Origin of the sequence: Streptomyces sp. NPDC002588, from assembly GCF_040295925.1 — a bacterium.
Lineage (GTDB): Bacteria > Actinomycetota > Actinomycetes > Streptomycetales > Streptomycetaceae > Streptomyces.
Genome location: NZ_JBEOWF010000022.1, coordinates 1 through 57,344 on the forward strand (window position 1 = coordinate 1; position 57,344 = coordinate 57,344).

The following is a 57,344-nucleotide window of genomic DNA, read 5'->3' on the forward strand; positions in this document are numbered from 1 at the left end:
CATGAGGGGCTTGCCCTCCACGGGCTCGAACTCACGTCGGCCGCCCTTACGGTCGTGAATGATCAACATCCGGCAGCTCCTCACTCGCGCGTCGGCATGCCTCCGACGTCCGTCATCACAGTCAACTATCTTACGCAGGTGTTGATAGCCGTCAAGAGTCGAGGCTGTGTCGGTTAACGATCTATTGACTTCGTTGTTTAATAACTGTCACACTCGTTGAACCGGCAGGGGTCGGTGAATCGACACGGACTTGTTCTTGAGGCTTGCGAATCAGGCGAGAGGGAACGTCATGAAGCTTGTGCGTCTGAGCGGTGCGGGGACCGGGCTGCTGGTCGGCCCTGCGGGTGGAGAGGTCGTCGTCGATGTGGCGCGGGCCTTGGCGGCGCTTCGCGGGCGGGAACGGGCGCTGGTGGACGACCTGGAGCCGTACTTCCCGGCGCCGGGCGCGAGCTGGCTGCCCCTGATCGAGCGGTGGCAGGACCTCCGCGACCGTCTGCGTACCCTGGCCGAGATCGTGGCGGACCCAGAGGCCGCCCCCTCCGCCGCACAGCCCTTGGCCGACGTACGGCTGGATCCGCCACTGCCCGATCCGGGGGTCCGCATCTTCGCGCTCGGCGGCAACTTCCCGCTGCACGCCTCGGGGATGGGCGCCGTCATCAAGCTGGAGGAGTCGGTGAAGCTGGGGGCAGCGGGCGGTGTTCCCCCGTGGGGCTTCTACGTCATCCCCGGCACCGTCGTCGGCCAGGACGCCGTGGTCACCCCGCCGGCCGGCACCCGGAAGCTCGACTACGAGGCCGAGGTGGCCGTCGTGCTCGGTGGCGGCGAGCACGAGCCCGGCAGCGACCGGGTCGACATCTGGGGCTACACCGCCTGGAACGACTTCAGCATCCGGGACGAGGCGCTCGGCCTGACGAAGATCGACCACGGCCCGCTGACATGGTCGCTGACCAAGAACTTCCGCACGGGCAACAGTTGCGGTCCCTGGATGGTCGTCGACGAACCGATCCCGGACGACGGTCTGGGCATCATGTGCAAGGTCAACGGCGAGGTACGCCAGGACGGCTCGACGACGGGGATGCAGTACTCCTTCGGGGCCACCGCCGCGCACATCTCGGAGTACGCGCCGGTCGCGGGCGGCGACATGATCCTCTCGGGAACCCCGGCGGGCACCGCGATGGAGGGCGGCCTCGACGGACCGTTCCTGGAGGACGGCGACTTCGTCGAGGTCCTCGTCCAAGGGGCGGGGACGCTGCGCAACCACGTGGCATTGAAGGGCTGAGGCGAACATGCGCTGGGTAACGCGCGCCGATGTCCATCTCGACCGGGTGGCCTCGCCCTGGCTCATCCGCCGTTTCATAGATCCCGAGGCCACCTTCGAGTTCATCGATCCCGACGGGCCGTGGCCCACCGGCGCCGTCTCCTTCGCGATGCCGGGCGCCGAGATCGGGATGCACGACGAGGACGGCACCACTTTCGACAAACTGCTCGCCCGTTACGAGCTGACCGACCCGGCCCTGGACGACATCGCCGACGCGGTCCGCGCCGGCGTCCACCAGCTGCTCGGGGGCGATCTCGCCCACTTGTCGGCCGAGTCCATGGCACTCGGAACGGCCCTGCTCGCCCTCGCCGAGGGGATGATGCTGCGCTATCCCGATCAGGAGAACCTCGACAGGTCGGCGGAGACCTACGACGCCCTCTACACCTATTTCTGGGGCCGGCACCGCGATGCGCGGACGGGTGTGGCGACATTCTGGGAGCGGATCGCGACATTGCGGTCCGCATGGAGAGAGGACCAGCAACTTGTTCGCCGTGTACGCATCTGAACCCAATGCGGAAGATCCCCTTGCTTCGCTGGTGATCGGTGAGCGACCGGAACCCGATGTGCCGGCGGGCTGGGTCAGCGTCGACGTGAAGGCCGCGAGTCTGAACATGCACGACGTCTGGACGCTGCGCGGTGTGGGTCTGAAGCCCGACATGTTTCCGATGACCCTCGGCTGCGACGGCGCCGGCACGCTGGCCGACGGCACGGAGGTCGTCGTCCACTCGCTCATCGGGGACCCCGACTGGCGCGGTGACGAGTCCCTCGACCCTCGGCGCACCATGCTCACCGAGAAGTACCAGGGAACGTTCGCCGACCGGGTGGTCGTGCCGGCCCGCAACGTGGTGCCCAAGCCGCGCGAGCTCAGCTTCGCGGAGTGCGCCGTCATGGGAACCGCCTGGCTGACCGCGTATCGCATGCTTTTCGTCCAGTCCGGTCTCCGTCCTGGTCAGACGATTCTGGTTCAGGGCGCTTCCGGCGGGGTGTCCACCGCCCTCATTCAGCTGGGCCGTGCCGCCGGCTTCCGTGTCTGGGTGACCGGACGCACCGACGTCAAGCGCGATCTCGCCCTGAAGCTGGGCGCGCACGACGTGTTCGAGTCCGGGGCGCGGCTGCCCGAGCGGGTCGACGGGGTCTTCGAGACGGTCGGAAAGGCGACCTGGTCGCACTCCTTGAAAGCGCTCAGGCCCGGTGGCGTACTCGTCGTCGCCGGGGCTACCAGCGGGGCGGACGCCGACGCCGACCTGACGCGTGTCTTCTTCCTGCAACTGCGGGTCATCGGTTCGACGATGGGTACGCGTGACGAGTTGGTGGACCTGCTGGAGTTCGTTCGGACCACAGGCATACATCCGCAGATCGGAGCCGAGTTCGCCATGGCGGACGCAAAGGCGGGATTCCGGTCCATGCTCGAAGGCACCACCGCCGGAAAGATCGTGTTCCAACGATGACCCTGTATTTCGAGGATTTCGCCGTCGGCCAGCAATACACCACCGCGGCGCGGACGATCACCGAAGCCGACATCGGCTGGTTCGCGGCATGGAGCTGGGACACCAACCCCGTTCACACCGACGCCGTGTCGACCGCGAACAGCCGCTTCGGCGGGCCCATCGCCCACGGACTGCTCGGGCTCTCGGTCGCCATGGGACTGGCCTCCGGCCTGGGCATATTCGAAGGAAGTTCCGTAGCGTTGCTGGGCGTCGACCAGTGGCGGTTCGTCAGACCCGTCCGCGCCGGTGACACCTTGCGCTGCCGTGTGGACATCACGAGCACCAGGCTGACCAGTCGCGGCGACGCCGGGATTCTGGGCCGGCAGTTCACACTGCTCAATCAGGACGACGAGGTCGTCCAGCGAGGCATGATCGATCTCATGGTCGCCGTGCGAACCGGGCAGTGACGGGCCGCGGGGACGGCCTTCTCGGGCTCCCGCAGCGGATCAACGCCGTACCGGCGGCTGCCTGATCACCGCCTCGCAGCGCACCGGACGGCCGGCGGGCCGGAAGCCATGATGCTTCCGGCCCGCACCGCGTCTCAACAGTCGCTGTCGTGTCGGGTCAGTCCCTCATCCCGCGTGCTGACGCGGAACAGCCACCCGATGGGGATCGGCGTAAAGAATCAGATACCCCTGTCGATGCTTCCGGAGTGGATCCGTCTCAGGTCACGCAGCATCTGATGGGCCTCGATCAGAGAAGGGCCGTACCAGGTGAGCATCCGGCCGTTCACCAGCTCGGTCGGGGTGTGCGCGAACGCTTCGGGGCCGTCCTCCGCGGTGAAGAGGTAGGGCTCGTCGGGGAGCAGTACGACATCGGCGCCGCTGCCGTCGATGCGGTCGACGTCGATGTGCGGGTAGCGCTGGGGATGACCGGCGAAGACGTTGCGCAGGCCGGCGCGACGTACCAGGTCGCCGGTGAACGTCGAGCTGCCCACCACCATCCACGGGTCTCGCCAGATCGGGATGGCGACGTCCACCACCGGGTCCTGGGGTGGGGCACCCCACAGCGCTCGGGCAGTGATCAGCCACTCCGGCACCGGGCGGCCGAGAGCCGCGGTGAAGATCCGCTCGAGGGAGGCCAGGCCTTGGGGAACCGTCTCGATCACGGTCACCCACACGGCGATACCGCTGTCCCGCAGCCTGCGCACGTCGAGTTCGCGGTTTTCCTCCTTGTTCGCCAGGACCAGGTCCGGTCGCAGCTCGCGAATGGTGCCGAGGTTCGGGTTCTTCGTGCCGCGGACGCGCACCACGTCGAGGTCGGGCGGGTGGGTGCACCAGTCGGTGGCACCGACCAGCAAGCCGGAGACCGACCGCGCCAGTGCCTCGGTCAGCGAGGGGACGAGGGAGACCACGCGCCGGACGGGCCGGGGCACCGTCACGAGCGTTCCCATGTCGTCTCTCACCGATGTCTCCTCAGGGTCATGGCCGCGCCGCGCGATCAGCGCGGCCCGTACCGGGGCTCGACGGTCACTCGGACCGCGTGGAAATCGGCTGCTCGGCCCAGATGGTCTTGCCGGTGCCGGTGTAACGGGTGCCCCATCGCTGAGTGAGCTGGGCGACCAGGAGCAGGCCGCGGCCGCCCTCGTCGGAGACGCGGGCGCGGCGCAGTCGCGGGCTCGTGCTGCTGCAGTCGGAGACTTCGCAGATGAGGACGCTGGGTTCGTGGATCAGCCGCAGTTGGATGGGGGGCCGGCCGTAGCGGATGGCGTTGGTGACCAGTTCACTGACCACGAGTTCGGTGACGAAGACCTCCTCCTCCAACCCCCATGCGGCGAGCTGGATGCCGACCCGCTCGCGCGCCTTGGCCACGATGGCGGGATCGCTGGGCAGGTCCCAGGAGGCGACGTGTTCCCGGTCGAGCAGCTGGGTGCGGGCGAGGAGCAGGGCGATGTCGTCGGTGCGGGACCCGGTGCACAGATCCAGAACGGTGTCGGCCAGCGCCTCCAGCGAGGGAGCGGGCCAGGCGACCGCGCTGCACACGCGGGAGAGCCCGCTGCCGACGTCGTCGGCATCGGGCTCCAGAAGCCCGTCGGTGAACAGGGCGAGCAGACTCCCCTCGGGCACGGTGAACTCGGTCGCCTCGAACGGCAGGCTGCCCAGGCCGAGCGGAGGGCCCGCGGGCAGGTCGACGACACTGCCGGTACCGTCCGGGTGGACCAGCACCGGGGCCGGGTGACCGGCCCGGGCCAGGGAGCATGTGCCGCCGACCGGATCATATACGGCGTACAGGCAGGTGGCGCCGATGTCGCCCGGGATCTCCCCGAGCGCCGCGTCGTCCTGCTCGTCACCGGAGTGGGTCACGATGTCGTCCAGATGGGTGAGGAGCTCATCGGGAGGAAGATCGATGTCTGCGAGGGTACGCACGGCCGTGCGAAGCCGGCCCATGGTCGCCGAGGCGTTGATGCCGTGGCCGACGACATCACCGATGACGAGACCCACGCGCGCTCCGGGCAGCGGGATCACGTCGAACCAGTCCCCGGCGCTCAGCGTGTCGCCGCCCGCGGGCAGGTAGCGGACGGCCGTCTCGACGGCCGGATGCAGCGTCGGTCCCTGCGGCAGCAGGCTCCGCTGCAGGGCCAGCGCGATGCCGCGTTCACGGGTGAACCGGCGGTCGTTGTCCAGACAGATCGCGACGCGCGCGACAAGGTCTTCGGTGACCGTCAGATCATCGAGGCCGAAGGGCTCGCGAGACGTCGCGTACCTGATGAACAGGACCGCCCCGAGGATCGCACCCCGGGCACGGATGGGCACGGCGATCAACGAGTGGGCGCCGTACGCGTCGACGAGCGCCGCGTGGGCGGGGTCCTCGGCGAGCCAGCGCACCATCTCGGGAGACCTGAGGTCGTACAGCTCCGCCCGGCCTTTGGCGAGGCACCTGGCGATCGGCGACGACGACGGATGGACGTGCGTCTCTCCAGGGGCGGGCATGGCCCCGGGGGCCAGCGTGAACACCGACCGGTGCGCCGCGAGGCGGAGCAGCGCGGGACGAGGAGACGTGCCCGATACGGGAAGCTCACCCCGGAAAACGGGGTCGAGGACATCGACGCCGACGAAGTCCGCGAAGCGGGGGACGGCGACCTCGGTGAGTTCCCGGGCGGTCTCCGCGATGTCCAGGCTGGCACCGATGCGGGTCCTGGCCTCGCTCACCAGGGCAAGTCGCTCCCGGGAGCCGTACTGCTCCGAATAGTCGGTCGCTGACACGCCCACCGCACGTACCTGGGCGGTCTCGTCCCTGAGCGGAAAGATGTCGAAGGCCCAGGCATGCGCCTGGCCCTGGCCAAGAGCCCGGACGAACGCCTCCGTGAACTCCGGCTTCCCGGTCTCGGCCGCCCGGCGGATCCGCCGTTCGATCTCCTCGAATGCGGGGTCGGGGTTGATCTCGGCGGGGCGCAGGCCATGGAACTCGTCGGCGGCCAGATCGGTCTCCTGCCGCCCCGTCTCGTTGACGGACAGCGCTCGTGCGTCGCGGTCGAAAATCGCGAGGCCGAGGGGATGCTGTTCGAACATCAATTGGGCGAGTGAGGCGAGTGAGCGGTCCACCGTTTCGTCCGCCCCCGGATGGATGGTCAGCAGGAACGCGGTCTCCCTCTCGTGATCCAGCAGCGGGCACAGACTCATCCGCGCATCCACGCGGTGGCCGTCGCGGTGCCGCGGCGTGCCGTCGGTGTCGAGCAGATCGGTCACGGATCTGCCGACGATCTCCGTGGGGGCGTACCCGAGGAGCGTCTCCGCCCCGTTGCTCCAATGCGTGACGCGTCCGTCCCGGTTCGTGATGACGACGGCGGACGCTTGGGGTGCGATGCCTGTCAGTGGAGGTGTGGGGTGGTCGGACTGCCGACCATTTCGGTTCATGGAGTATTCCTGGCCCTCCTGCCGCGGGAGCAGGACAAAACCACCATGGTCTGCGGCTCACAAGATGGCAAGCAGGGAGCGTCACTGCCTCGTATGTCGCGTCCCGCCGTGACGGCTGATGGCGGGACACGACAGGGATTCGGCGTGGTGGCGCCGGTGGTCACGCCGAGACGTGCGGTGCGGACAGCTTCGGCGGGGCTCGGCTGCCGGCTGCCGACGGGTGTGGGCGGGGCGGCGCTCGACAGATCGCCCGCGCGGGCCTGGAAGGGCTCTTTCGTGCTACGAGCTTCGCCGATGCTCGGGTGGGCGTGCGGCACAAGTCCTCGTTCCGGATCTCGCGGGCGAATTAACGTAAGCGTTGAAGAATCTAACGTAAAGTTGATGGGTTGTGTATCGGCGGGTCAAGGATCGTTTCCCACGATCGGACCGACCCGCGTCGCGCAGCCGGCGCATGCGCATCGGAAGCGACGCAGGACGCGTCGATGTGTGTGGCGCGGCCGAACCCGCTCCCGCCCTTCCGTGTCGGCCAGCGCCTGCCAGGCGGAACGCATCGCATCCTCCCCGACGGGTGCCCCGGGCGCCCGATCGGCGGGCACCAGCACGAATCCGGGGAGCACGGGCAGTCCCGCCACGGTGGCCTGTGCCAGGTCGGCGGCCTTCGCACCGGTCACGGCCGGGTCCCTGGCCTGTTCTCTGTGCAGTGGCACCCCTGCCGGCTCCGCAACCTCGAATCCCCTGGATCAACCCTTCTGCACAGACGTGAACATGTGCGTCGACCCCTGCTCGGAAGCCGCGAACGGCCCCGCGGACGGCTTGTGCGCCAACACGTCGCGCGCGAGGCGACGACGGCGCCGGAGGAGCGCCAGGACGACGCAGCCGGCCATGGCCAGGGCGGCGAGAGCGGCGGCGCCGATCAGCCCGGTGGGGTGCAGGAGATCGGCTGTCGCCGCGCCGGCGAAGTAGCCGAGGAGTACGTTGCCGACGCCCCAGACCAGCGACGCGGCGGTGCTGTAGAGGAAGAAACGGCGGTACGGCATCCCGGACGATCCGGCCGCGAAGGGCAGGAAGGTCCGTACGAATCCGATGAACCGGCCTGTGAACACAGCTGCCCCGCCATGGCGCTTCAGGAAGGCGCGGGCCCGTGCGATCCGGGCGTCGGACCGGAACCGGTGCCGTCGCCCGCTCAGGCGCCGCTCGCACCGATGGCCCAGCGCAAAGCCGAGACTGTCACCGGCCATACCCCCGACCACCACGACGACGGCGAGCACCAGAGGATTCAGATCGCCCCGGCCCGCGATGGCGGACGCGAGGAGGATGACCGTCTCACCGGGCAGCAGCAGACCGACGAACGCGCTGGTCTCCCCGGCCGTCATGGCGAACACCACCAGGTACGACCACCATCCGGCAGTTTCGACCAATGCCTCGACGTGCATGACCGTCAGCCCGCCTGTCGCAGCCGGACGGGCTCCGAATCGCTCCAGTCTTCCGAGACCTCGGTTCGGGGCCGGAGGGAGACCACGTCCCCTTCCGGCACTGTGCCGCCCGAGGGGTGCATGGCCCTGCGGCGCCGGACCGCCCGCCCCCGGTGAAGAGGCGTTGCGGCATACCACGCCAGAAGCGGTGCACTCATGGCCGACAACGTGCCCAGCAGGTGGCCGTCCGCGGTCAGCACCGCCGCCGTGCCCGCAGACAGGGCCACAGCCGTCGCGACACCTCTCCACAACCTCGCGGAGGTGCTGACGACCACCAGCGCCATCAGCAGGTACCAGCCGGCGCGCACACCGGGCAGCGCCAGGTAGTCACGGACGAGGGTCGTCTCGTCCGCCGGGAAGCCCCGGAGCGACGCGAAGACGACCAGGCCGGTCGCGTTCGACAGGAACAGAGCGACGGCGGTGCGCACATAGACCGCCTGATCCCGCGAAGCGAGCCACAGCATCGTCAGTGCCGTCAACGGCCAGGCGGCGAAGGTTTCCATCCGGGCCAGGGCGTGCGTCGTGGTCCGGCTGAACGTCGCCCAGCCGTCCACGACGGCGGTCCCGTAAGGATGGGCGGTCTCGGCGGCCGATGCCATCCAGCCGTCACCGAAGAGGTGCTGGTTGTCCGCCGAGACGAGGAGGAGACCGACGTACACGAGACTGGTCGCCGCCACGCCCGCCACGCCGTGCCGCACGCTCCGGTGCACGGTCGTCCCGCGCCGCCGTGCGATCCGTCCAGTGGACACCTCATGTCGCAGGCGGCGGCGCTGGGCGCACCCCGCGACGACGCTCACCGGATTCCCCCGGAGACGGGAGCCGGGCTGTGTTCGCCGGGTATGGCCGGGGCGGAGACCGGGTTCGAACGGCGCGACCTGGGGGACTCCCACAGCGGTACGACACCCCGGTGGGTCGCCTCCGGTGCGCGCTGCGAGGGGTATCCGCCATCCTTCATGGACACGGGTGGGTTCACGACAGCCTCCTGATCGGCCGAGGACGCGTCACTTCTTCGGACGCGTCGACACCCCGTTCAACGATCAGGTAAATGGACTGGTCTCTCCGCTTATTCCCGCTGTGACGCAGGAGACATCGACCAGGCGCGCGGACTCTCTCAGGTTCCCCCGTCCCGGCGTCACGACCGGCTCGACGCCAGGCCCTTCGTTTCCGCGTGTCCGATCAGGGCCCGCTCCGCCTGCAGCGGCGTCGGCGCGGCCGGCAGGGGGTCTGTGTTTCCCGGCCTGCATGCCGACAGCAGGAACGCGACCAGACGTCGCCACGCATGTGGGGCGGCGCAGCGGGTCACCTGTGTCACCCCGGCATTGGCCAGAAGGAACAGAAGAATGTCCTCCGGAACGAAGTCGTCCCTGAGGGCTCCGGCCTCCTGAGCCCGGCGGACGAGTTTTGTCAGGGCCTCGGACTGCCGGTCGCACAAGGTCGCAGCGACTTCCGAGGTGGGCAGCCGGACGGTGAACAGATCGCTCAGGCCACGGTCGGTCGCCATGGCGGCGCAGAGCCGCTCGACATACGTGCTGAACCCGGTCCAGGGGTCATCGCAGAGCAGTGCCTCCTCCGCGATGACCGCCACGCGCCGCAGTTCGTCCTCGAAAGCGGCCTCGACCAGATCCTCGCGCGTGGGAAACCGCCGATACAGCGTGCCGGCACCCACACCGGCACGCTCCGCGACCTCGTCCAGCGGCGCGTCCAGCCCCTGCTCCTCGAAGATCTGGCGAGCGGCTTCAGCGATCCGCTGCCTGTTCCGCAGTGCGTCCGCCCGCAGTCCCCGCCCGGCTGTCTTTGCGCGCTCCGTTGCTGCCATCCATCCACCCTAGCAATTGGACGATGTTCTCCGGTTACCGTGCACCGGACCAATCGGGGCCCGGGGGCGGCGCATGCCGAACGTGGGCTGCGGCCAGGCGTGACAGAGGCCGTCGGCCCGGAGCCGGGTGAGCAACATGACCTGTCGGCCGCGGCCGTGCGGACGTACCCCGCCCGGTGCCGGGGACCGCGGCAACGCCCTCGTCACAGCCCGCGGGTTTTGCCCAGCCGGCCGTCGGCCGTGAGAGCTGCCAGAAGCCGAAGAGGGCGGCTCTCCTTCCGAGAGCCGCCCTCCTGTGCTCTACGAACTCCGTTCGGTCAGCTTGAGCCGAGTGGCTCGATGTTCTTGTTGAAGCGCAGCAGGTTGTGGGGGTCCCAGTCGGTCTTCGCCTGCACCAGCCGGGCGTACTTCTCGGGGCTGCCCCACACCCCGCGGCGCCACTCGGGGCCCATGTCGGTGGAGAGGTTGATGTAGCAGTTGTCCCGGACGTGCGGCTTGAGTTCCGCGTGCGCGCCGTCGACCCAGCTCTGGAACCGCTTGTCGTCCTCGGGCTGGTCCCACTGGGTGACGGTCTCCCAGAACCAGTCGGCGCCCTCCCGGGAGAAGGCCATGGAGTCCTCGTCGTAGTCCTCGGTGATGGCGCCGCCCATGGCCCAGATGTTCTGCACGGTGCTCGGCAGCGGAGGGCTGGACTGCGGCTCGTGGGCCGCTGCGTGCCGGACCATGATGTCGATGACGTCGTCGCCGAGTTCGGACAGGTACACGCCCTTCATGTACATGCGCCGGCCGAACGGGGCGATCACGTCCAGCATCCGGTTCGCCACGGACCAGGGCATCGGCTGGATCACCTTGCCGATGGACGGCCCCAGGGCCGCGAGCGCGTCCGTCACCGCTTCGGCCTTGTCCAGCGGGCCGGTGTAGACCACGACCAGCATCAGCACCTCGGCCCCGTGCTTCTCGGCCGGCACCGGCGGAAGCGGCGGGCACTGGGTCAGTGCTGAGATGACGGAGAGTTCCCGCGGCGCCGTCGGCATGTGCTCGCGCAGCGCGGCGAGCACCTCGGGGGCGTGCTCCAGGTCGAACGGGACGAAGCCGGCGGCCACTTCACGCTGCATGGGCCGGCCCTGGAACTCGAAACCGGTCACCACGCCGAAGTTGCCGCCCCCGCCCCGCAGCGCCCAGAACAGATCCGGGTTCTCCGTCTCGCTCGCCCGGACCCGGCGGCCGTCGAGTGTCACCACGTCACAGGCGAGCAGGCTGTCCACGGTGGCCCCGTACCGGCGCATGTTGTAGCCCACGCCGCCGCCCAGGGTGAGCCCGGCGACGCCCGTCGTGCTCACCGTGCCGGCCGGGACAACCAGCCCGTACTGCTCCAGCGCGGTGTCCATCTCGCCCAGCAGCACCCCCGCGCCCAGGCGCACGACGCCGGTGGCCTTGTCGATGTCGATGGCCTTGAAGTTGGTCACGTCCAGCACCAGGGCGCCGTCCGGCATGGCCGTTCCGTCGCTGCCGTGGCCTCCGGCCCGTATGGCCAGCGGAGTGCCGGTCTCCGTGGCGAAGCGTGCGACGGCCAGCACGTCCTGCTCGTCGGCGGGCCGCGCGATCAGAGCCGGCGTCGCATTGCTGTCCCGCATGTTGTAGATCGCTCGCGCTGCCGTGTAGCCGACGTCCTCGGGGCGGAGGAGTTCGCCCCGGAAGTCGGTGGGGAAGTGCTTGAACACGCCCTGTTCGGTCTCGGGCATGGCTTTCCTTTCGAGAGTGCTACGGCTCAGATGAACGCCACACCGGGTTCCAGCCCGCACAGCACGCGACCGTGCAGCTCCGCGTTGGTGCTGTGCAGGATGAAGGAGTGCACCGACAGGGCCTGTATGTCGCTGACGATGCGCGAGAGCGGATCCTTGCGGTGAATGGCGGAGGCGCCGGACGCCTGCTGGACGATCTCCACGACCTCCCGGCACAGCGAGGCGGTCCACGCCGCGTCGGCGCGGCACCGGACCCGCAGCGCGGTGTCCGACGGGTCCTCGGCCACCAATGCGACGGTGGCCGCGGCCCGTTCGGAGTGGAACCGGGCCTGGTCGAGCTTCATGACCGCAGAGTCCATCTGGAAGTGCGTGATGGTGGCGTCCGCCTGGCGCGTGTACTGCGTGTAGGTGATGCCCCGCTTCTGGATACGGTCCTTCATGAGGTCCAGGGCGGCCCTGGCCATGCCGAGGGGCGTCCCCGTGGCACCCGTCGCGAAGAAGGGGATGAAGGGCATCCTGAAGTAGGGGTCGTCCGCGAGGGTTTCGGAGAGCGACAGCACCTTGGTGGGGTCGGCGAAGGGCAGCACCCGGTGCTCGGGCACGAAGACGCCGTCCGTGGACAGGGAGGCGGAGCCGGTTCCGGAGAGTCCCGAGACCTGCCAGTCGTCGGCGCTTCGGCACTCACCGCGCGGGACGAGGAACTGCGCGGGCGTGGGGGGCAGACCGTCCCTCATGATCAGGGACGAGAGCAATGCCCAGTCGGCGTGATGCTGTCCTGAACAGAAGCGCCAGGTTCCGGTGAGACGGTAGCCACCGCTCACCGGCATCGCTTCGCCTGCGGGGTTGAACGCGGCCAGCGTCTTCGGAGTGCCTACGGAATAGACCTCGTCCTGCGCCTCGTCGGAGAAGCCAGCGACCATGTACAGCGTTCCGGAGTAGATGCTGGCGACCCAGGTCGTCGAGGCGCAGCCGCGCGCCAGTTCCTCTCCCACATCGATGAACGTGCTCAGAGGGACCTGCCGGCCGCCCCGGGCCCTGGGCGCCATGAGCATCAGGAGCCCGGAGTCCTCCAGCGCCTCGATGGCCTCGTCGGTGGGGCGTGCCAGACGACGTGCTTCCTCGGCATTCGACTGCAGGAGCGGCACGAGACGGGACGCCGTCTCGACCGCCTCGGTCGCGATGGCGTCCGGCTCCTCCACTGCTGCAGTTAAGCCCGACCCAGTGGCCGCCCGCGTCGATCCAATCGCCATTGATTGCCTCCTGGTGGGAACCACCGCGATCTGCCTGCACGCACTCGGCGACGGTGGTGGTCTGGAACATAGAGGACTTTGACGCCTGCGTCCACAGTTTGTCGTAGTCGTCATGTCCTGGAAGGGGAGGGGGCGTGGCGCCGCCCGGGCGGCCGTGCTCGTCGCGGCCGGAGTCGTTGCGCGGGGAATTTTCGATTCCTTCAACAAATAATCGACGCGATAGTGGAATCGCGTCGAACGAGTCGATCAGATCGACGGTGTCGGCGCGCACCGGCCCTTCGATGCGATCAGGTTCATCGGCCCGCTTCGTGGAGTCGCTCGATGTCGGGGCGCCAGCCCAGTTCGGGCGCGATCAAGTGCCGTACGTCGTGCAGGATCTGCTCGTAGTCGTCCCGGTGGAACTCGTACGGCAGTTCCAGGCGCAGTTCCGGGACGGCCGCGACCACGGGATCCGCGGCCAGTTGCTCCAGGATCCGGTCCGCGGTCCCGACCACGTCCGGGGCGAACAGGGTCCGCTTCGGGCCCTGCGGTGCCAGGGTGCGCGCGTGCCGGGCGGCCGCGTACGCGCGGTAGCGGGACCGGGTGGTCGTGTCCGCGCTGTCGAACGGCACGATCACCCGGCCGATCGCCACCCGGGTCGGCCGGCTCCCGGTGAGAGCGCGCCGGTACTCGGAGAGCAGCGTGAGCTGGGCCGTGGTGAAGTCGTCCGTGCCCTCGCCGGTGACGATGTTGCCGCTGAGCAGGTTCAGGCCGTGCTCCGCGGCCCACCGGATCGAGCGCAGACTGCCTCCGCCGTACCAGACCCGGTCCACCAGGCCGGGGTTGTGCGGCTGCAGCCGCGGCCGCTGGGTGTTGCCCGGCGACCGGATCACCGTGTCGGGGCCACCGAGATACTCGCCGCGCAGGCTGTCGAGGAGGCGGGCGATCCGGCCGTAGGACAGGTCGAAGCCGCGCCAGTCCCCGTCGTACACCAGGTCGCCGAGGAGTTCGGCGTGCGGCATGCCGGTGCTGAAGCCGGCCTGGAGCCGGCCGCGGGACAGCACGTCGGCCAGTGCCAGATCCTCCGCGAGCCGGAACGGGCTCTCGTACCCGATCGGTATCACCGCGGTTCCCAGCTCGACCCGCTCTGTGCGCTGGCTCGCCGCGGCGAGGAAGACCGCGGCCGAGCCGACACCGTGCTCGAGATGGCGTTGCCGGATCCAGGCGCCGTCGAAGCCCAGCCGTTCGCCGTACTCGAACAGCCGCAGGGTCTCCTCCAGTCCGGTGTACGGGTCGTCGTCGGCGAAGTTGCCCGGTGTGAGGAAGGCCAGCGAGCTGATCGTGGGGGTGCTCATGCGGGGTTCGTCCCTCGTGGTCGGCTCGGTGGCGTCCGGTGCTCAGGCCCAGCCCCGCTCGCGGGGGATCTTCTCCCCGGCCTCGACCGCCACGGTCAGCCGGTTCTCGGCCGGCGGCAGCGGGCAGGTCGCCAGATCGGTGTAGGCGCACGGCAGGTTCGTCGCCCGGTTGAAGTCCAGGACGACCGTGCCGTCGGCGGCGGGCGGGTCGAGGACGAGGGCACGGTTGGCCGCGTAGGTGGTGACCCCGGAGGTCGCGTCGGTGAACAGCACCATCAGACCGCCCGGTCCGAGTCCGGGGAACGCGGTCAGCGCCAGGGGGCGTCCGTCCAGCTCGAACTCGACCCGGCCCGGCGCGTCGTACACGTGCTCCAGGCCCTCGACCGCCGCGCCCACGGTCGTCGGCCGCGGCTCGGCGAAGGCCGTGTAGCGGCCGGTCACCGCCCAGCGGGGATCCGGGGCGTAGGCGGGTGTGCCGGTGAAGGCGGTGCGCAGCGGGGCGTCCGGGTGCCGGGGGCGGACGATGTCGTGTCCGCCGCGCCTGGCCACCTCGATCACGGCGTCGCCCCAGACCACGTCGACTCCGCCGCGCTCCGGGAGCACCCCGAAGCGATGCTCGCCGCGGACGGGGGTTTCGTCCACGACCAGTTCCTCGCCGTCGTCGAGGACCACGACGACCCCTTCGGCGCCGGTCGACCAGGCGCCCGGAGCCTCGGGGAAGCGCTGCGGCTCCTCGCTGAGCCAGTGCAGTCCGGTGATGGCGAGGAATCCGTGCGGGGCGGCGAGTCGTGCCTCCTGCCGGGTGTGCCACTCCTGCCAGTCGCGGGTGAACGCGGACAGGTCTGCGGTGGTGTCCTGAACGGTCATGCGTGCTCCTTCGCTTCCAGGGGCTCGGATGCGGCCGTGGTGTGACGGCCGCCGGGGATCGCCGCGAGCAGCTCGCGGGTGTAGTCGTGGCGAGGGCGGGTGAAGAGTTCCTCGGCGGTGCCCGTCTCGACGATGCGGCCGGCCCGCATCACCGCGACCCGGTGCGCGATCTGGCGTACGACGGCCAGGTCGTGCGAGATGAACAGGTACGCCACCCCGGTGTCGGCCTGCAGCTCGGCGAGCAGGTCGAGGACCTGCGCCTGGACGGAGACGTCGAGCGCGGACACCGGCTCGTCGCAGACGACCAGGCCCGGGGAGAGCGCCAGGGCGCGCGCGATCGCGACGCGCTGCCGCTGGCCGCCGGACAGCTCCGCCGGGCGGCGCTCGAGCGTCGACGCAGGCAGCGCCACCCGCTGGAGCAGTTCCCGGGCCCGGGCGAGCCGGGAGGCGCGGTCGCCGACCCTGAAGGCACGCAACGGCTCGGTGATCACCTCGCCGATGGAGAACCTGGGGTCCAGCGACGCGTAGGGGTTCTGATAGACGAGCTGGGCCCGGCGGCGCAACTGCCTCGCCCGAGCCCCGCGCGCGCTCGTGACGTCGGCGCCGTCGAACAGGATGCGCCCGGCGGTCGGGTCGGTCAGGCGGAGCACCAGACGCGCGGTGGTGGACTTCCCGGAGCCGGACTCGCCGACCAGGGCCAGTGTGCGCCCCCGGTGGAGGGTGAAGCTGACGCCGTCGACCGCGCGCACGCTGCGCGCCGAGCCCGCCGAGCGGGGGAGGCGGAACTCCTTGACCGCGTTGTGGACCTCGACCAACGGCGCCGCCTCCGCGGCGGACGGTGCGGAAACCGCGGCTCGGGGGCGTGCCGTGGCCAGGCTCGGAGCGTCGGCCAGCAGCCGCCGGGTGTACTCGTGCCGCGGGTTGTCGAGGACGTCGCGGGTCGGACCCGCCTCGACGACCCGGCCCTCGGACATGACCACGATCCGCTGCGCCCGGTCGGCGGCGACGCCGAGATCGTGGGTGACCAGCAGCACCGCGGTGCCGTTCTCCTCGGTGAGGTGCTGCAGGTGGTCGAGGATGACCCTTTGCACGGTGACGTCCAGAGCGCTGGTCGGCTCGTCCGCGATGATCAGCTCGGGCCGGCCGGCGATGGCGACGGCGATCAGGGCACGTTGCCGCATCCCGCCGGACAGTTCGTGCGGGTACTGCCGGGCGCGGGTGGCCGCGTCGGGCAGCCCGGCCTGGTCCAGAATGGCGATCGCCTCGGTCGACGCGGAGCGTCGCCTCGCCGGCTGGTGGATGCGCAGCACCTCCGCGACCTGCTCACCGATGCGTTTGACCGGATTGAGCGACACCGCGGGGTCCTGGGGCACCAGGCCGATCCGTGCGCCGCGTACGGTACGCAGCTCTCGCTCCGACAGCGAGGTGAGGTCGCGGCCTCCGAAACGGACCGTGCCGGCATCGATGCCGCCGTTCGCCGCCAGGAGCCGGATGATCGCGTGCGCGGTCGTACTCTTGCCCGATCCGGACTCGCCCACCACCGCGGTCACCTCGCCCGGCCATACGTCGAGGTCGACGCCCCGCACCGCCTGCACCGTGTCGCCGAGGGTGCGGTACGACACCGAGAGGCCCCGCACCTCCAGCAGTGGTTCCCCTGTGTTCGTCACATTCCCACCCGTTCCGGGTCCGTTCGTCGTCGGGCCGGTCATCGCTGTCGGGACCATTCGCCGTCCAGCGCTCGCGCGATGCGGTTGGTGGCCAGCACGGTCGCGGCGATCGCCAGCCCGGGCAGCGCGGTGAGCCACCACGCATTGGCCAGGTAGTTGCGGCCGTCGGAGATCAACGTGCCCCATTCCGGTGCGGGAGGCGGCGCCCCGTAGCCGAGGAAGCTCAGCGACGACACGGCCAGGACCGAGGCGCCGAAGTCGAGCGTGGCCAGGACGATCACCGGGCCCAGCGCGTTGGGCAGCACGTGCCGGCCGAGGACCGAGTACCAGCGGGACCCGCACGAGCGGGACGCCTCGACGAAGACCGCCTGCCGCACCCGCAGCACCTCCGAGCGCGTCACCCGGGCGAACGCGGCGACGCCGGCGGCCCCCACCGCGACCGCGACCTTCACCGTTCCGTAGCCCAGCGCCGTGACCAGCGCCAGGGACAGGAACAGCGCAGGGATCGACAGCAGAACGTCGACGAAGCGCATCAGCACGTCGTCGGCCCAGCGGCCGACGAACCCGGCCACCAGGCCGAGCAGACCGCCGACCACGAAGGCGACCGCCACCGCGATCAGCGTCGCCTTCAACGACAGCTGCGCACCGTGCACCACCCGGGAGAACAGATCGCGCCCCAGCTCGTCGGTGCCGAACCAGTGCGCGCGGCTCGGGCCTCGGAAGTTCTGTGACGGTACCCCGTGCAGCGGGTCCTGCGAGGTGAACAGACCGGGCCGGAACGCGGCCAGTACCACGAGGACCACCACGAGGACCGACGCCGTCAGACCGGGCCGGCGCAGGAAGAACCGCAGGACGCGCCGCAGTTCGGGACCTCGCCCGGGATCCGGGCCGATGCCGGGTTCGAGCGGCCGCGCCAGGCCGAGCGCCGCGCCGGTGGCGGCGTCGTCCACAAGGGGCCGGGTCATGCGAAACCCTCCTTCCGGCCGGAGGCCACCACGATCCGAGGGTCGAGGAGCGGATAGACGAGATCGACGATCAGGTTGGCGAGCACGAAGATCAGCGCCCCGAACACCACGACCCCCTGGACCAGCGGGATGTCCTGGGCCGTGACCGCGGCGGCCGTCACCCGGCCCAGCCCGTCGCGGGAGAACACGGTCTCCACGACCACCGAACCGGCGATCAGCTGCCCGGCCAGCAGCCCGACGACCGTCAGCGCCGGCAGCGACGCATTGCGCAGCGCATGCCGCAGGTGGATCCGCAGCCTGCCCGCCCCCTTGGCCCGCGCGGTCTCCGCATAGGCCTGATCCAGGGCGGTGAGCAGGCTCTTGGCCAGCACCTGGGCGACCTGCGCGCCGGTCGGTATCGCCAGCGTCAGCGCCGGAAGCACCAGGCCCCGCAGCCCGTCGTTGCCGAACGCCGGGAACCAGCGCAGCCGGAAGGAGAACACCTCGACGAGCAGCAGCCCGACCCAGAAGGTCGGCACCGACACGCCCAGCGGCGGCAACGACAGCAGCAGTTGCCGAAGCCATCGCTGCGTGGCGAAGGTCGCCGACACCGCGAGGCCCCCGCCGAACACCACCGCGAGCAGCAGCGCCGCGCCCGTCAGCGTCAGGGTCTGCGGCAGTGCGTCGCCCAGGGTCGAGGTCACCGGACGGCCGGTGGAGACCGAGTCACCGAAGTCCCCGCGCACCGCGTTGCCGAGGTGGTCGGCGTACTGCACGAGCACCGGCTTGTCGAAGCCGTACTCGTGCCGAAGCCTGGCGAGCTGCGCCGGGTCGACCTGCCCCGAGTCCGCTCCGGCACCTGCCATCGCCGACACCGGATCACCGGGCAGGAAGTCCAGCACCAGGAACGAGACCGTGTAGGCCGCCCACAGCACCCCGAGCGCCTGCGCGACACGTTTGATCACATAGCGGCGCATGCGCTAGCCGATCCAGGTGTCGTGCAGCTGGATCCGGCTGGAGGCCTCGAAGTCGAGGCGGTGCACCTTCTTCGCCGCCCCGAGCTGGGTCTCCAGCTCGACCACCGGCACGACGTATGCGTTCCGCACCAACAACTGCTGAGCCTGGCGGACCAGTTGCTTTCGTTCGGCCGCATCGGTGGTCGCCGCCTGCCGGCTCAGCAGCGAGTCCAGCGGGCTTGCCGGCAGGCGGTAGAAGTTGGCCAGCTTCGTGGAGAACGAGCTGCGCAGGATGTCCGGGTCGGCGCGGGTCACGTTGCCCCACACGACGTCGAAGTCACCGGACTGCAGCGTCGGGGCGAACTGGGTGATCTGCCGTTCCTTGAGCACGACGTCGATGCCGACGGCCTTCAGCTGCTGCTGGATCAGCTCCAGCGCGGGCTGGTTCGTGGCCGCGTTGGCGAACCACGTGACGGCCAGGCTCAGTCTGGTGCCGTTCTTCGTCCGGACGCCGTCGCTGCCGGTCTTCCAGCCGGCCGATTCCAGCAGGGACTTCGCCTTCGCCGCGTCGTAGGTCAGATCGGAGCCGAGGTTCGCGTAGTCCGGCGTGGTGTGCGCGAGGATGCTGGTGGCCGGCTGCGTGCCGGTGGGGAACACGGCATCGACGATCTGCTGCCGGTCGACGGCGAACAGGATCGCCTGACGCACCTTCGCGTCCTTCAGCAGCGGCCGGGAGTTGTTCAGCCCCAGATTGAACACGTTGCCCGGGTTGGCCCGCCGCAGCAGGCTCAACTGACCGCCCTTGAGCGCCGCCTCGTTGGCCTTGCCGACGCTGCTGATCGCGTCCACCTGACCGGACTGCAGACTGCCGACGCGCACCCCCGCCTCGGGCACCACCTTGAAGACCAGCCTGTCGAGGTACGCCTCGCCCTTCTTGGTCCACAGCGTGGAACCCCAGGCGTACTTGGCGCGCCTGGCCAAGGTGACCGACTGGTTCTGCACGTACTGCTTCAGCGTGAACGGGCCGCTGCCGACGACACCCTGGCTGCACCTCTGCTGCGGGGACTTCTTCACGCTCGCCGACGACTCGATGCCCAGCGAGAACGTGGAAGTGGCTTGCAGGAACTGGGCGTTGGGCTGCTTGAACTTCACCCGCACGGTGAGCGGGTCGACCACGGAGGTGCTCTGCACACCGCTCAGATACCCCTCGGCCAGGACCCCCAGGGCGCCGAGCTTCGGCACCGCGTCGAAGTTGTCCTTCACCACCTGCGCGGTCAGTGGTGTCCCGTCGCTGAAGGTGACACCCGATCTCAGGTGGAAGGTGAACGTCGTCGTGTCCGGGCTGATGTCCCAGCTCTTCGCCAGCCACGGCACGATCTTGCCGGTCCTGGGGTCCTGGTCGGTCAGGGAGTCGACGACCTGGCGCAGGGAGTAGACGGTGTCGTTGCTGGCGACCTGCTGCGGATCCACGCAGCCGGCGTCGGAACCCACCGCGAAGGTCAGTGTGCCGCCGGACCTGGCCCGGCCGCTGTCGCCGCTCGAACTGCTCCCGGTGCCGGAGGAGCATGCGGTCAGAAACAGACTGGTCGTCAGGAGCGCGGTCAGTGCCGCCCGTCGGGCAGGGCGGGAATCCGGATGCGATATCACGGAATGAGTTCTCCTACTCGAAAGCCGTCACGCACGTTTCCGCGCGGACAACGAAGAGGCGTGGAAGGCGTTGCCCGCGAGAAAGAGCGACACGGTCCACGAGAGGTGAGGGGAAAACGTGAGGAGTTTGCCGGGCGTCAAAACCAGCGGTGAATGTCCTCAGACAGCAGAGAGGGCGAAGTCAGCCATGACACAGGCAGCTGGTGATGCGCTGCAGGTCGATGTGGCGTCGGCGGGAGAACCGGGAGGGGGCCGCCGCAGCCGCCATGGAGGGATTCGAGACGCTGCTGTGCCGCACGCTCATTCCTCCATGTCCAGGCCCCTGCCACAGGGCCACGCGCTTGCCGGGTCGGCGACCCGGCCGGGCTTTCACCTGGAGCACCCCACCGCGTCGGAGGGTTGCCGGTCAGCAAGCCAGGGCTTGATGCTGACACTCAATGCCAGTTGAAACTTTACCGATCTCCGTCGTAATCCGTCAATGCCGAGACGCGAGTCGCACGGCCCGCGGCGGCGCGCCAGGCCTCATGGCCGCCGACGAGGGAAGCCTCCACGCTTCGGCAATGTGAAACCTGTCCGGAACTCATTGACCGACCGGGTGGACATCTGCTCCACTCACGTCCCATGACCCCGCGCGTGGATTTGACTCGGAGGCGCCACATCGACCTGGCGCATGTCTCCAGCGCGTTCTGTTGTCGTTGATCCGGAAAGCGTGCCGCTGATCCGCGAAGCGGCCCCCGGCAGCGGCCGCTGCCAGGCCGCCGCCTCAGCGGTGTCCTCCCGACGAACCGCCGTGCCGACTGCGTGATCGCCTTCTTCCCCCGGCGCCGCTCTCCGCTCCTGCACTCTCCCTGAGCAGAAGCGCGTGCGCCGGACTCGAGGTCGGCGAGGGCACGTGCCGCCGGCCACAGGCCGACGGCCTTGTCGTACAAGTGGCGCGGCCCCGGCGGGATTTCGGGCCCGCGCATCGCGACCGACCCAGTACCGGCTTCGTGGCCGTTCATCGCTGCCCGTCACCCGTTCACTCCGGCTCTCAGCACCCGGCAGTGCGCCCCATTCCTCGAGAGGGACCTCCTCATGCCTCCGTCCATCCGCAAGCTCACGGGCCACATCGGCGCGGCCGTCGAGGGCGTCGACTTCACGACGCCCCCCGATCCCTCGACGATCACGACGCTCCGTGATGCCCTCAACGAGCACAAGGCGATCGTGTTCGACCACGTGCAGCTCGACAACGCCGGCCAGGAGCGTGTCGCCGGCTGGTTCGGCGACCTGACAACCGCCCACCCCAACGTGCCGGCCGCCGACGGTACGACGAACGTGCTGGCCGTCGACAGCGAGACGTCCAAGGCGAACGAGTGGCACACGGACGTCACCTTCGTGCTCAACCCACCGCAGCTCACCACACTCCGGTCCATCGTGACGCCGCCCTACGGTGGCGAGACGCTCGTCGCGAACGCGGCCGCGGCCTATCGAGCACTGCCCGAGCCGCTCCGTGCTTTCGCGGACTCACTGCGCGTCGTCCACACCAACCAGTACGACTACGCGCGCCCCTCGGCCACGACGGCACAGCGGCAGGAGTACGACCGGGTCTTCGTCTCGACGCCGTACGAGACGGAACACCCTCTCGTACGCGTGCATCCGCTGACCGGTGAACGCGGGCTGTTCATCGGCGGGTTCGCCAAGCGGATCGTCGGCCTGTCCAGCGGTGAGTCGGCCGATCTGCTGCGCATCCTCCAGTCGTACGTGACCCGTCCGGAGAACATCCTGCGCTGGACCTGGGCCCCCGACCAGCTGCTGATCTTCGACAACAGGATCACCCAGCACTACGGGGTGGACAACTACGACGACCACCCGCGCCGCCTGAACCGTGTGACGGTCGCGGGAGACGTGCCCGTCGGCGTCGACGGCCGCCGTAGCGAGCAACTCGTCGGTGACGCCTCGCACTACAGCAAAGTGCTGGAGGTGGCTGCCTGATGACCGAGGTCAGCCTGGAGAGGCCGGCCCTCGGTTCGGCGGCCGCCGAACCGACGAGCGCGCCGGAGCGCGAGGTCTTCCTGCCACGCGACGCCCGCCGCCGGACCCTGGTCCACGCACTCCGCGAACGCCTGCGCTGGCCGCTGGGGATCTACACGACTCCGGTGGTGATCCTCATCGCCTGGGAGGTCCTGGCCAGAGCCGGAGTGCTGAAGAAGACCTACGCCCCGGCACCGACCTCCATCGTCAGGTCCGCCGTCGATCTGTGGCGACAAGGCGTCCTCGGGCCGGACTTGGCCATCTCCCTGCAACGGGCCGGCATCGGTCTCGCGATCGGTCTCACGGTGGGCATCGTCAGCGGGGTGCTCGGCGGGTTGCTGCGCAGCGGGGAGTATCTGTTCAACGGCGTCGTGCAGATCCTGAACACGATCCCGCTGCTGGCGGTGCTGCCGCTGATGATCGTGTGGTTCGGCATCGACGAGCTCACCAAGGTGCTGCTGATCTCGTTCGGTGCGGGCGTCCCGATGTACGTCAACCTCTTCGCCGCGATCCGCGGCGTCGACCAGCGGCTGATCGAGATGACGCGGACGACGGGCGCGGGCACCTGGCGCCTCGTGACGCGGGTGCTGGTGCCCGGTGCCCTGCCCGGATTCCTGGTGGGCCTGCGTTTCTCCCTCGCCTACAGCGTCCTGGGCCTCGTAGCGGCCGAGACGGTCAATGCCGACAAGGGCCTCGGCTTCCTCATCACTCAAGGACAGACGTACCTGCAGACCGGCCAGGTCTTCGTGGGGCTGGTGATCTACTCGCTCCTCGGTCTGCTCGCCGACCAGTTCGTCCGGGCTCTCGAGCGGGTGCTGCTGCGGTGGCGCCCCAGTTATGAGGCAGCATGAGCACGACCGTTGAGACGCAACCCCGTCGGCAGGCCGGCGCCGTCGTCGAGAAGGTGGTCCGCCGGTTCGGCGACCGGGTCGTCCTCGACCATCTGGACCTCACCATCGCCGGCGAGGAGCTGGTGGTCCTGCTGGGCCCCTCCGGCTGCGGCAAGAGCACCCTCCTCAGGTTGCTCGCCGGCCTCGACCGGCCCGACGGCGGGCGGGTGGAGGTCCCGGCCAAGCGCGCGATCGTGTTCCAGGCCGACCGTCTGCTGCCGTGGCAGCGGGTGCTGCGCAACGTCACCCTCGGTCTGCACGGACCGGACGCCGGCCGGCGGGCCCTCGACGTGCTCGCCGAGGTCGGACTCTCCGGCCGCGAGAGGGCGTGGCCCAAGGAGCTCTCCGGCGGCGAGGCCCAGCGGGTGTCCCTGGCACGGGCGCTGGTCTCGGAACCCGAACTCGTGCTCCTCGACGAGCCGTTCGCGGCACTCGACGCGATCACACGGCTGCGCATGCACGACCTCGTGCGGGCACTGCGCAGCAAGCACCACGCGGCGATGCTGCTCGTCACCCACGACGTCGACGAGGCCATCGCGCTGGCCGACCGGGTCGTCGTCATGAGCAACGGACGCATCGGCACCTCCCACCTCGTCGAGCTGTCGGCCGCGGACCGCGAGGCGAGCATCGCGCGGGAGGAACTGCGCTCCTCGCTCCTGGCAGACCTCGGCCTGGCCAACCAGCACTGACTTTCCCCACCGCGCCCACCGACTTCTCCCGCCACAGCACAGAAAGCACATGAGGACCCATGTCCAGAAGATCCTTCCGAATCGTCACCGCCGTCGGTCTGCTCGCCCTGGGAAGCACCCTCGTCGCCTGCGCATCGACGTCGGAGGCCGCCGCGCCCCTGAGCAGCCCCAGTGGACCGGGCGCCGGCAACCACCCCGAGTGGAAGAAGTACACCTTCACCATCGGCGACAACGGCGGTGACGGCAGCCAGGAGCTGGCGAAGATCACCGGCGTGTTCGACAACGCGCCCTACAAGGTGAAGTTCGCCCGGTTCACCTACGGCCCGCCGCTCGTGCAGGCTGCCGCGTCCGGCGACATCGACCTGGGCAGCGTCGGCGACGTACCGCCGATCACCGGCGCCGCGAAGGAGTACGGCTTCAAGGTCGTCGCCGTCAACCGTTCCCTCAGGCCCACCCAGGCGAACGAGAACATCATCGTGCCGAAGGGTTCGGCACTGAAGACGCTCGCGGACCTCAAGGGCAAGAAACTCGCTGTGCCGCAGGGCAGTTCGGCTCACGGTCTGGCACTGAACGCGCTCAAGAGTGTGGGCCTCACCCCCAAGGACGTGAAGCTGGTCTTCCTCGACCCGGCGGCCGGTGCCACGGCGTTCAACACCGGCAAGGTGGACGCCTGGTCGATCTGGAACCCGCAGTCGGCTATCGCGGTCAAGAACGGTGCGCGGATCCTGGCGAAGGGTCTCCCGCCGATCGACCAGACGAGCAGTTACTACGTCGCGAGCGAGAGCTCGCTGAACGACGGGACGAAGCGGGCGGCTCTCACCGACGTCCTGCAGCGGCTCGCCCACGAGTTCGCGTGGGCGATCAAGCACGAGGACAAGTACGCGCAGGCGATCTCCAAGGAGGAGGGCATCCCCCTGGACGACGCCAAGGCGTCCCTGAAGGCCTTCGAGACCCGGGTGACCCCGGTGGAAAAGTCGGACATCGCGGCGGAGCAGAAGCTCGCCGACGCCTTCCTGGAGGCGGGCCAGATCACCAAGAAGGTCGACGTCTCGTCGATCACCGACAACCTCCTCCCGGCCGGCTACGACAGCTCGAAGCTGTCGGTCGACTGAGCCGGCGCCCTCCGCTCCGAACGGAAAGAAGAGCAGTCATGAGCGATCAGAGAAGACGCCGGCTCCATCTCAACGCCTTCCTCATGGAGGCCGGCCACCACGAGGCGGCGTGGCGGCTCCCGCACAGCAACCCGCGGGCGGACTTCGACCTGCGACACTGGATCGAACTGGCTCGGCTGGCGGAGAGCGCCAAGTTCGACTCGCTGTTCCTCGCGGACGGCCCGGCCGTCACCGGCACGGGCGAGTTCCGGCCGCCGGGCCAGCTCGAGCCGCTCACCCTGCTGACCGCGCTGTCCCAGGCGACCAGCAGGATCGGACTCATCGCGACCGTGTCGTCGACGTACAACGAGCCCTACAACCTCGCCCGTCGCCTCGCGTCGGTCGACCATGTCAGCGGCGGGCGCGCCGGCTGGAACATCGTCACCTCGGCGGGCGCCGACGAGGCGGCCAACTTCGGCCTGGAAAACCGCCCCGGCCACGCCCAGCGGTACGCCCGGGCCGACGAGTTCCTGCACATCGCCAAGGCACTGTGGGACAGCTGGGAGTCCGAGGCCGTCCTCGCCGACAAGGCCACGGGGCGCTACGCCGAGCCCGCCCGGCTCCACCGTCTCGACCACCGGGGCGCGCACTTCTCGGTGGCCGGCCCGCTCAACGTGGAGCGTCCGCCGCAGGGCTACCCGCTGCTCGTCCAGGCCGGCTCCTCCGAGGACGGCAAGGACTTCGCGGCACGCCACGCCGAGGCGATCTTCACCGCCCACCAGACGTACGAGCGCGCGGCCGGCTTTTACGCCGACCTCAAGGCCAGGACCAGGGCCGCGGGGCGTGACCCGGACGGCGTGATCGTCCTGCCGGGCATCGTCCCGTACATCGGGTCGACCGAGGCGGAGGCCCGGGCACTGGCGAAGCAGTTCGACGAGCTGCGCGTCCCGGAGTACGGACTGCGTCAGCTGGCCGCGGTCTTCGAGACCGAGCCGTCGGTGTTCGAACTCGACGAGCCGCTGCCCGACTTCATCCTCGCGAGACCGAAACTGGAGGGTTCCCAGAGCCGATCCGATCTGATCATCGAGCTCGCCGTCCGCGAGAAGCTGACGGTCCGTCAGGTCATCTCGCGCCTCGGGGGCGGCCGCGGCCACTTCGAGTTCATCGGCACGCCCGAACAGGTGGCGGACACGGTCATCACCTGGTTCGAGGGCGGCGCGGCGGACGGGTTCAACATCATGGCGCCGGCCCTGCCGTCCGGTCTGGAAACCTTCATCGAGCACGTCCTGCCGATCCTTCGCGGCAAGGGCCTGTTCCGCGAGGAGTACGAAGGAACGACCCTTCGCGACCACTACGGGCTGCCGGTCCCGGCCAACCAGTTCCACCGGGAAGAAACCCTTGCGCCTCGACGGCGTCGATGCGCAGGAGGACCGCAGTGACAGGGGCGAGCGGAGCTCAGCCGGCCCGCGTCGGCTTACCTGTCCGGCCAGGGGTGGCGCCCAGGCGATCGGGAGGATCCAGGATCTGGTGGACGGTCCCGGCGGTGACCCCGGGATGGCGGCGTTGAAGGACCCGGCCCCGGAAGACGACCGAGTTCCCCCCGGTTCATCACCGGCGCTGTCGGGCCGCGGTCCGGCCCGGCCGTGAAGCCGGCGGCAGCACTCGCTGCGCCGGCTTCACGGCCTCCCGCACGTTGTGCGAGTCGTCCCTCCCGCGACCGGGTTGAACAGGAGGGACTTCTCATCGGTCCGGTTGTCGCTACTCGGCGCCCAGACCGGCGTCGTCGACCGCGTCCTTGCCCTCGGCCTTGAGGACCTTGTTGAGCAGCGTGAGGTCGTAGATGCCCTTCAGGTCGGGCTTGTCCAGGAGACCGGCCTTGACCGCGTGCTCCGCCTCGGTGTTGAGGGTGGAGGCCAGCGGGTCGTCGAGGAACGTGATGGACTTCCAGGCCGGGTCGATGACCTCGGCGGGCAGTGCCTTGCCCGACAGCTTCTCCAGCGCCGTGTTGGCGGAGGCCTTGGCCTCCTCCGGGTTGGCGTTGATCCACTCGTTGGTCTTCACGGAGCCGCGCAGTACGGCCTCGACGACGTCCGGGTGGGCCTTGAGGAACTTCTGCGACACGATGATGTTCGTGATCACGAACTTCTTGTCGGGCCACAGGTCCGCCTCGTCGAGCAGTACCTTCCCGCCCTCGGCGACCAGCTTGGACGCGGTCGGCTCCGGCACCCAGGCGCCGTCGATGGAGCCGGACTTGTAGGCGTCCGGGGTGATCTTGTTGTCCGTGCGGACGACGGAGACGTCGCCCTTGCCGCTCTGACCGTCGACCTTCCAGCCCTTCTCCGCGATCCAGTTGAGGAACGCGACGTCCTGGGTGTTGCCGAGCTGCGGGGTGGCGATCTTCTTGCCCTTGACGTCGTCCAGGGACTTGATCTTCTTCGGGTTGACGACGAGCTTCACACCGCCGGAGGCGGAACCGCTGATGATGCGCAGGTTCTTGCCGTTCGACTTGGTGTAGCCGTTGATGGAGGGGGAGGGGCCGATCCAGCCGATGTCGATGGAACCGGCGTTGAGTGCCTCGATCTCGGAGGGGCCCGCGTTGAAGGTGGCCGTCTTGATCGTGGTGCCGCCGAGTTCCTTCTGGAGCAGCCCCTTCTGGACGCCCACCAGAGCGGTCGCGTGGGTGAGGTTGGGGAAGTAGCCGATCTTCACTTCGTCGGCGGACAGCTTCTTGGCGCCTGCCGCGACCGCGGTCTGCTTGCCGTCGTCGGTGGAGTCGGAACCGTAGCCGCAGGCGGTGAGCAGGAGGGGGAGCGCGGCTATGACGGCGGTGGTGCGCAGGGCGGTGAGCGGTCTCGCGGCAGACACGGAGGTGTTCCTCTCAGGGGATGGGTGATGAGGGAGGTGCGTACATGTGAGGTGACTGCTTCTCGGCGCACACCGGCACCCCACTCCTCGGCCGCCGTCGGCAGGGATGCCGTCGGGTGCCGAGCGGTGGAACGTGCGGCGTGGTCAGCCGAGGTGGCCGCTCCGCCGACGAGGCGGAGCGGCGAGGAGGCGGCGCTGATGCGGGAGCGTCAGGTTCTGTGGCGTCGGAAGGTTCGACAGAGAGCACTGGAGGCACGGCCGAGGTCGATGTGACGACGCGAGGTCAGAAGGGGCAGCATCCGGCCTGTGCGGTCGAACGTTCTCATGGCCACCCCCACGGATCCCTAGTTTTCCTACCTGGTTGATGGGGATCGTGGCAGAAGGTGACGTCCACCCCAAGAGGGTGTTCGCATGATGGACGCGGCCATCTCGCGTTTTGAGATCCGTTGTGAGTGGCCCAGCGTGTCAGGGGTTTATCCGGGTCGGCGGGCCGGTGCAGGAAAGGTCCGGAGGGCGGATCCCGGTCAGCGAGGCAGGACGAACGGCGGGTGGGCGCCGTTGAGGAAGTAGTCCCCGACGTCACGGAGCCGGTGGGCGGCGGGCTCGTACAGGGTGTGGGTCCGCGCATTGCGCCAGAAGCGGTCGAAACCCAGCCGCGAGGACGCGGAGCGGGAGCCGACGACGTCGAGGGCGCGGGTGGTGGACTCCTGCGCGGCCCTGGAGGCGGCGGCCTCGGCCATGGTCACGAGGACCGAGATCTCCGCGTACTCGTCGTAGGTGAGGTCTTCACCGCGCGCCAGGCCACCGTGCACGGCTTCCAGCGCGTGATCGGTGAGTGCGGAGGCCGACCGGGTGAGGACGGTGAGCTCTCCGTAGGTGGTCAGCACCTGCGGATCCTGAGGAGAGCCGGCCGGCCAGGCGGGATGCCAGGGAGAGTGGCCCGCCCTGCTGTACTCACGTGCTTCGCCCAGCACTCCCTCGGCCATGCCGAGAAGGAGCTGGACGGAGAGGAGACGTCCGATCGGTGATGTGAGCGCGGCCAGGGGTGACAGGACGTCCTCGTCCGCGGACAGTGAGCCGAGCATGTCGGCGGCGGCGACCGGTACGGCGTCGAACTCCACGCTGCCGCCGGCCGCGAGCCGCTGGCCGAAGGTGTCGGCGTCGCCGTCGATCCGCACGCCGGGGTGGGCGGGATCGACGACGACGGCGACCGGTTCGCCGGTGTCGGCCCGCTCGGCCCGCACGGCGAGACGGTCGGCGACCAGGACGCCCGTGGTGTAGCTCTGCCGGCCGTCGAGCACATGGCCGCGGCCTTTCCTGGTCAGGGTCAGAGGCAGGTCTTGACGGGCGAAACCGCCACCCCAGTACCACTGCTCCGCCGTGGACTTCCGCTCGACCTGGGCTGCGAGAGCGGGTTCGGTGAAGAGCCGGGCACTCCACGACAGGAAGTAGTGACAGCCGAGCAGTTGACCGATCGCGCCGTCGGCGACGGCGATCTCCCGGACGACGGCGTAAGCCGTGGGCCAGTCCGCGCCGCCTCCCCCGAGTTCGGTCGGGACGAGCAGAGTCAGCAGCCCCGATTCGCGCAGTCGGGACACCTCGTCGAACGGCGCCTTGCCCGCGTGCTCCCTGGCCACCGCGTCCGTGGCCAGGTCGTCCGCCGTCTCGCGGGCCACGTGCAGCCAGTGCGCACGGCCGGGCCCCGTCCGGTCGGATTCCGAGGCCGGTCCGGACGGCGCGGTGGCAACGCCCATGGCGGTGGTCTCCTCAAGGTCGGCCGCTGGGTGCGGCGTTGGGGCTTTCTTGCTGGTCGGGCACGTACTTGTAGCCCACGCGACGTACGGTGACGATCCGGTGCCGGTGAGCCTCGCCCAGCTTGCGGCGCAGACGTGCGACGTGGACATCCACCGTGCGGCCGTCGCCGACGTGGTCGTATCCCCAGATGCCGGCCATCAACTGCTCGCGCGAGTGCACTTGGTGGGGTTGCAGAACGAGATGGGCCAGTAGCGCGAACTCCAGGTAGGTGAGGTCGAGTTCGCGTCCGTCCAGTTCGGCCACATGTTGCGCGGTGTCGATGCGGAGGGCACCGTCTCCCGTCAGCCGCACGGGAGGCGAGTCGATGTAGGCGACCGGTCGGATCTCCGGCCGCGTCACGTCCTTGGCGAAGAGTTCGGCGGGATCGGTGCCCTCGGGGACGAACACGAGGTAGCCGACGAGGGGTTGGGAACCGTGTTCCGCGGAGCCGCGCTGCGCGGTGCCGTCCACGAGGCGGAGATGGCGTGTCTCGGAAAGCGGTGCATCCGATGGCGTGGCCTGGGCCGGAAGTGCCGTGGTCATGGCGGTCGTCCTTCATGAGTACGTCGGGCCGTCAGGCGCAGCGGGCGGGTTCGCCTGATCACCTGGATGAGAGAGAAGGAGCGGAGTGGCACGCGGAGCGTGTGGGGCGCGTGCCTTACACGTGACAGCAGGCGGCGCTGACGACGTGACCAAAGTCGACATGCCGACGACGTACGAGTCGCTGCTGCGTGTGAGCCATGTGCATCATCCTGTGCACCGGCCGGGTGGCCCGTCAATACTTTCCTAGTAACCCGATAGGAAATGTAGGGAACGCAACACCGCGGGTGGGTTCATCGGTCGCCGTCGACCGTGGGGTGGTCGTCCGCCAAACCCGGTGGGGGAGGGCCCGGAACACCTCGGCGGAATGGCCGGTGTGCTCGGGCTCAGTCGACGAACAACCCCCGCGCCGCGGCCCGCGCGTCGAACTCCTCCAAGAGGGTGATCCCGAGACGTGTCACGACGGCCGGCTCACACCGGCCAGTCGAGCCAGTTCCACGCTCGACAGAAAGGGCACGTCCGCCGCTCGCCGCACCAGGCAGCGCGCGATGCGCCGCTGCGTCGGGGTGAGCCGACGGCCTTCGAAGAGCCGGTGCAGCCGGGCACAGGCGCCGACATCGGCGGGCAGGTCGGTGCCGGCACCTTCACTCATCTGCTTCCCCCAGCCCTTGCGTTGCCGGACCGGTCAGCTCACGAGACCTGCCTTCGTCAGCCACTCCAGGGCGCGAGGCCATGGCCCGCCTGCTGGCTGGCGAGCCGCTGCACACCGACGGCGCGCCGACCAAGGAGAACCTGGCCGGGTGGGATGCCCGGGTCGCCCGTCCCGTGCTCCGCACACCGGGAGAAGTCCAACGCGACCAGACGATCGCCGACTTGCGCATGCGGCTACGGGAAGCCACCACCAGGGTGACCGAACTACAGGGCAAGCTCGACACGCTCGCCACGGTGCGGGTGCCAACGCACGGCCGGGTTGGGGTACGGGTCTTGCGGTTCGAGACCAACTGTCGGTGGCGGTGCTGAAATTTCGAGCGGCGCTGAGAATCCTGGTGGCAATCCCTGAGACAAGGAAGGCCGACACGGTAACCAGATGAAATTGAGACTGATCTTTTGACCGAAATCCGGGTGTAGGGAAGTGAGCGCCGCAGGTGGAGTCGCTGCAGGTTCCGGACCTACAGCGGTAGCGGATGACCTGAATCATCTCCCGACCGGCTCCTCTGGATGGCCTCCCGTTGACAGTCAATCTTTCCGACGGCAAGGTCAATTGGCCCGGCCACTCAGTTCGATCTCTCCGTGACAAGGGCAGTATTCACAGTCCGATCCGCCGGCCATGGAACGGCGGATCTATTTCCAGCCGTCAGTCACATCTTGAAGGACGCGCCAGGTGTGGAGGAGTGCGTGACCGATTCCATGTCACCGCCGTGGCGGTCCCTTCCAGTCGTCGTCGTGCGCACGGCTGGTTTTCCGGCCTCCTGGCTCGCGGAACTTCGCTCCGGGGCAACCGTAGCCGCTCTGCAGGAGGCCGACGACGACACCCTCACCCGCGCCGCGTACGAGGCCGAGGTGGTGCTGGGCTCTGGTGCGGTCATACGCCGCTTCCATGCAGAACCAGGGCTGCGGGACGCGGTGCAGTTCGCCAATCCGGGCCTGTGGCGGATTCTCGCGCCATGGGTGGAACGGCGCACATCGACGATGGATGGCTGGAACACCACGGACCGACAACGCACTGACACGCTAACGCGAATGCTCCAGCGTTACTGCGCCAAGAATGAGACCACCAGCCACGTGGGGCCGATCACGACCGCCCATCTGCGTTCCGACCGGGCCGGGATCACCATCGGCTCCGGCACACCCCGGCGACACGTGCGCCTGTCGCACTGGGCGGCCGAGCGGTTACAGGCGTCGTTCCTCACCGATGGTGACGCCGCCGCGCACCTGTGGTGGCGGCCGCGCACGAGTGCGGGCTGCCACGTTTCCGGCGGTGAACTCTGCGTTGTGCAGTACGACTTCGCCAAGCGGCATGAGCGTTTCGCCGACGCGGTCACCGCCGTCGCCCGGCACCGATTGTCCGAGGTTGAGGCGCGGGTGCTGCGGACGTGCGACGGCAGTCGATCCGTGGCGGATATCTGCCGAGAGTACGAGTCCGAGTACGGAACGCCGCTGGGCGAAGCCGATGCTGTGGGCATTTTGCGGACGCTCGAGGGTTACGGGGCGGTCGCAACAGGGCCGGATCTCCCCTACGGGGTGCACGACTCGATCTCGCTGCTGCGTGAGCGTGCCGCCGCAGTGGGCGACCAGAAGGCGGAGCGCCATGTGGAGGCGGTGGAGTCGTCGCTCGTCGCCCTGGCCACTGCTGCCGACGAGACGGGCCGGGCCGCGGCCGCGGCCGCAGTCGAGACGGCCTTCACCGCGGCGACGGGCGCAGCACCGTACCGTGCGGCGGGCGTAACCTATGGCGACCGCACCGTCTTCAACGAGGACTGCGACAGTGAGTACGGTGCCATGGTCCTGGGGCAGCCGGTGGGTGAACTGGTCGAGCGTGAACTCGCATTCGTCTACGACCTCTTCCTGGTGTTGCCGCGAGCCCGGCTGCAGGCGCTGCAGAGAATGATGCGAGAGTGGTTCTGCCGTGCGTTCGGTGTTGGGGCGAGCGTCACCATGGCGGAATTCGTCAGCGCATGCCTGCGGGATGATCTGGAGTTGTCCGCCGGTTACGACGCGATCGATTCGGACATGTCCGAAAGGATGGCGAGGCTGCGAGATCTCCTGGCCCCAGTCGATTGCGGCTGCTCCGTCCATCGGTGCACCGATGAAGTAATCGCTGCGGCCCGCGCGTTGGCCGACAGTTCTACGCCCGCGGTGTGCAACCCCGATCTGATGCTTGCGGCTGAAGGGCCGGAGGCGTTGGCGCGCGGAGAATTCCTGGCGGTGGTTGGTGACCTGCACGCGGCTGAGGAAGGGTTGTCGCACAGCCTGTTCGCGCCGTGGGTGGATGCGGCCATGGGCGGGGAGGGCAGGCTGGGAGAGCACGTCGCGGAGGCATACCGCCCTCTTCTCAAGCCCGACGAGGACCTCGCCGACGTGACGCACCGGCACCGCAGCAAGCACTACGCTCGTGTGCACCTGCCATGTCTGGACATCGAAGCCGGCGACCGCTCGCCATTGCCCGCGCACCAACGGGTGCGGCTGCACGAGCTGATGGTCAGTGACACGTCGCACGGGCTGCGGCTACACCGTCCTGGCAGCAACCGTGGCTTGCGGCTGACCTCGCCACCGCTGTACTGGCAGGGGGTGCGGGCCCGTAATCCGTTCGCTGTCTTCTCGTTCCCGCAGCGCGTCGACGGCCTGCCCGTTCCCCTGGGCGAACGGCAGTTCCTGCCTCGCCTGGTGCACGGCAGGGTGGTACTCCAGCGGGCGATGTGGGGGGTGCCGGCGGCCTCGTGCCACGGGGGCAAGGACTGGTACGAGGGGTTCCGCGCGGTGCAGCGTCTCCGGGCAGCGCACGGTTTGCCCCGGCACGTGTTCGTGAAGTTTCCACAGGAAGTGAAACCGTTGTATTGCGATCTTGACAGTCCACTGCTGGTGCGCCAGGTGTCCCATCTGGCCCGGGCGGCCGACGACGGCAGACTGGTGTTCTCGGAAATGCTTCCCGAGCCGGGCAGCCTGTGGCTCACCAGCTCTCGAGGGAAGGTTACTTCGGAGCTGCGCTACGCCGTGTTCAGCGGCAATGACGCCCATGAGACGCGGGAGCGTCCGGGCGATGCCGCGCAGGAGGAACGGTGAAGCTGTCGAAGCGCCGACTCATGGTCGACGTCGAACCACTCAGGGTCGATGCGTCCTTCCGCAGGCTCTGGATCGGCGGCGCACTGTCATCGGTCGGCAGCAGGATGACAACGTTCGCGGTAGTGCTGCAGGTGTACCAGATCACCGGTTCCTCGGCGGCGGTGGGCGTGGTCGGCCTCGCCACACTGATACCGACCCTCATCGTCGGACTGATCGGCGGTTCGCTGGCGGACGCGCTGGACCGCCGCAAACTGGTGCTGGTCACCGGCAGCAGCATGGCCGTGGTCTCCCTTCTCTTCGCAGCGCAAGCCTTCACGGGCACCGAGCAGGTGTGGCCCCTTTACTTGCTGACCGGCGCGCAGTCGCTGCTGTTTGCCGTTGACTCACCGGCTCGTCGTACGTTCGTTCCCCGGCTGTTGTCGAGAGAGCTGCTGCCCGCGGGTCTGACCTTGCAGATGCTGGCCTTCCACATGAGCGTCATGGTGGGGCCGAGCCTGGGTGGTGTGCTCGCGGCGGCGGGCGGCGTGAAGCTCTGCTACGTCATCGACTCCCTGACCTTTCTGGTGGCTCTTTACGCTGTCTTCCGGCTCCCCCCGATGCGGGCGAAGGACGTCCGGAGCAAGCCCGGCGTCAGGTCGATCTGGGACGGGCTCAAGTACGTCGGCCGCAACCGCATCGTGGCCGGCGCCATGCTCTCCGACTTGAGCGCCACCGTGCTGGCCATGCCGTTCGCGATTCTTCCGGCCCTCAACAGCCTGCGCTTCGGCGGTTCACCGAGCACGCTGGGCCTGCTCAACGCCGCGCCGGCCGTCGGAGGAGTGCTGGCCATGTCCCTGTCGGGGCCGGTGGGCCGTAGCATCCGCAAGGGTGTCTGGCTGCTGGGGGCCGGGGCGCTGTGGGGTGCGGCGCTGGCATGCCTCGGGCTGACAGGCCATGTGTGGGTCGCTCTGGTCGTGTTGGCGGTGGCGGGGGCGGCCGATGCGACGGCCGTGGTGCTGCGCGGATCCATCGTGCAGTCGAGCATTCCCGACGAATTCCGCGGACGCACGACCTCGATCGACTTCGTCGTCGGCGCAGGCGGTCCGCATCTGGGCAACTTCCGTGGCGGTGTCGTAGCCTCCGCCGCCACGCCGTCGGTCAGCGCGCTCACCGGCGGTCTGTCGTGCGTCGTTGCCATCGGGCTCGTCGCACTCTGCTTCCCCGCTCTGCGCCACTTCGGCTCGCCGGCCGACCGAACGGCCGAGGGAACAGCGGCCGGTCAGCACAGCGGCGAGGAGAGTGTGCCGGTCGGCGATCAGCAATGACCACCGGCCGCCTACTGCACCAACCGTGAACGAGCCGGACTACTCAGTGGAGGTACTCATCCATGTCGAATCCACGCACGTACGTTCTGCGTCCCGACTTCACCGGGTGAGCGGCATGGTGAAGATCCTGGTCGGCAACGACTTCGATGAAGTGCTGCGCACTCGCCCGGCGTCGGGTTGGTGGAACCAGCGCGTGGTGTGGTTCGCGGAGGACGGTGACATCGTCATCCTGCCGACGCAGCCCGAGGAGTCCTTTCTCCGCTATGTCACCGCGATGATCGGCACGCAGCGTTCCTCGCTGCAGATCCTGGTGCCACGCGCTCAGGAGGGCGGTTTCGACACCCTGTCGGGTTCATGCCTGGTGCAAGAAGGATTTCTCGGCCGAATACGGTCGGCGCTCGCTGGCCGGAGCGTCACCGGCATCCTCCCCTTGTGGCCCAGCGCCTCGATCGCTCGGCTGGCCCAGGCTCTCGGAGTGCCTGAAGCGCTGGCCGGGCGTGGGTTCGCCGAACAGGGCGGCGGGGCGCTGCTGAACAGTAAGACGGCCTTCCGGGCGATCGCAGCCGGCGTGGGTGTCGGCCTGCCTCGCGGGCGAGTGTGCGCGGACCGGGACGGTACCGTCGACGCGATCCTGGATCTGGTGGGCGCCGGACACATCGCCATGCTGAAGAAGGACTACATGTCCGGCGGCGCCGGCAACGAGATCGTCAGTCCTGTGGCGGGCGTGTCACCGGTGGGCGCGAAGAACGTCATCGTGGCCGCCGACGAGGCCGCCGTCGCACGGTATGTGGAAGATCGCTGGGACTGGCTGACCGACGGCGGACGACACCACTTCGTCGTGGAGCGCTACCATCCCGGCAGCGTGGCCTGCTTCGCCGAATTCCTGATCACGGATGACGACATCGAGTTCGGAGCTCACGGTGAGATGCTGTCCGAGCCGGTGACGACGAAGCAGATCATCCCGCCTCCTGAGTTCTCCGGCCAGGTCCTCGACGACCTGACGGACCAGGGACGGCGACTGTGCGAACCGCTGCAGGCGATGGGATACCGTGGCCGGCTCAGCGCAGACGCGATCGTCACCCCGGACGGCGAACTGCTCTTCACCGAGTACAACGGACGCATCACGGGGTCCACACACGTCTACAGCATCTTCGGGGAGAAGATCGTGGGCGGAGACTTCATGAAGGACCGGGTATTGTTCGAGGGCTTCTGGCCCAAGGGCTGGTCGGTCCCCTCGTTCGACGAGGCGGTACGGCGACTGACCGACGCGGGGCTCGCCTACGACCGTGACACCCGAACCGGTGTCATCATCAGCAGCGCCTTCGACCGGCGCGACGACACGCTGCTGCACTGTGTCGTCGCGGAGAGTCTGTCGGCAGCCCAGAAGGTGGAGGAGCGTCTGGCGCAGCTCTTCGCAGCCCGGTGACGTGAGTCGTCGAGTCACTGGGTGAGCCCTCGACCGCGCCTCGAACCGAGCCGTTGTCGGAACTCGGTTCGAGGCGTGCACGGCGCCGGTCAGGGCGCGGTGACGACATCCGCAACGGCCCCTGCCCTGCTCATGACCACGACACGGGGAGCCGGTGCACGCAGTAGAACCCGGTGTCCTGACCGAGCGGGATCTGGTGCGGCGGCACGGCGAGGCGAAGCCGGGGAAATCGGCCGAAGAGAGCGGGAAAGGCGATACGCATCTCGGTCCGGGCGAGGTTCTGGCCGATGCACTGGTGCATCCCGTGCCCGAAGGCGAGATGGCCCGACGGATGGCGTCCGATGTCGAGACGGTCGGGATCCGGAAACCGCAGCGGGTCCCGGTTGGCCGCAGGCAGCGAGACCGTCACGGACTCGCCCGCCCGCACGATCTCCCCCGCCAGCGGCACGTCCTCCAGTGGAGATCGTGGCACGCCGAACTGGAAGATCGTGAGGTAGCGAAGCAGTTCCTCGACCGCCGTGTCCGCCAGCCCCGGGTCCTTCACCAGCCGGGCGAGCTGATCCGGATGGCTGAGCAGTGCGAGCACCCCGAGGCCCAGGGAACCTGCCGTCGTCTCGTGGCCCGCCGACAGCAGCAGTGCCCCCACTCCGGCGATCTCGGGGATGGACAGTTCGCCGTCCGAGGCCAGTACGCTGAGCAGATCCTCCCCGGGCCGGCGTGACTTGTGCGCCGCCAGTTCGGTCAGGAACGTCTGCAGGTCGTCCACGGCACGCGCGGCCTGTTCCGCGGTTGCCTCAAGGCTGAACATGGTGGCGCTGTTGCGCTGGAAGTCGGCGCGCTGGGAGTAGGGCACGCCCAGCAGTTCGCAGATCACCAGGGACGGGACGGGCAGCGCGAACGACGCCACGATGTCGGTGGGGTCCCCGGCTTCGGCCATGGCGGTCAGGCGCTGGGTCACGATCTGCTCGATCCGCGGCCGCAGCGTCCTCATACGGTGCGCGGTGAACGCCCGCGCCAGTCTCCGCCGGATGCGGGTGTGCTGGGGCGGGTCCATGTCGACGAGCCAACCGGGGAGCGCCGACGCCCCGTAGAACGGGTCCAGGCTCCGGCGCGCCACGGGGTCCCGTTTCAGCTCCGAGCGCGCGCTGAACCGCGGGTCCGCCAGGATATTCCTGGCCAGGTCGTAGCCGGTGACCAACCAGCCGAGGTGGCCGTCGGGATAGCGCAGCCGGCAGAGGGGGGAGCGCTCACGCAGCTCGGCCAGCTCTGGTGGCGGGTCGAACGGGTTGGCTCTCCGGGTGGGCAGCGAGGCGGCATCGTAAGGGGTCATCTGCCCATCTCTCCATGCAGGAAGGCTCCGAGCCGTCGCACGCCCGTGGTGATCTGCTCGGGAGTGAGGTAACTGCACGACAGCCGGAGCACGTCGGCGCCGCCCGGGCCCAGGTGGAAGTGGGCCATCGGCGTCCACAGCACTCCGTAGGAGTCCGCCGAGCGGGCGAGCAGCGTGTCGTCGGCCGGTACGGGCAGCCGCATGCGTACGAAGAAGCCGCCCGTCGGCCGGTTCCACCCGACGCCAGGAGGAAGTCCCTGCTCCGTCAGCCGGTCCAGGCCGTCCAGCAGGAGCGTGAGATTCCGGCGGTAGAGCGCGGAACGCGTACGGCAGCGCTCGGCGAGGGAGCCGCCGTGCTCCAGCAGCATTCCGCCGACCACGGCCTGTGACAGCGGGGGAGTGTTGACAGTGACCATGGTCTTGAGCCGGGCCAGGTGATCGGCCAGCAGCGTGCTGTCACCGTCGGCGGTGACCACGGTCTGGTCGGCCACGACGTAGCCGACGCGCACGCCGGGGAAGCACACCTTGGAGAAGGTGCCGAGGTGGACGACCCGGCGATTGCGGTCCAGGGTCTTCAGCAGCGGCAGCTCGGCCCCCGGGGCGGCGGTGAAGCCGTAGACGTTGTCCTCCAGGACGAGGAAATCCTCCGCCTCAGCCAGCTCCAGCAGGCGCTCGCGGTGTTCCTTGCCCATGCGGTTGCCGCCGGGATTGGAGAAGTCCGGAGCCACGTAACACACCCGAACGCGTCGGCCCGCGCGCCGAGCCGCGCGGCAGGCCGAACGCAGCGCCTGCACCTGTAGGCCGTCGTCCGCCTCAGGCACGGGCACGGTCTCCACGCCGAGCATCCGGGCGGCACCCGTGATCCCCACGTAGCAGGGGTCCGCCACGGCCAGCAGATCGTCCGTGGACCGGATCAGGGCCCGCAGCACCAGGAGCATCGCCTCCTGTGCCCCTACCGTGACGACGACCGCCTGCTCCGGGGCCTCCACCGCGTGATCGCGCCGGAGCAGCTCGGCGACCAAGCCGTTGATCAGTCCGCGGCTGGGCCCGTACTCGTAGAGCAGGCGGCGAACGGTCGACGGGGGATGCCCCGACTCCGTGACCGCGTGGCTGACGAAGCGGCTCAGGTATCGCTCGATGTCCAGGTCGGCATAGGTGTCCGGGTGCGGGGCGCCGGGAGCGAAGGAGATCGCGTCCGGATAGCGGCGCATCACCTCGTTGAGGAACTCCACGGAACGCATCACCGGGTCGGCGAGAGAGGCGTGGAGCTGTGAAGCCTCGAGCGCGGTCGCCGTGTACTGCGCGGATCCGCTCACGGCCGGGCCCAGCGGCGCTCGACCCGGTCCAGCACGTCCGCGCTGTAGATGCGCTCCGCCTGCACCACCGCGAACTCGGCGAGATAGGAACGGAGCGTTTCCCGAGGTTCCTCGGCCAGGGAGAGCATGGCGCGGTTGGCCGCCACCGCAGGGCCGGCCAGTTCGGCCACGGCCCGGTCGACGGCATCCGACAGCCGGTCGGCGGGCACCACCTCGTCGCACAGCAGCTCGGCGGCGGCTTCTCCGGTCCGGAGCCGACGCCCGGACAGCAGCACCTGCCTCGCGATGCGGGCGCCGGTGAGCCGGGTGAGACGGAGGTTGCCGAGGCCGGGCACGATGCCTTCGTCCGCCGCGGGCAGGCTGAGGAACGCGCCTTCCGCTACCAGTACCCGGTCCACGACGAGCAGCAACTGCATGCCGCCGCCGATCGCGAAGGAGTCGACGGCCGCGACCCAGGGCTTGTGTACGGCCGCCGGTGCCGACCATCCGGCGTCCGAGGTCAGCAGCCCGTGTGCCAGTTTGTTGACGTACCCGAGCTCCCGGCCGAGCAGGAAGTCCACATAGGAGATGGCGCCGTTGCGCAGGGCCTTGAGGTTGATCCCGGCGCTGAACACACGGCGTCCCGCGTAGCGCGGGTGGTCGACGGGACCGCCACGCAGAACCCCCACCTGGACCCGCTCATCGAGCAGGGTCAGGTCCACCGCGGTCTCCATGTCGGCGATGAGCTGGTTGTCCTCGGCGTTGAGACAGTGGCCGTTGTGGAAGGTGACGTACATGGTGGGGCCATGTCTTTCCACCGTCACCGTGTCCAGTTCCAACAGGTCATGACGGCGGAAACGGTTGAGATGGTCCCGTGAGCCCGGTGCCGGATGCAGCATGGTGTCGATCAGGTGGTTGCCGACCGGGGGCGAGCGCAGCAAAGCGCCGAAGAAGACGCCGAGGTCGATCTCGTGTCCTTCCTTGTGCGCCTGGATGCGACCGCGATCGTCGACGAGTTGGGCGGCGGTCGGCACCAGGCCCGGGAGGTGGGTCTGGGCCTGCCGTACCAGGTCCGGCAGCCGCTGCCGAACGGTGCGGCCGTCGGTCAGCACGTCGTAGACCTGTGGTGCGTGCCGTGTCAGGAAGGCGTGGCGGGCGGTACGGCGTGCCTCGTGGAGAGCCGCCGCCTGCTCGGTCTGTTCGGGGTCGCGGGCCGGGCGGCGCGGCAGCAGGCCCAGGAGCCGGTCCGTGCGGTCGATGTAAAGCTGTAATGCGGCGCGGTCCGCGTCGAACTGACCTGTGGGTGTCGGCAGGGTGGGTACAGAGCCGGTCGGTGACACCGGGGAGACGGAGGTCATGACTGACCCCGCTCGTCGTGGCCGATTTCCGCGAGCCGGCGTATTTCCCGGTCGCAGGCGGCCAGATGGGCGCCGAGCGCATCCTGGAACTCAGCAGCCGGTGCCTCGAGGATGAGTTGGCGGCGCACGGCCAGCTCGCGGTCCGAGATGCGCCCCATCAGCACGACGGCGGTGTGAGCGGCCTCGGTCAGGTCGTCGCTGAGCTGGTCGATGAGGCCCACCTCATGGGCGCGGCGAGCGTCCAGGTCGTCGCCCCACAGCACGATCTGTCGGGCGCGGGCGGTACCGAGCTGCTGGGCAAGCCGGTACACCGCCATGCCGGGCCAGAAGTGTCCGTCGTTCACCGGCAGCATCAGCAGCAGACCGGGATCGCCGATCCGGAAGTCGCTGGCTAGCAGAAGGTCGAGCGCCGGCCCCCCGCAGATGCCCTCGGCCGTGCTCACGATCATCGCCGGCAGCTGTTCGAGGCGGCGGACGGCGCGCTCCCAGCGGTTGACGTCCCGCACGCTGACCTGGGTCGGCCAGGGCCGGCGATGAGCCGGTACCGGGCGCAGCCGCAGCCGCAGCACGGTGTGCCGTCCCGGTTCCTCCACCTGGTCGCATGCCGCGTTCAGTCGTGCCGTCAGCTCTGGCAGGGGGCGTGTGGCGTCGATGTCGACCTGCAGCCCCAACTCGTCCGAGGTGTGTTCGTGCTCGCTGCTCGGTCGCACCGCCGCAGCCTCCTTACGACTCGTCACCACCGTGCAAGGGCCATTTCGATGGTCGATCCCGGGCCCATGGTCATGAGAACCCCGATGTCCCCTTCCGTCACCTTTCCCTCCTGCACGAGCCGTTGGTACGAGAAGAGGAAGGAGCCACTGGACAGGTTGCCGTGGTCGCGCAGCACCCCGATGGTGTGCCGGACGTCGTGGCGGCTCAGGCCGAGATTGACGCGCACCGAGTCCACAACCTTCTTCCCCCCGGCGTGCACCACCCAGTGGGTCACACCCGACCGGGTCACGCCGGTGCCGTCCAGGAGCCGTCCGAGGGTCTCTTCCGCGTGGGCGCCGACCACATAGGGCACCTGAGGATCGAGGCCGAAGCTGAACTTGTGCCGTTCGTCGTCCCAGTCGTAGCGCATGGCGTCCACCGCCTCGGGGATGGTCCGACTGCCGAAGCGCAGCAACTGCGGGCCAGGAGACGCCGGATCCGGGAGGCCGGCGGTCACCGCAACCGCGGCGGCGCCGTCGCCGAAGAGGCTGTTGACCACGGAGGTGCGCAGAGTGCCGTCGAAGACGTAAGCGGCTGAGCACACCTCGATGCACACCATGACCGCGAGTTCACCGGGATGGCACAGGGACCATGCCGCTACAGCGGTCAGCGCGTTGAGTCCGGCGTTGCAGCCCATGCCGACGACGTCGAGGCGGGAGCACGTGGTGCTCACGCCCATGTCCTTGAGCAGCAGGGCGGAGAACCCGGGAGTGAGGAAACCGGTCGAGGTGACGCAGCACAGGTGGCGCACATCCGTCACCTCCCGGCCGGCGTCGGCCAGGCAGGAGAGCACCGCTTCCCGGCCCAGCCGCAGACCTTCTCTCGTGTGCTTGGCCAGCAGTTCGCCCTGGGTTTCGGCCTGGCCAGGACGGTTGGGCAGGGACGGCGGCAGGGTCAGGCCACGCCGTTCGATGGCGCTGTTGAGGAAGATGGAGCGGATAGCCGAATCGGAGACTCCGAACAACTCCAACAGCTCCGGCTGGCTGTACGAGACGGGGGGCACCGCGGTTCCGACGCCGACGAGCTGTGCGGACGAGGGCATGTCCTCTCGTCCCGGGTGTTCCGCCATCACGACAGGTAGTCCTCGGCGCCGCCTTCGCGCACCGTGTCGAGGGTGAAGCAGTGGAAGCCGCCGCCGAAGAGACGGCGGTGCCGGTGCCGTACGGGCACCACTGTGAAAGCGTGCTTTTCCAACGTGCGCATCAGCTCTGGGCAGGCGTCGTTGACCAGCACGGTGTCCGGGGAGACGGACAGGACGTTCAAGTCGATGAAGGGGCTTGCCAGGACGAGATCACTGTCGTCGTACGACGGGAAGTGGTTGCCTTCCGGGGCCGGCGGAGTGATCAGGTCCCATGAGCGCAGTGCCTCGGGCAGCTTGTCGCGTACGGCAGCCGAGCGGACGAGCAGAGTGCCGGGACGCAGTGCGAGGACCATGCTGTCGATGTGGCTGTCACTGAGCCGGTGCACCCGGTGGATGCGGAAACGACCCGCCAGGTGGCGCTCCAGCCAGTCGCAGCCGAGGGCGTGGTTGGCGGTGGAGACGTTGACCACCAGGTCCCGGCCGAGCCTGAGAACCTGCGCGCCGTCGATCATCATCTCGGTGCCGACGTCGTAGCAGGTGGGCTGCGGATCGGCGATGGGCTCCGTCGGGCCGCCGACCGTGCTGACTCGTGCGTACGACAGGTCGAAGGAGGAGTCGGTCATCAGGGGGCGCGGCATGACCGTCCAGCGTGCGCCCTGTTCGAAGTACCGCTGGAAGACCGGCTTGAGGAACTGCGTCTCGAAGTAGCGGGAACGGATCATGGGCGGCGTCTCGATGATCTCGTCGCCGGCGATGAGAGTGTTGTCCCGGACGTTCAGTGGGGGAACGACTGACGCGCTCCAGGCGGGGGTGCGGACCTCCGCGGTGCTCGCGTCCACGTCCATCGGGCGGAGCACGGTCACACCGAGCGCAGTGAGGGCTTCCTCGATGCCGGTCAGATCCTCTGCCAGTTCTTCCACGTACCGCTGCTTGATGGGAATCGTCCCTTTGGGGGCCGACTCGGCATGGCCTCTGGCCGTGAGCCGGGGGTAATACCATTCGGAGCGCGCGGAGTTGTCGCCGGCGATGTTGTCGTGGAAGAAGAGGTCGAACGACAGCTCACGCTGGTGTGACGTGTAGTTGGTGGCGGAGCCGACCACCACCTCCTTGAGGGGCGACCATTCGTCGAAGCTGTTGAGCGTCATAGGGAGCTCCATCGATCTCATCATGAGCCTCGCGGGGACGGCCGGCTGGAAGAAGCACCGGGCAAACGCGTGAGACAGCCGCACACCTTCAGACACCACAAGTGCTGGGTGCTCTCAGTGTTGGACATGCGCCGAACCATGGGAAGACCGCAGTCGAGGGCGTCCCCAACGGTTTCGGCCATCTCATTCCGGTACTTCGGCTGTGCTATTCATCACGGATCCCACCCACACCACGGGAAGATTCGAGGGAAAGATGTGTCAACCAACTGGTATTATTACGGTCGCATTACGGTGCGCGTGAGCCTCTCTTGAAGCTGTCCGAAACCCGTCCCCCAGGGGTTGTGCGGCGTCCCCGACGCCTCGCAGGATGACCGGGCGCTGTGAAAAATCGCTGCCCTTCGTCCGCCGAGCGGATCGTCCGTGGCAGACGCGTCCGACGGCCGAGTGCTCTGCGACCATGATGTACACGCACCATGTCGGTGTGTCATGGCTGATATCGATCCTCCATTTAGAGATTTGGGCCTGCAACTGGTCCGTGGTGCCATGTCGGCCGTCGCGGACACGCGGTTCCTGGGCCGGATGGTCGGCGTGCGCAACTCAATACCCTCGATCAAGCACGATTCGGGAGGACCGGAGTGATACCGCACGTACAACTGCCGGGGCCGGCGGACGGATGGACCTCGAGGGACCGGGAAGCTGTTGCCGACGAGATCGGCGGCATCTGCCGAAGGGAGGGCTACTTCTTCGTCCACAACCACGGTGTGCCTGCTGAACTCGTCAAAGAGGTCTACGCGGAGATGCGGAGGTTCTACCGGCTGCCGTCGGAGGAGAAAAGCAAATACGACGCCACGGAGAAGTCCCAGTTCCTGGGTTATCGCGGGCTCGGCAGGGAGAAAAGCCGCACGCACTCCGGCACCGAGGCCTGTGAGCAGTACCGGATCGGCAACACCACGCCCGACCTGGCGCTGCTGGAGTCGGTGGACTTCTATCACGAGCACTTTCCGAAGTCCCTGGAACTCTTCAGCCACCTGACACGACTGGGTGACGGACTTATCGCCGCGTGTGCCCTGGACCTTGGGTTGGAGGAGGACTTCTTCAGCGGATACCTGGGCACGCCGCTGCACCGTCTCGGCCTGAACTACTACGGCGCGAGCCACCTGTCCCGTGTCGGCTCGAAGGTCGACTACGCGATGTCGCCCCATGTCGACCTGTCCCTGCTGACCATCCTTGACCAGGACGAACCGGGTCTGGACGTGCGGGACACCGACGGGACGTGGCTGGAAGTGCCCAGCGTGGACTCCGCGTTGTTCGTCTTCTTGGCCGACTATGTACAGCGCTGGTCGAACGGGCTGCACAGGGCGGCCCCGCACCGGGTGAGCGCCGTACGCCGTGACCGGATGTCCATCCAGTACAAACACCGGCCCGACTATGGCGTCGTCGTCGCTCCGCTGGAGGCGCTCACAGGCCCGGCCGAACCTCCCAAGTACGCACCGCTGGACACCGGTTCCGACTATGTGGCGGTGCTGAGGTCGATCCTCGGCAGGTGACGCAGGCTCTCCGGTGTGTGAACGCAGATCGCCGCTTCCGCCCGCGGACCAGCGCCGAGGGCACCTCGACGACAGAGAGTACAGGGCCACAGTGAACGCTCTCAAAGCGCGTTTCGGGCAGGTGTCCGGAGCATGACGACCACGACGAATCCCAGCACCGGGGCGGTATCACGAAACCCGGTCCTCGACCACTATCACCGGCTTTCCGATATCGTGAGTGCCTGCGGCCAGGAGCGCGCGGAGCATTCGGACCCGGAGGGGTTCCAGCCGGGCTTCGAGTTTCCTCAACTGGACGCACGAACAAGAGAGTTCTTCTCGCCCGCAGCCATTTCCTGGCGCCCGCTCCCGGATCTGGACGGGCGCCGGATGCGGCTGCTGGACCTTACCGGCAACCCTGGCACGAGGACCACGAAGACACTGGCATCGCTGCTGATCGTGGCCCGGGCCGTCGCACATGTCCGCCGCACCGGAGTCCCGGTCGTGCTGATCACCCCCACCTCCGCCAACAAGGGCACCGCACTGCGCGACGCCGTGCTGCGTGCCCTGGACCTCGGCCTCGCCGAGCCGCACCAGCTGCGGGTGGTGACGGTCTGCCCAGCCGTGTGCCGGGACAAGTTGCGGCGCAGCCGACTGACCACCGACCCCGAACTGCGCGCGCTCAACCCCGTCCTCATTTACACGGGCCAGCAGGCCGAGGACGTCAAGCCGCTGACCCGTGCCTTCGTGCACGCGCACGCGGCGGACTGGGCGCGGCGCACCGGCGGCCGGCTGTGGTTCTCGCTGGACCTGGCCAACTACATGGTGGCCGACACCACCCGAGCACTTTTCGAGCACGACGTCGACCCGATCGCCCCCGGCGAGGTACGCATGCACGCGCATGCCGTCTCCAGCGCCTTCGGGCTGCTCGGCTACCACACGGGCCGGGAGATCCTGGAGACCACCGGCGAGGCGGCCGGCGGGCAGCGCCCGGAGTCCTTTCTCGTGCAGCACCTGCACATCCCCGACATGGTGCTCAGTCAGAGGTTCGGCAGCTTCGACCGCCGCAACGCGCCCTCCTACGCGTGGGACACGCAGGCGGAGCTGTATCGCCAGGACCGGGACCCCTGCTTCCCCTACGTGACGGACACCCCGAACGAGATACTCGACCCCACCTTCTATACGCACCGGCCCGTCACCTCGGAGCGCATGAACGAGATCATCGGCAAGTTCGGTGGCGGCGGCATCGTTGTCTCCCGGCGAGAGTGCCTGGACCACTACGCGACCATTGCCGGTGATCTGGCCGAAGCCGGAATCCCGCTCCCCGACGATCCGCAGCGGCTCGCGGAATGGTCGCTGTTGATGGCGATGACGGGAGTTCGGGAGGGCGTGCGGCGCGGACTCATCGGCGCGGACCGGACGATCGTGGTCCACGCCTCGGGCACGTACGCCCACGGAGACTACGAACCGCTGCAGGAGGGTGACTTCCACTGGGTGCACGACGAGGCCGACGTGGCCGCTGCCGTCGGAGTTGGCTGAATGCCGCGTCTCCTCCTGCTGGGTACAGGTTCCCTGGCTACCGCGGTGTGCTGTGCCTTGGCGCATGCGCGCACCGGAGACCTCCATGTCACCATCGCAGGCCGCAGGGCACAGGCCGCCGCGGAGCTGGCCCATGTCGCTGGCGTCCGGGCGCACAGCGCGCAGAGCACCGTCACCTTCGATGCCGCCCACGCCGGCCAGCAGCCTCAGGATCTGCGGCAGCTGGTCGCCGAGGGTGCACCGGACCTGGTGCTGGTGTGTGCCTCATCGCACTCTCCCTGGGAGCGCGAGCGCACGCCCAGTGCGTGGACGGATCTGGTCACAGCGACCGGCTTCGGCCTCACTCTTCCCCTACAGGCGGACCTTGCCGCGCGCGCCGCACGCGCAGTGGTCGCCACCGGGTCCGACGCCCGCCTGGTCAACGCCTGTTTCCCCGACGCGGTCAACCCGGTGCTGGACGCGTTGGGCCTGCCGGTGCTGTGCGGGGTCGGCAACGCGGGGCTCGTGGCAGCTTCGCTCGCGCACGCCCTGGAAGTGCACGACACCGGACGGCTACGGGTCCTGGCGCACCATGTCCACCTCGCCCGGCCCCGTACCCCCGAGGACGAGGCACGAGTCTGGCTGGATGACACACAGGTATCGGATCCGGCCCGGTATCTGGCCCGGATGCGAGCGACTCGGCGCGAGCAGCTGAACCTGGTGACCGGGCAGACCGCCGCCCGCCTGATCACGGCTCTACTGCACGGCATCGACTTGGACACCAGTGTGCCGGGACCGTGGGGCTTGCCGGGCGGCTACCCGGTGCGGGTACGTGACGGACGGCTGGAGCTCGCCCTGCCCGCAGACCTGGACCAAGGGGCCGCGACGGCGTGGAACCGCCGGGTGGGAGCGCGGGACGGCGTCGACGTCGTCGACGGCACGGTCCGCTTCACCGAACGTGTTCGTGACCTACTGCGCCTGGCAGGTGCTCACGAATTGGTGGACGGATTCCCCGTCCGGGAACTGGACACCGCGCGAGCCCGCTTGGCCGTGCTGCGCACCCGGCTGCGCACGCTGCCCGCCGGCGAACCGGCGACGGCCACCTCCGGACGTGGCACGGGCCGCGGGGGTCCCACATGATGGTGGATCGGCTCTGGACCACCAGTGGTTACCTGTGGCGCAACGGAGAAGGCGCTCTGATCCGCGGAGCCCACCGGTCCGTCGACGCCGTGACCTCGCGCCATGCGGTCTGGGTGGAGTCACGCGGAGCCGACGGCACACCGAACCTCGTATACGCCGGCTTGCCCGAAGGTATCCATCTGACGCTTCCGTTTCTCGAACAACAAACCGGATCTGCCTCGGCGGCGGCACGGACGTCGTCCCGCCGCCGCTGGGACAGTCTCTCCACAGAAGCAGCCGGGTCGGACGCCGATCTGGTGATCACTGGTCACGACACCCGACACGCCCGTCATCTTCCGCAGGCCCGCTCCCTCACCCTGCCTTTCCGGGTGTCGCTAGTGGTGGCGCTGGGCGACGGGACGGACGTTCTGCAACGTGTCTCCCGCAAGGACCGCCAGCAGTTCGCCCGGCAGCAGCGCAGCAGCCGATGGAACCTCGAAGTGGCGGGTACAGACGCCGACTTCGCGTACTTCTACGACCGGATGCACATGCCGACCATGCGGGCCCGGCACGGGGGCAGCGCCCGATCGGAAGGTCGCGCGATCGCACGCGCCGAAATCTTCCGCAAGGGGATGCTGTTCTTCCTGCGGCAGTCGGGCGAGCGCGTGGTGGGAGCCCTGTGCCGGGTGAAGCCTGCCGGCAAGACGCTGGTTCTGCGCCTGGTCGGTGTGGCGGACGGCGACCCCGCCCACTACCGGGGAGGCACCTACACCGCTCTGTTTCTCCACGTCCTGCAATGGGCCGCGCAGCACGGTATGGCACGAGTCGACCTTGGCGGTTGCGAACCCTTCATCAGCAAGGGGACTTTCCAGTTCAAACGCAAGTTCCATCCCGAAGTCGTTCTGCCCGCCAATCACTTCCGCCACAAACGTCTGCGAGTCACCGTGGTCCGTGACACCGAGCCGGTACGTCGCTTCCTCGTCGAGAACCCGATGATCGCTCTCGACACACGGAACCGGCTGACAGCGGTCTACTTCCACGACGGCCGACGACCGGCGCGAGCAGGCCTGCCCTGGCGAACCGCGGGCATGGCGAGCGCAGTGCATCTCGACCTCGATACGTTCCTACACCCTGATGGGGCTGCGCCTCTTCCGCCCAGGCATGACACGCCACCGGCGACCTGGCTCGCACAGCAGTAGTCGTGCCCCTTCCCGCCACGAAAGGTTGGTGTAAGAGGAGTTGGGAACCCATCCGTGGTTCGCTGCCCGTCCGTTTCCGGTAACGCACCGGAGTCACGCGGACGACATCATTCAGGTGCTCCGCCACGAGCTGGCTGACTGCGGAACATGGGTGCATGTCCAGCCAGTGCCCCTGGAGCCCTTCGCGGTCTCCCGCCAGTCGTACGACGAGCTGTTCACCGCTTCACGTGACCTGTTGGGCCTGTTGCGCCGGGCCTTGCTGGAGGCGGCGCCCACCCGGCAGGGCAGGCTGGATGCCCTGGGGGTACGGCCCACCGCGCACTCGTTCCCGTTCTTCGTCGACGACGACGAGTTCGAGTTGCGGCACTGTGCCACCATGGCGCGCCCGGACGTCGTGATCGGACCTGATGGTCCCCGGTTTCTGGAGTTCAATGTCAGTGGGGCGTTCGGCGGTCCCACCGAGGCGCACGGATTTGGGCAGGCGTGGACCCGTCTCTACGGCGGATCAGTTCCCACGCTGCCCTTCACCGTGGACGACCCGTTCGCTGCACGGGCCGACCTGTTCGAGAAGGTCTGCGCCGAGCTGGGACTGCCGAAGGCGGTGGCGCTGGTAGGAAATCGAGTGGACCGCAGGGGCGAGACCACACGCTACTTCGACGGCGAGGCCGCCTACCTGCGTGGGCGGGGCTTCCTCGCGGAGGTGATCGAGCCCAGTGACCTCCCCGGGGCGATCGGCCGTCCGGGCAGATTGCGACTCCCCCTGGCCCTACGCTACTTCGCGCCCGCCGACTGGGTTTCGCGCGGCGAGTCCCTCGACACGGTGCATGCCCTGATCGCCGCAGGCTGCGTCCTCTACCCGCCGGAGAGCAGCTACCTCGTGGCCAACAAACGTCTGCTGGCCTGGCTGTCGGAGGGCCAGGGCTGGATGTCCGAGGACGACCGGCGGCTGGTGCACCGGTATGTGCCGTGGACGCGACTCGCCCAGGACGGCAAGGTCGACTGGCAGGGCGAGCCGGAGGACCTACGGCGGCTCCTGACCGTGTGGCGGGAGTCATTCGTGCTCAAGCCGGCGGTGGGCATGATGGGCCGTGGTGTGGTCATCGGTCGCCTGTGCTCGTCGGCCCAGTGGGAGGCGGACGTCACCCGGGCGCTGGGCGCCCGTGACGCCATCGTGCAGGAGTACGTGGAACCGGCTCGCTACGAGCTGGAGATGGCTGCGGACCCCGGCACGGAGCCGTACCGCGCCCCGGTCGCCCCGGTGCTGAGTCCGCTCCTCTTCGGCGGCCGGGCGGGCGGCGTCTATGCGCGCTACTACCCGGACGGGCGCAGCGGAGTGATCGGGGTGGCCCAGGGCGGCGCGATGGAGAACGTGGTGCTCGCGGGAAGCGACTGACCGCTCGTGCGGGGAGCGGTGGTGGCGCAAACAGGAGGTGACGAAGCCAGATGAGGAACGCTCCGTGGAAGGTCGATCGACTCACCGGAAGCATCGGCGCACAGGTGTCGGGGCTCGATGTGCGCCAGACGGGACCAGCCGATGCCGACGTGCTGCGCGATCTGGTCAGGGAGCACGGCGTGCTGTTCCTGCGCGGCCAGTCGACCGATCCGGCAGCCCTTGTCGGCTTAGCCGGCGTCTTCGGTGACGTGCTGCCCGCCCACCCGCTCAAGCCGGGACTGCCGGACCACCCCGAGGTGCTCGCGAACCAGACAGGAGGGGTACGACCGCAGGACGTCCGCTGCCGCGACGCTCACAACCGGCACGGCACCAACTGGCACGTGGATGGCACGTTCGTCCGTGAGGTACCGACGTACTCTCTGCTTCAGGCGGCGCGGGTGCCGCCGGTGGGCGGAGACACGCTCTTCGCCGACCTGGCGGGCGCCTACGCGGTGCTGTCCGCACCGCTGCGCGACCTGGCCGACGGCCTGAGCTGTCCTCATGATGTGCGGCTCCTCTATGCCGACTGGCTGGAACCGGGGGCCGATTCGCTCCGGCGCGAGAAGCTGCTGGAGATGCCGGTGGTGAGTCAACCGCTCGTGGCTGTCGACGAGGAGGCCGGGGGCCGCAGGTCCCTGGTCCTGAACCCCAACTGCGTCAGGGTGATCGAGGGGCTGTCCGATCTGGAGAGCCACACCCTTCTCGAGCTGTTCATGCAGTACACCCTCGTGCCCGAGCGCACGGTGCGGTGGCGCTGGGCCGAGGGTGACATCGCGCTGTGGGACAACGTCCGGCTTCTGCACAACTATGTACTGGATCACGGTGCTTCGTCGCGTCTGATCCACCGTGCCATGGCGGGTTCCGCGCCGTTGAAGCCCGTGCGGAGCTGGATCCCCGAGATGTCTCCGTCCCTCGTCATGCCCTCCGACCGATGAGGATTCTGCTGCGATGAACTCTGCTCCGACGACCGAGGATGAGGGATCGGTGGACCCCCTCTTGGAGCGTTTCCATCTCCTGGTGAACGCCCCGGCCCTGTTCAATGCCCTGACCACTGCCCTGGAGCTGGATCTGTTCACCGCCCTGTCGGGGCGCCCGGCATCCTTCGACGATCTTCTGGGCACAACCGGCCTGCCGTCACACTCACTGCGGGTGCTGCTGCATGCCGTGTGCTCGACAGGGCTACTGGTACGGCGCGACGGCAAGTATGAGAACTCCAGCGTCGCCGAGGACATCCTCACCGGCGACGAGCCCGACAACTGGCGTAATATTCTGGTCGGTTGGCGGGAGGTGTATTACCCCGCTTTCGCCCGCCTCACCGACGCCCTCAAGGCCGGTACGAACACAGCCCTGTCCGGGTACCCGGGCAACGAGCCGACTCTTTATCAGAGGCTGTCCCACCAACCGGAGTTGGAGGCCGTCTTCCACCGCTCCATGACGGCCTTCACGTTGCGCAGCGTCGACGCCCTGGTGGACAGCGGCCAGTTCACGGCGGTGCGCCGACTGCTCGACGTGGGCGGCGGCGACGGCACTACCAGTGCCCGACTCGTGGCACGCCATCCCGAACTGACCTCGACCATCTTCGACATCCCGAGTGTGTCACGCCTCGCCGAACGGACGACCGTGCCGGACTTTGGGAACCGGGTCACCGTGCACCCCGGAGACCTGTTCACCGATCCCTTCCCGGAGGGCCACGACACCGTACTTTTCAGTCACGTACTGGAGATCTTCTCCGGTGAGCAGATCACCATGTTGCTGGGGAAGGCATACGACGTTCTGCCATCCGGCGGTCGAGTCCTGGTCTACGGGTACAACGCGTCGGACAACGAGACGGAAGGCTGGTACTCCGCCCGCCTCTCGCTCTACCTCAATGCTCTGGCCAGTGGTCAAGGCATGGCCTACCCGGCGTGCGACTACGAAGGGTGGCTACGGCGTGCTGGCTACGGCCAGGTCCAGACCCTTGGGAACTTCCCGTACGAACACGGTCTACACATCGGGGTGAAGCCATGACCTTGGACAGGACCGAGCGCGAACCAGACGGCCTCGATGCGCCCCATCAGATGAGCCCCGGGACGGAGAACTTATCGAGCGGCCCGATGCCGAAGGTCACGGGCAACGGTTCCCGTCTCCGTCCGAGACAGTTGCCGCGTAGCTCGCAGTAGATCGCTCAGTGCTTCCACCCTGATGCCAGTGAGACAGGGGGAGGACTGGGACATGCGGACCGTTCCTGACGGCGGACACCGCGAGCAGTACCGGCCACTGCTGGTGGCCGCCGCCCTGAAGATCGCCACCGAGGCCGGACTCGAATAAGCCGACGGCGAAGCAACCGAAGGCGGGCGGGCACGGCCGAACTGGGGCGCCCTGCGGATTCGGCCGGCGGGGCCGCGCGGCTGCCTTGACTGGGTACCCGCCGGGTACGGCGCGGGGCTGGGCGACATCGACGGATGTGACACCTACTGTCTGCAGTACGCCGACGCGTTCACCGGTCGAGCACGGAGCTGGGCGACCCCGCAACGCCCGGCGCGTGGACTTCGCCGACGCCGCGCTCCGGCCGGAACTCAACGGCTGCAGCGACAACCCGGTGGTCCTGGCCGACACCGGCGAAATCGTCTCGTCCGGGAACTTCCACCCCCCGGCCCTCGCCCTCGCCTTCGACAGCCTGGCGCTGGCCCTGACACAGACCGCGTCGATCTCCGCCGAGCGCATGCGACGGCTGCTCGACCCGGCCGTCAGCGGACTGCCCGCGAACCTCTCGCCGTACGGTCCGGAGCGCTCCGGGTTCGCCCCGCTGGCCAAGACGGCGCAGGCGCTCGTCGCCGAGATCCGCATGCTGTCCGTGCCGGTGAGCACCGACCCCCGCCACGGCGCGCACGCCGTCGAGGACGACTCGACCAACGCGGCGCTCGGCGTACGGCGGCTGACCACGATCCTCGTCCGGCTGCGGCAGTTGCTCGCCGTGGAGTCCGTGGTCGCCGCGCAGGCGGTGGATCTGGCAGCCCCGCCCGTGGGCGGACCTGTTCCTGGACGGTGAGCCGCACCGCGGCTCGGGGAGCGCTTCACAGCCCGGGGCGGGATCGCGGGAGAGGGCCGAATGACGTCTCTCGCGGCCCCCTTGGTGGCCGGAACGGAATCGAACGAGGGTGAGCTTGTGCTCGGCGACCGCCCCCCGGAGCCCGGCCGACGTCGTGGCGGCGGCGCGGGGCCACCGCGACGGGCTCGGCCGTGCCTCGCGCACCGCCCTCGAGGAGGTGCCGACTCGCGGCGACGCCGATGCGTTCTCACGCCGACGAAATGACTCACGGCGCGTTCGCAGTGCACGTAGGCTCTGGGCGCGCGGCCGACCGGGAGCGCGCCGGGCCCGTGCCCGAGGAATCGGACGAAGGGAAATGCCGCGCTGTGACGGATGGTCACGAGGAAGAAGTCCTGGCCCGGATCGCCAAGGGGCTCGTCTACACCGAGTCGGAAGCGGCCTTTCAGGCCCCTCGGCGCCGCACAGAGCAGATCTTCGAGTACAACCACACACCACCGAGCGAAACGGAGAGGCGTCGATCGCTGCTCGTCGCGATCTTCGGCTCGGTCGGTGAACGCACAGTGCTGCTGCCACCGTTCCACGCGGGATTCGGCAGCAACGTCCACATCGGTGACGACTTCTTCGGGAACGTGAACCTTACGTTCGTCGACGACGTGGACATCCGGATAGGCAATGGTGTCATGATCGCTCCCAGCGTGACACTGACCACGACGGGACACCCGGTGCATCCCTCGCGACGAACTGACTTCGCGCGATTCTCCGAGCCGATCGTGATCGAGGACAAGGTGTGGATCGGCAGCAACGCGGTGGTCCTGCCCGGCGTCCGTATCGGCTATGGGTCGGTCATCGGCGCCGGCAGCGTCGTCAGCCGCGACATTCCCCCGATGACCGTCGCGCTCGGAACACCCTGCCGGGTGGTCCGCTCCATCACGGACGAGGACCTCACCACACGTACTGCCGGACATTGAGGGTTGCGTCCGTCAATGGCCGGTCGGCGGGGCGACGACCAACTCGGTGTCCGGGTCGTGTTCGATCTGCGGAGGGCCGGCGACGATCATGGTGGCTCGGGCCCACGGCTGTTCTCGCAGCATGAACGGCAGTTCTTCCAGCAGCCAGTTCGCCACGTGCTCCCGTTGCTCGGGGGAGTCACCGTCGCGGACCACCGACAAGCGCTGTTGCTCGTCGAGGTCACCCTGCATCCACACCGAGGCGTCCAACCACGGGGCGAGCTCTTCGCGGATGATGCCGGTGCCCTCGACCCAGATGACGTCGGCACCGGCGGGGATGGCGATCGATCCGGGCCGGTCGTGGGTGGTCCAGGCATCAGGGCGGAAGTTCACCGCCTCGCCCCGGTGCAGAGGTCGCAGGATGTTCTCGACGAGTACGGTGCCCCAGTCGAAGTAGGCGTGGTTCCAGGCGATGTCGTCGGTGTGCACGATGGCGGAGTTGGGCACCGCCTTGCGCAGTCGTTCGGCGAGGCTCGTCTTGCCGGCGCCGCCCCGGCCGTCGATCGCGATCACCCGCGGACGTCCGGTGGCGTCGGGTGACGCGTCGCGCAGCTGCCGGACGACGTCGAGCACGGTCGCCACCCGCCAGCCAACGGCTTCGGTCTCGCCTGGACGCAGACGCATCGACAACCTGTCTCCGGAAGTGAGGACACGGACCGGCCTGCCCGGACGGTCCGCCGGTCGCCCGACCCTATCGAGGCGATGGTCGAGAGGCCTGGATTCCGGCGAACTCCGCGACGAGCGTGGCCGGCTCGACCGGCCGCCCGACCCGCGCCACGGGGCCTGGACGCGGGGGAGTGCGGTGCGGATGTCCACCCTCAACTCGGCGTCGGCGGACGCCGTCCTGAAGACTCTCGGCGTCTTGTGGCGGAACAGGTTCGTGTTCGGACGGCTGCTGGTCGCCGGCTCCTCCACGGCCTCGGGGTCGAGGGTGCCGAGATGGTGGCGGCTGAAGCCCGTCAGCATGGCGTAGCGCGCCAGGCCGTCGGGGTGTCGGCCGACGTGCCCGGAGAGTGGCCCAGGACGTCCACCGGGCCGCGCCCAGGTCCGTCAGCACGGCATCCATGTGGGTTACAGCGTTTCCGGCCTTTCGGGAAACGGCACCGACTTTCTGGTTCCCATGGCCTCAAAGGGCGGATCAGCACCAAACATCGATTTCTGGATGTTTTAGGAGGTCAATCGGTATATAAGGCTGTTTGGGCGGCCCGGTCGCGCCGCATGTACCGGGTGCAACGTGCGACGTGAAAGGGGCACAGACGTGGCTGACTGGAAGCAGATCTCTGGTGGTCTGACGACGATCTCGGTGGGGTCGCGGACCCATGTGTGGGGGGTGAACTCGTTGGGGCAGATCTACCGGTACACCGGTCACGACGCCAACCCGTGGATCGGTATCCCGGGCAAGGCGGTCGATATCGGTGTGGCCGCGGACGGGACGGTGTGGCACGTCAACTCGGCCGGTGGGATCTTCCGTTACACCGGGGATCAGGGTTCCACCGACTGGGTGGGCGTCGCAGGCGGGTTGACCCGCATCTCGGTGGGGTCGCGGACCCATGTGTGGGGGGTGAACTCGTTGGGGCAGATCTACCGGTACACCGGTCACGACGCCAACCCGTGGATCGGTATCCCGGGGCGGGCGGTGGACATCGGTGTGGCCGCGGACGGGACGGTGTGGCACGTCAACTCCGCGGGTGGGATCTTCCGTTACACCGGGGATCAGGGTTCCACCGACTGGGTCTCGGTCTCGGGCGGCCTGTCCCGCATCTCCGCCGGCTCCCGGACGAACGTCTGGGGCATCAACTCCTCCGACCAGATCTACCGCTACACCGGACACGACGCCAACCCCTGGACCGGCATCCCCGGCGGCGCGGTGGACGTCGGCGCCGCGGCCGACGGCACCGTCTGGGTCGTCAACTCCGCCGGCGGAATCTACCGCTACACCGGAGACCAGCCGAGCTGACCGTGTGAGCAAGCCGTGCGGGGCCCCGGTGCGCGGAGACCGGGACCCCGCACTCGCGAAGGACGGGAGAGGCCCGCGGCGACCGCCGGTCTCAGTTCCGTCGGCCTTGTGAAAAGGGGTCCCCTCCGGGCTGGTGGGGGATCTCCCACGGGGGGTTCGTGTCCCGGAGCGGTTCAGGCACGGAGATCAGGTTCTGTTCTGGTGCTCGTAGCCGCTGTGGCGGCGGAGTCGATCGGTGTGGCGGGCGATGTCATCGACGCGCCCTGCGAGGTCGGGGTGGTCGGACGCCAGATACACGTGCGTGCCCGTCAGGGGGCCGACGAGGGCGGCCGCGTCGTTGTCGGCGAGGGCGGCGGTGAGCTCGGAGAGTGGGGTGCGAGCAGCGGCGGGAAGGTCGGTGAGGGCGGTGATCTGGCCGGCGAGCTGGCGCAGGTCTGCGGCGTTGGCGCGGGCCCAGGCGGTGACGGTGCGGTCGGCGGCGCGGCGGTCGCGGGTGGCGCGTACCCGCTGCTCGCCCGTGGACCCCGGGTGTCCGGGGCGCACGCGCAGGTAGCGGCGTTCGGCGGCCTGGCGGCTGGAGACGCCCAGGGGATGGGCGAGGTCGGCCCAGCTTGCCCCCGCGTCCCTGGCCTCTTCGATCAGGCCCGGTTCCCACGCGGAGAGCTGATCGCGCACCTCGCGGAGCAGCAGGAGCGCGGCGAGTGCCTCCTCCGAGCTGGCCTGGAGCGGCTCGGGGTCCTCCCCGTCCCGAGATGTCCGGGCGGTACGCAGGGTCTCGTGGATCGTGTTCAGCGCCGCGGCGGCGGCGAGGAAGGACGTGGGAGTGAGACCGCGGGCCTGGGGGGTGGGGTGATCGTCG

50 protein-coding genes, 1 pseudogene and 1 riboswitch (1 of these 52 running past the window's edge) are annotated in these 57,344 nt (G+C 68.9%); of the genes and pseudogenes, 24 read left to right on the forward strand and 27 right to left on the reverse strand.

Going from position 1 to position 57,344, the window contains the following annotated elements; genetic code table 11:
- The first annotated feature begins 289 nt into the window (after positions 1-289).
- The 4 genes from ABT057_RS24730 to ABT057_RS24745 are packed head-to-tail and all read left to right on the forward strand — an operon-like array spanning position 290 to position 3,212.
- Positions 290-1,279 (forward strand): fumarylacetoacetate hydrolase family protein, encoded by a 990-nt coding sequence (locus ABT057_RS24730; protein WP_352345753.1) that lies wholly within the window; start codon positions 290-292, stop codon positions 1,277-1,279.
- Between the two features lie 7 nt (positions 1,280-1,286).
- On the forward strand, positions 1,287-1,823 hold the full coding sequence (locus ABT057_RS24735) for a chromate resistance protein ChrB domain-containing protein (protein ID WP_352345754.1): 537 nt from the start codon (positions 1,287-1,289) through the stop codon (positions 1,821-1,823).
- On the forward strand, positions 1,801-2,766 hold the full coding sequence (locus tag ABT057_RS24740; RefSeq protein WP_352345755.1) for a zinc-binding dehydrogenase: 966 nt from the start codon (positions 1,801-1,803) through the stop codon (positions 2,764-2,766). The genes ABT057_RS24735 and ABT057_RS24740 overlap by 23 nt, the downstream gene beginning before the upstream one ends.
- Positions 2,763-3,212, forward strand: coding sequence for a MaoC/PaaZ C-terminal domain-containing protein (locus ABT057_RS24745; RefSeq protein ID WP_352345756.1), 450 nt, complete (start codon positions 2,763-2,765; stop codon positions 3,210-3,212). The genes ABT057_RS24740 and ABT057_RS24745 overlap by 4 nt, the downstream gene beginning before the upstream one ends.
- 218 nt (positions 3,213-3,430) lie before the next feature.
- Here the strand turns inward: ABT057_RS24745 and ABT057_RS24750 are convergent, their stop codons facing one another.
- From ABT057_RS24750 to ABT057_RS24815, 14 genes are all read right to left on the reverse strand, one after another.
- Entirely contained in the window at positions 3,431-4,198 is a 768-nt protein-coding gene (locus tag ABT057_RS24750) for a helical backbone metal receptor (protein WP_352345895.1), read from the reverse strand.
- A 76-nt stretch (positions 4,199-4,274) separates the two neighbouring features.
- Positions 4,275-6,659 (reverse strand): SpoIIE family protein phosphatase, encoded by a 2,385-nt coding sequence (locus ABT057_RS24755; protein ID WP_352345757.1) that lies wholly within the window; start codon positions 6,657-6,659, stop codon positions 4,275-4,277.
- A 740-nt stretch (positions 6,660-7,399) separates the two neighbouring features.
- Entirely contained in the window at positions 7,400-8,092 is a 693-nt protein-coding gene (locus ABT057_RS24760; protein WP_352345758.1) for a DedA family protein, read from the reverse strand.
- Between the two features lie 5 nt (positions 8,093-8,097).
- A complete protein-coding gene (locus ABT057_RS24765) occupies positions 8,098-8,928 on the reverse strand; it encodes a hypothetical protein (RefSeq protein WP_352345759.1) in 831 nt (276 codons plus the stop codon).
- Positions 8,929-9,263: 335 nt separating this feature from the next.
- Positions 9,264-9,947: a TetR/AcrR family transcriptional regulator gene (locus ABT057_RS24770; RefSeq protein WP_352345760.1), complete on the reverse strand. Its 684-nt coding sequence runs from the start codon at positions 9,945-9,947 to the stop codon at positions 9,264-9,266.
- A 317-nt stretch (positions 9,948-10,264) separates the two neighbouring features.
- A complete protein-coding gene (locus ABT057_RS24775) occupies positions 10,265-11,689 on the reverse strand; it encodes an FAD-binding oxidoreductase (protein ID WP_352345761.1) in 1,425 nt (474 codons plus the stop codon).
- Positions 11,690-11,715: 26 nt separating this feature from the next.
- Positions 11,716-12,888 (reverse strand): acyl-CoA dehydrogenase family protein, encoded by a 1,173-nt coding sequence (locus tag ABT057_RS24780; protein WP_352345762.1) that lies wholly within the window; start codon positions 12,886-12,888, stop codon positions 11,716-11,718.
- A 344-nt stretch (positions 12,889-13,232) separates the two neighbouring features.
- Positions 13,233-14,273: an LLM class flavin-dependent oxidoreductase gene (locus ABT057_RS24785; protein WP_352345763.1), complete on the reverse strand. Its 1,041-nt coding sequence runs from the start codon at positions 14,271-14,273 to the stop codon at positions 13,233-13,235.
- Positions 14,274-14,315: 42 nt separating this feature from the next.
- A complete protein-coding gene (locus ABT057_RS24790) occupies positions 14,316-15,140 on the reverse strand; it encodes a DUF1684 domain-containing protein (RefSeq protein ID WP_352345764.1) in 825 nt (274 codons plus the stop codon).
- A complete protein-coding gene (locus tag ABT057_RS24795; RefSeq protein WP_352345765.1) occupies positions 15,137-16,864 on the reverse strand; it encodes a dipeptide ABC transporter ATP-binding protein in 1,728 nt (575 codons plus the stop codon). Before ABT057_RS24795 ends, ABT057_RS24790 begins: the two co-directional genes overlap by 4 nt.
- A complete protein-coding gene (locus ABT057_RS24800; protein WP_352345766.1) occupies positions 16,846-17,772 on the reverse strand; it encodes an ABC transporter permease in 927 nt (308 codons plus the stop codon). Before ABT057_RS24800 ends, ABT057_RS24795 begins: the two co-directional genes overlap by 19 nt.
- On the reverse strand, positions 17,769-18,728 hold the full coding sequence (locus ABT057_RS24805) for an ABC transporter permease (RefSeq protein ID WP_352345767.1): 960 nt from the start codon (positions 18,726-18,728) through the stop codon (positions 17,769-17,771). Before ABT057_RS24805 ends, ABT057_RS24800 begins: the two co-directional genes overlap by 4 nt.
- Before the next feature lie 3 nt (positions 18,729-18,731).
- Positions 18,732-20,354, reverse strand: coding sequence for an ABC transporter substrate-binding protein (locus ABT057_RS24810; protein ID WP_352345768.1), 1,623 nt, complete (start codon positions 20,352-20,354; stop codon positions 18,732-18,734).
- Positions 20,355-20,535: 181 nt separating this feature from the next.
- On the reverse strand, positions 20,536-20,658 hold the full coding sequence (locus ABT057_RS24815) for a putative leader peptide (RefSeq protein WP_352345769.1): 123 nt from the start codon (positions 20,656-20,658) through the stop codon (positions 20,536-20,538).
- A 28-nt stretch (positions 20,659-20,686) separates the two neighbouring features.
- A riboswitch (SAM riboswitch) is annotated at positions 20,687-20,796 on the reverse strand.
- A gap of 632 nt (positions 20,797-21,428) precedes the next feature.
- On the opposite strand from ABT057_RS24815, the gene ABT057_RS24820 reads away from it, so the two are divergent.
- From ABT057_RS24820 to ABT057_RS24840, 5 genes are read left to right on the forward strand one after another with little or no spacing between them, the layout of a single operon-like run.
- Entirely contained in the window at positions 21,429-22,325 is an 897-nt protein-coding gene (locus ABT057_RS24820) for a TauD/TfdA dioxygenase family protein (protein WP_352345770.1), read from the forward strand.
- Positions 22,325-23,215, forward strand: coding sequence for an ABC transporter permease (locus ABT057_RS24825; RefSeq protein ID WP_352345771.1), 891 nt, complete (start codon positions 22,325-22,327; stop codon positions 23,213-23,215). The genes ABT057_RS24820 and ABT057_RS24825 overlap by 1 nt, the downstream gene beginning before the upstream one ends.
- Positions 23,212-23,943 carry an ABC transporter ATP-binding protein gene (locus ABT057_RS24830; protein WP_352345772.1) on the forward strand — a complete coding sequence of 244 codons (732 nt, stop codon included), beginning with the start codon at positions 23,212-23,214 and terminating at the stop codon, positions 23,941-23,943. The genes ABT057_RS24825 and ABT057_RS24830 overlap by 4 nt, the downstream gene beginning before the upstream one ends.
- 59 nt (positions 23,944-24,002) lie before the next feature.
- A complete protein-coding gene (locus tag ABT057_RS24835; protein WP_352345773.1) occupies positions 24,003-25,055 on the forward strand; it encodes an aliphatic sulfonate ABC transporter substrate-binding protein in 1,053 nt (350 codons plus the stop codon).
- Between the two features lie 38 nt (positions 25,056-25,093).
- Positions 25,094-26,473: an LLM class flavin-dependent oxidoreductase gene (locus ABT057_RS24840; protein WP_352345774.1), complete on the forward strand. Its 1,380-nt coding sequence runs from the start codon at positions 25,094-25,096 to the stop codon at positions 26,471-26,473.
- 319 nt (positions 26,474-26,792) lie between these two features.
- Here the strand turns inward: ABT057_RS24840 and ABT057_RS24845 are convergent, their stop codons facing one another.
- The 5 genes and pseudogenes from ABT057_RS24845 to ABT057_RS24865 all read right to left on the reverse strand — a co-directional run.
- Positions 26,793-27,899 carry an aliphatic sulfonate ABC transporter substrate-binding protein gene (locus tag ABT057_RS24845; protein WP_352345775.1) on the reverse strand — a complete coding sequence of 369 codons (1,107 nt, stop codon included), beginning with the start codon at positions 27,897-27,899 and terminating at the stop codon, positions 26,793-26,795.
- A gap of 209 nt (positions 27,900-28,108) precedes the next feature.
- On the reverse strand, positions 28,109-28,225 hold the full coding sequence (locus ABT057_RS24850; protein ID WP_352345776.1) for a putative leader peptide: 117 nt from the start codon (positions 28,223-28,225) through the stop codon (positions 28,109-28,111).
- A 198-nt stretch (positions 28,226-28,423) separates the two neighbouring features.
- Positions 28,424-29,653, reverse strand: coding sequence for an acyl-CoA dehydrogenase family protein (locus ABT057_RS24855; RefSeq protein WP_352345777.1), 1,230 nt, complete (start codon positions 29,651-29,653; stop codon positions 28,424-28,426).
- 13 nt (positions 29,654-29,666) lie between these two features.
- On the reverse strand, positions 29,667-30,236 hold the full coding sequence (locus tag ABT057_RS24860; RefSeq protein WP_352345778.1) for a winged helix-turn-helix domain-containing protein: 570 nt from the start codon (positions 30,234-30,236) through the stop codon (positions 29,667-29,669).
- A 457-nt stretch (positions 30,237-30,693) separates the two neighbouring features.
- Positions 30,694-30,885: pseudogene (locus ABT057_RS24865) on the reverse strand (MurR/RpiR family transcriptional regulator); the annotation flags it as partial.
- 80 nt (positions 30,886-30,965) lie between these two features.
- On the opposite strand from ABT057_RS24865, the gene ABT057_RS24870 reads away from it, so the two are divergent.
- The 4 genes from ABT057_RS24870 to ABT057_RS24885 all read left to right on the forward strand — a co-directional run bounded on the left by ABT057_RS24870 (position 30,966) and on the right by ABT057_RS24885 (position 36,743).
- Positions 30,966-31,253, forward strand: a complete 288-nt coding sequence (locus ABT057_RS24870) for a hypothetical protein (RefSeq protein ID WP_352345779.1) — start codon at positions 30,966-30,968, stop codon at positions 31,251-31,253.
- 375 nt (positions 31,254-31,628) lie between these two features.
- The gene (locus ABT057_RS24875) at positions 31,629-34,013 is read left to right on the forward strand and encodes a lantibiotic dehydratase (protein ID WP_352345780.1); all 2,385 of its coding nucleotides are present in this window, start codon (positions 31,629-31,631) and stop codon (positions 34,011-34,013) included.
- Positions 34,010-35,317 (forward strand): MFS transporter, encoded by a 1,308-nt coding sequence (locus ABT057_RS24880; RefSeq protein WP_352345781.1) that lies wholly within the window; start codon positions 34,010-34,012, stop codon positions 35,315-35,317. The genes ABT057_RS24875 and ABT057_RS24880 overlap by 4 nt, the downstream gene beginning before the upstream one ends.
- Positions 35,292-36,743, forward strand: coding sequence for a preATP grasp domain-containing protein (locus ABT057_RS24885; protein ID WP_352345782.1), 1,452 nt, complete (start codon positions 35,292-35,294; stop codon positions 36,741-36,743). The genes ABT057_RS24880 and ABT057_RS24885 overlap by 26 nt, the downstream gene beginning before the upstream one ends.
- A gap of 130 nt (positions 36,744-36,873) precedes the next feature.
- On the opposite strand, the gene ABT057_RS24890 is transcribed toward ABT057_RS24885, so the two are convergent.
- From ABT057_RS24890 to ABT057_RS24915, 6 genes are all read right to left on the reverse strand, one after another.
- Positions 36,874-38,073 (reverse strand): cytochrome P450, encoded by a 1,200-nt coding sequence (locus ABT057_RS24890; RefSeq protein ID WP_352345783.1) that lies wholly within the window; start codon positions 38,071-38,073, stop codon positions 36,874-36,876.
- Entirely contained in the window at positions 38,070-39,314 is a 1,245-nt protein-coding gene (locus ABT057_RS24895; RefSeq protein WP_352345896.1) for an aminotransferase-like domain-containing protein, read from the reverse strand. The genes ABT057_RS24890 and ABT057_RS24895 overlap by 4 nt, the downstream gene beginning before the upstream one ends.
- A 71-nt stretch (positions 39,315-39,385) precedes the next feature.
- Complete coding sequence (dpgC, locus tag ABT057_RS24900; protein ID WP_352345784.1) at positions 39,386-40,726, reverse strand: (3,5-dihydroxyphenyl)acetyl-CoA 1,2-dioxygenase DpgC; 1,341 nt, start codon at positions 40,724-40,726, stop codon at positions 39,386-39,388.
- Entirely contained in the window at positions 40,723-41,436 is a 714-nt protein-coding gene (gene dpgB, locus ABT057_RS24905; protein ID WP_352345785.1) for an enoyl-CoA-hydratase DpgB, read from the reverse strand. The genes dpgC and dpgB overlap by 4 nt, the downstream gene beginning before the upstream one ends.
- A 23-nt stretch (positions 41,437-41,459) precedes the next feature.
- A complete protein-coding gene (gene dpgA / locus ABT057_RS24910) occupies positions 41,460-42,518 on the reverse strand; it encodes a 3,5-dihydroxyphenylacetyl-CoA synthase DpgA (protein ID WP_352345786.1) in 1,059 nt (352 codons plus the stop codon).
- A 26-nt stretch (positions 42,519-42,544) separates the two neighbouring features.
- The gene (locus tag ABT057_RS24915) at positions 42,545-43,702 is read right to left on the reverse strand and encodes a glycine amidinotransferase (protein WP_352345787.1); all 1,158 of its coding nucleotides are present in this window, start codon (positions 43,700-43,702) and stop codon (positions 42,545-42,547) included.
- A gap of 635 nt (positions 43,703-44,337) precedes the next feature.
- Between ABT057_RS24915 and ABT057_RS24920 the strand changes: the two genes are divergently transcribed.
- The 9 genes from ABT057_RS24920 (at position 44,338) to ABT057_RS24960 (ending at position 54,489) form a co-directional block, all read left to right on the forward strand.
- On the forward strand, positions 44,338-45,249 hold the full coding sequence (locus ABT057_RS24920; RefSeq protein ID WP_352345788.1) for a 2-oxoglutarate and iron-dependent oxygenase domain-containing protein: 912 nt from the start codon (positions 44,338-44,340) through the stop codon (positions 45,247-45,249).
- A gap of 132 nt (positions 45,250-45,381) precedes the next feature.
- Positions 45,382-46,764 carry a DUF6002 family protein gene (locus tag ABT057_RS24925; protein ID WP_352345789.1) on the forward strand — a complete coding sequence of 461 codons (1,383 nt, stop codon included), beginning with the start codon at positions 45,382-45,384 and terminating at the stop codon, positions 46,762-46,764.
- Positions 46,765-46,821: 57 nt separating this feature from the next.
- Positions 46,822-47,883 carry a hypothetical protein gene (locus ABT057_RS24930; RefSeq protein WP_352345790.1) on the forward strand — a complete coding sequence of 354 codons (1,062 nt, stop codon included), beginning with the start codon at positions 46,822-46,824 and terminating at the stop codon, positions 47,881-47,883.
- Positions 47,880-49,061, forward strand: a complete 1,182-nt coding sequence (locus ABT057_RS24935) for a GNAT family N-acetyltransferase (protein WP_352345791.1) — start codon at positions 47,880-47,882, stop codon at positions 49,059-49,061. Before ABT057_RS24930 ends, ABT057_RS24935 begins: the two co-directional genes overlap by 4 nt.
- Positions 49,062-49,212: 151 nt before the next feature.
- Complete coding sequence (locus tag ABT057_RS24940) at positions 49,213-50,454, forward strand: ATP-grasp domain-containing protein (protein WP_352345792.1); 1,242 nt, start codon at positions 49,213-49,215, stop codon at positions 50,452-50,454.
- A 50-nt stretch (positions 50,455-50,504) separates the two neighbouring features.
- Positions 50,505-51,428, forward strand: coding sequence for a TauD/TfdA dioxygenase family protein (locus ABT057_RS24945; RefSeq protein WP_352345793.1), 924 nt, complete (start codon positions 50,505-50,507; stop codon positions 51,426-51,428).
- Positions 51,429-51,441: 13 nt separating this feature from the next.
- On the forward strand, positions 51,442-52,500 hold the full coding sequence (locus tag ABT057_RS24950; RefSeq protein ID WP_352345794.1) for a methyltransferase: 1,059 nt from the start codon (positions 51,442-51,444) through the stop codon (positions 52,498-52,500).
- 514 nt (positions 52,501-53,014) lie between these two features.
- On the forward strand, positions 53,015-53,521 hold the full coding sequence (locus ABT057_RS24955) for an aromatic amino acid lyase (protein WP_352345795.1): 507 nt from the start codon (positions 53,015-53,017) through the stop codon (positions 53,519-53,521).
- 365 nt (positions 53,522-53,886) lie between these two features.
- Positions 53,887-54,489: a sugar O-acetyltransferase gene (locus tag ABT057_RS24960; RefSeq protein WP_352345897.1), complete on the forward strand. Its 603-nt coding sequence runs from the start codon at positions 53,887-53,889 to the stop codon at positions 54,487-54,489.
- Between the two features lie 12 nt (positions 54,490-54,501).
- On the opposite strand, the gene ABT057_RS24965 is transcribed toward ABT057_RS24960, so the two are convergent.
- On the reverse strand, positions 54,502-55,152 hold the full coding sequence (locus ABT057_RS24965) for a uridine kinase family protein (protein WP_352345796.1): 651 nt from the start codon (positions 55,150-55,152) through the stop codon (positions 54,502-54,504).
- A 184-nt stretch (positions 55,153-55,336) separates the two neighbouring features.
- Between ABT057_RS24965 and ABT057_RS24970 the strand changes: the two genes are divergently transcribed.
- Both ABT057_RS24970 and ABT057_RS24975 read left to right on the forward strand, forming a co-directional pair.
- On the forward strand, positions 55,337-55,501 hold the full coding sequence (locus ABT057_RS24970) for a hypothetical protein (RefSeq protein ID WP_352345797.1): 165 nt from the start codon (positions 55,337-55,339) through the stop codon (positions 55,499-55,501).
- A 285-nt stretch (positions 55,502-55,786) separates the two neighbouring features.
- Positions 55,787-56,485 (forward strand): tectonin domain-containing protein, encoded by a 699-nt coding sequence (locus ABT057_RS24975; protein ID WP_352345798.1) that lies wholly within the window; start codon positions 55,787-55,789, stop codon positions 56,483-56,485.
- A 186-nt stretch (positions 56,486-56,671) separates the two neighbouring features.
- Here the strand turns inward: ABT057_RS24975 and ABT057_RS24980 are convergent, their stop codons facing one another.
- A protein-coding gene (locus ABT057_RS24980) for a type III effector protein (protein WP_352345799.1) crosses the window boundary here: on the reverse strand, positions 56,672-57,344 show its 3' portion. It continues 5 nt past the right edge of the window; 673 of the gene's 678 nt are visible here — the last part of the coding sequence; its start codon lies off the right edge, out of view; it ends in the stop codon at positions 56,672-56,674.

What these genes read in the sequence shown, in the direction of transcription:
- ABT057_RS24895 (WP_352345896.1), bottom strand. Translation starts at nt 39,314, where the DNA reads ATGCGTTCCGTGGAGTTCCTCAACGAGGTGATGCGCCGCTATCCGGAC.
- ABT057_RS24830 (WP_352345772.1), top strand. Translation starts at nt 23,212, where the DNA reads ATGAGCACGACCGTTGAGACGCAACCCCGTCGGCAGGCCGGCGCCGTC.
- ABT057_RS24935 (WP_352345791.1), top strand. Translation starts at nt 47,880, where the DNA reads ATGATGGTGGATCGGCTCTGGACCACCAGTGGTTACCTGTGGCGCAAC.
- ABT057_RS24855 (WP_352345777.1), bottom strand. Translation starts at nt 29,653, where the DNA reads ATGGGCGTTGCCACCGCGCCGTCCGGACCGGCCTCGGAATCCGACCGG.
- ABT057_RS24760 (WP_352345758.1), bottom strand. Translation starts at nt 8,092, where the DNA reads ATGCACGTCGAGGCATTGGTCGAAACTGCCGGATGGTGGTCGTACCTG.
- ABT057_RS24825 (WP_352345771.1), top strand. Translation starts at nt 22,325, where the DNA reads ATGACCGAGGTCAGCCTGGAGAGGCCGGCCCTCGGTTCGGCGGCCGCC.
- ABT057_RS24850 (WP_352345776.1), bottom strand. Translation starts at nt 28,225, where the DNA reads ATGAGAACGTTCGACCGCACAGGCCGGATGCTGCCCCTTCTGACCTCG.
- ABT057_RS24970 (WP_352345797.1), top strand. Translation starts at nt 55,337, where the DNA reads ATGTCCACCCTCAACTCGGCGTCGGCGGACGCCGTCCTGAAGACTCTC.
- ABT057_RS24775 (WP_352345761.1), bottom strand. Translation starts at nt 11,689, where the DNA reads ATGCCCGAGACCGAACAGGGCGTGTTCAAGCACTTCCCCACCGACTTC.
- ABT057_RS24730 (WP_352345753.1), top strand. Translation starts at nt 290, where the DNA reads ATGAAGCTTGTGCGTCTGAGCGGTGCGGGGACCGGGCTGCTGGTCGGC.
- ABT057_RS24750 (WP_352345895.1), bottom strand. Translation starts at nt 4,198, where the DNA reads ATGGGAACGCTCGTGACGGTGCCCCGGCCCGTCCGGCGCGTGGTCTCC.
- ABT057_RS24745 (WP_352345756.1), top strand. Translation starts at nt 2,763, where the DNA reads ATGACCCTGTATTTCGAGGATTTCGCCGTCGGCCAGCAATACACCACC.
- ABT057_RS24755 (WP_352345757.1), bottom strand. Translation starts at nt 6,659, where the DNA reads ATGAACCGAAATGGTCGGCAGTCCGACCACCCCACACCTCCACTGACA.
- ABT057_RS24795 (WP_352345765.1), bottom strand. Translation starts at nt 16,864, where the DNA reads ATGGTCCCGACAGCGATGACCGGCCCGACGACGAACGGACCCGGAACG.
- ABT057_RS24860 (WP_352345778.1), bottom strand. Translation starts at nt 30,236, where the DNA reads ATGACCACGGCACTTCCGGCCCAGGCCACGCCATCGGATGCACCGCTT.
- ABT057_RS24805 (WP_352345767.1), bottom strand. Translation starts at nt 18,728, where the DNA reads ATGCGCCGCTATGTGATCAAACGTGTCGCGCAGGCGCTCGGGGTGCTG.
- dpgC (WP_352345784.1), bottom strand. Translation starts at nt 40,726, where the DNA reads ATGACCTCCGTCTCCCCGGTGTCACCGACCGGCTCTGTACCCACCCTG.
- ABT057_RS24735 (WP_352345754.1), top strand. Translation starts at nt 1,287, where the DNA reads ATGCGCTGGGTAACGCGCGCCGATGTCCATCTCGACCGGGTGGCCTCG.
- ABT057_RS24925 (WP_352345789.1), top strand. Translation starts at nt 45,382, where the DNA reads ATGACGACCACGACGAATCCCAGCACCGGGGCGGTATCACGAAACCCG.
- ABT057_RS24950 (WP_352345794.1), top strand. Translation starts at nt 51,442, where the DNA reads ATGAACTCTGCTCCGACGACCGAGGATGAGGGATCGGTGGACCCCCTC.
- dpgA (WP_352345786.1), bottom strand. Translation starts at nt 42,518, where the DNA reads ATGCCCTCGTCCGCACAGCTCGTCGGCGTCGGAACCGCGGTGCCCCCC.
- ABT057_RS24790 (WP_352345764.1), bottom strand. Translation starts at nt 15,140, where the DNA reads ATGACCGTTCAGGACACCACCGCAGACCTGTCCGCGTTCACCCGCGAC.
- ABT057_RS24815 (WP_352345769.1), bottom strand. Translation starts at nt 20,658, where the DNA reads ATGAGCGTGCGGCACAGCAGCGTCTCGAATCCCTCCATGGCGGCTGCG.
- ABT057_RS24800 (WP_352345766.1), bottom strand. Translation starts at nt 17,772, where the DNA reads ATGACCCGGCCCCTTGTGGACGACGCCGCCACCGGCGCGGCGCTCGGC.
- ABT057_RS24770 (WP_352345760.1), bottom strand. Translation starts at nt 9,947, where the DNA reads ATGGCAGCAACGGAGCGCGCAAAGACAGCCGGGCGGGGACTGCGGGCG.
- ABT057_RS24915 (WP_352345787.1), bottom strand. Translation starts at nt 43,702, where the DNA reads ATGACGCTCAACAGCTTCGACGAATGGTCGCCCCTCAAGGAGGTGGTG.
- ABT057_RS24870 (WP_352345779.1), top strand. Translation starts at nt 30,966, where the DNA reads ATGGCCCGCCTGCTGGCTGGCGAGCCGCTGCACACCGACGGCGCGCCG.
- ABT057_RS24945 (WP_352345793.1), top strand. Translation starts at nt 50,505, where the DNA reads ATGAGGAACGCTCCGTGGAAGGTCGATCGACTCACCGGAAGCATCGGC.
- ABT057_RS24785 (WP_352345763.1), bottom strand. Translation starts at nt 14,273, where the DNA reads ATGAGCACCCCCACGATCAGCTCGCTGGCCTTCCTCACACCGGGCAAC.
- ABT057_RS24965 (WP_352345796.1), bottom strand. Translation starts at nt 55,152, where the DNA reads ATGCGTCTGCGTCCAGGCGAGACCGAAGCCGTTGGCTGGCGGGTGGCG.
- ABT057_RS24890 (WP_352345783.1), bottom strand. Translation starts at nt 38,073, where the DNA reads ATGACCCCTTACGATGCCGCCTCGCTGCCCACCCGGAGAGCCAACCCG.
- ABT057_RS24820 (WP_352345770.1), top strand. Translation starts at nt 21,429, where the DNA reads ATGCCTCCGTCCATCCGCAAGCTCACGGGCCACATCGGCGCGGCCGTC.
- ABT057_RS24840 (WP_352345774.1), top strand. Translation starts at nt 25,094, where the DNA reads ATGAGCGATCAGAGAAGACGCCGGCTCCATCTCAACGCCTTCCTCATG.
- ABT057_RS24835 (WP_352345773.1), top strand. Translation starts at nt 24,003, where the DNA reads ATGTCCAGAAGATCCTTCCGAATCGTCACCGCCGTCGGTCTGCTCGCC.